We start from the raw sequence: 57,671 nt of genomic DNA on the forward strand, positions 1-57,671 counted from the left end.
GTACGCCGCCGAGCAGCCGATCCACGAGCTGTCCGGGCGGGCGGACACGTACACCCCGGGCGACACGGACCTGGCCTGGACCCGGATCACCCCGTGGCGTTCGATGCTGGCCGCCGCGCTCGACCAGGTCGTGTGCGAGGTCACCTCGGCCGAGGTGGAGGGCGAGGAGTTCAACCCGAGCGTCGAGCTGCTCGCCATGTGGCTGGCGGACCGGCTGAAGGTGCCGGTGCGCCGTGCCACGTCGAAGGGGCCCGGACTCACCTCCGTACGGATGGAGTCCAGCTGCGGCCCGATCGTGCTCGACCGGCCGGACGGCTCGCTGGCGACGCTCTCCATCCAGGGGCAGCCGGACCGTGCCGTGGCGCTCAAGCGCCGCGAGACGGCCGAGCTGATCGCGGAGGAGCTGCGGCGGCTCGACCCGGACGACACGTACGCCTCGGCGCTGCGGTTCGGGCTCGGCCGGCTCGACGAGGAGGCGAAGGTGACGGCTCCGGCGGACCCGGTCCGGGCGGACCCGGCTCCGGCCGCCGCCGAGGCCGCGCCCGCGAAGCCCGCTCCGAAGAAGGCCCCGGCCAAGAAGGCGGCGGCCAAGTGAGCACGCCGCAGCTCGTCGTCCACCGCGACAAGGAGCTGATGGCGCAGGCCGCGGCGGCCCGGCTGATCACCCGGATCGTGGACGCCCAGGCCGCCCGCGGCTCGGCGTCCGTGGTCCTCACGGGCGGCCGGAACGGCAACGGGCTGCTGGCTGCGCTCAGTTCGGCCCCCGCGCGGGACGCGATCGACTGGTCGCGGCTCGACCTGTGGTGGGGCGACGAGCGGTTCCTCCCCGAGGGGGACCCGGAGCGCAACGTCACCCAGGCCCGCGCGGCGCTGCTCGACAGCGTCCCGCTGGACCCGGCGCGGGTGCACGCGATGCCCGCATCGGACGGGCCGTACGGCAACGACGTCGAGGCCGCCGCCGAGGCGTACGCGGCCGAGCTGGCGGCTGCCGCCGGTCCCGAAGACCATGCCTCGGTGCCGAGCTTCGACGTGCTGATGCTGGGCGTCGGGCCGGACACCCACGTGGCCTCGCTGTTCCCGGAGCTTCCGGCGGTCCGCGAGACCGAGCGCATGGTGGTCGGCGTGCACGGCGCGCCGAAGCCGCCGCCGACCCGGGTCTCGCTGACGCTGCCGGCGATCCGTGCCGCGCGTGAGGTCTGGCTGCTCGCGGCGGGCGAGGACAAGGCGAAGGCGGCGGCGATCGCGCTGTCCGGCGCGGGCGAGATCCAGGCCCCGGCGGCGGGCGCCTACGGCCGCTCGCGCACGCTGTGGCTGCTCGACGCGGCAGCCGCCTCGGAGCTGCCGCGCGCGCTGTACCCGCCGGCCTCGGCCTGACCGCCGAAGGCCTGACGGACGCTCAAGGAGGCCCGGTTCACCGCACGGTGGACCGGGCCTCCGGCATTTTCCCGTACGGGTTCCAGGAAGGGGGCGAGCAGGTCCGGTACGGCCTCGGCGGCGAAGGTCAGACCCTCGCCCTGCCCGGCGTCGTAGACGTCGTACCCGCCCGCGCCCGCGGCGGTCGTCGCGGTGAGGGTCAGCAGCCCTGCGCGGCGCTGGAAGTACGACTGCTTGACGGTCCAGCCGATGACGCCGCCGCGCTCCAGGGCGACCGTGGTCCGGCGGACCGTGCCGGAACGGGCCACCAGGTAGTCGCCGCTGACGCCGTGTCCGAGGTTGCGGTACGCGTCGGTGGCGGCCACCACGGCGAGCGGGCCGAGGACCACGGCGCAGCCCGCGGCGACGTACAGCAGGACGGGGGTGAGCAGGACAACCCCGAGGACGACGAGGACCGCGACCGGCCCGAACACGCTCCACAGCGCCCAGCGCAGCCGCCGGGTGCGGGCGGTGCGGGGGTGGACGGTGAGCGGCGCGCCCGTCGGGGGCTCGGCCTCGCGCAGCACCTGCGCGGCGACCCGGTCGGCGATCGCGCGGGGGGCCGCGGGCAGCAGGGTCTTGTTCTCGGCGTGCTTGTCCTCGTCGTCCTCGGCGAGGCCGGTGGCGACGGCGTCGACGCGGGCGGCCCGCACCATCCGTACGCCCAGCGGCTCGACCAGTTCGACGCCGCGCAGCCGGCGCTCCTCGATGGAGATCGAGCGGGCGGTGAAGAGGCCGCGGCGGACCCGGAGGGTGCCGCCGGGCTCGCGCTCCAGGCGGTAGTTCCACCACATCTCGACCCAGAGGGCGAGGGCGCCGACGGTGCCGACGAGGACCGCGAGGGCGATCAGGACGAGGATCATCGAGACGATCGAGGTGTCCTGGAAGCGGTCCCCTATCCAGTCGATGACCTCCTTCTGGGCGCCGAACCACTCGCTGACCTGCATCACGGCACCGGCCGCCGCGCCGCCGAAGAGGACGGCGACGAAGGAGACCGGGGCGTAGCGGATCCAGCGCGGGTCGAGTTCGGCGAGGGCGCCGTCGTGGCGGGTGTCCTCGGTGGCGCTGAGGGTCCGTTCGAGCAGGACGCGGCGGAGCCGCTCGCCCTCGGCCCTGGCGACCGGGTCGAGTTCGAGGGTGGATTCGCCGGCGCCGTTGTGCTCGCCGGTGCCGATCCGGACCTTGACGAGGCCGAGGACGCGCTGGAGGGGGTTGGCGGTCAGGTCGACGCTGCGGATGCGTTCGCGGGCCAGCGAGCGGCGTTTGACCAGCAGGAGTCCGGTGTGGAGTTCAGCTCGTTCGGCGCCGATGCGGTAGCGGGTGCGCCGCCAGCGCACGTGGTCCGCCGCCGAACCGCCGCCGACGAGGAGGGCCGCCCCGGCGAGGATCCAGCCGATGGCCCGCGGGGCGGACATGGAGTTGGTGAGGCCGAAGAACGTGGGCAGGGCGGCGCCGCCGGCGACACCCACCAGGACGCCCGCCGTGACCAGGACCGTACGGCGGTCCAGGCGCCGCCAGTCCTCCTCACTCATGTGGCGTCCCCGGGGGTGGCCTGGGTGATGCGGGTGAGCTTCTCGGCCAGGTCCGCCGCGAGTTCGTGGTCGAGGCCCTCGATGCGGATCGCGCCCTTGGAGGAGGCGGTCGTCACGGTGACCGTGGCGAGCTTGAAGAGCTGCTCCAGCGGGCCGCGTACGGTGTCGACGGTCTGGATCCGGGACATGGGCGCGATGCGCCACTCCTGCCAGAAGAGGCCGGTGCGGACGTAGACGGCGTCGTCCGTGACCTCCCAGCGGTGGACCCGGAACCACCAGGAGGGGAAGAACGCGGTGCAGGCGAGGCCGGCGACCGCCAGGACGGCGGCGGGCAGCCACAGCCAGAACCGGGCCGGCTCGATGAACGCCCCGAGGACGGCGAGGACCACCACCGGCACGGCGGTGGTCAGCAGCCACTGGGCGCGCCACCAGCCGACGGCCCGTTCGTTCAGCGTGTTGTTCGGCGGCCGCAGCCGCACCTCGCTCCGCACCGCGTTCTCCCCCCGCATCCGTGCTACCTCCCGCGCAGCGACAGGTAGGTGGCGACGAGTCGGCCGGTCGAGCCGTCGAGCTCCTCGCCGCCCTTGCCCTCGGTGAGGACGGGCTCGATCTTCTTGGCGAGGACCTTGCCCAGTTCGACGCCCCACTGGTCGAAGGAGTCGATGTTCCAGATCGCGCCCTGGACGAAGACCTTGTGCTCGTAGAGCGCGATGAGCTGGCCGAGGACGAACGGGGTGAGTTCCTTGGCGAGGATCGTCGTCGTCGGGTGGTTGCCCTTGAAGGTCTTGTGCGGGACGAGTTCCTCGGCGACGCCCTCGGCCCGTACCTCGTCGGCGGTCTTGCCGAAGGCCAGTGCCTGGGTCTGGGCGAAGAAGTTGGCCATCAGCAGGTCGTGCTGGGCGACGAGGCCGGGGAGCAGGTCGGCGACGGGCTCGGCGAAGCCGATGAAGTCGGCCGGGATGACCTTGGTGCCCTGGTGGATCAACTGGTAGTAGGCGTGCTGCCCGTTGGTGCCGGGCGTACCCCAGACGACAGGTCCGGTCTGCCAGTCGACGGGGTTGCCTTCCCGGTCGACGGACTTGCCGTTGGACTCCATGTCGAGCTGCTGGAGATAGGCGGTGAACTTCGACAGATAGTGCGAGTACGGCAGGACCGCGTGCGACTGGGCGTCGAAGAACGCGCCGTACCAGACGCCGAGGAGGCCGAGGAGCAGCGGTGCGTTCTCCTCCGGCGGGGCGGTGCGGAAGTGCTCGTCGACGAGGTGGAAGCCGTCGAGCATCTCGCGGAAGCGCTCCGGGCCGATGGCGATCATCAGGGAGAGGCCGATGGCGGAGTCGTACGAGTAGCGACCGCCGACCCAGTCCCAGAACTCGAACATGTTGGCCGTGTCGATGCCGAAGTCCGCGACCTTCTCGGCGTTGGTCGACAGGGCCACGAAGTGCTTGGCCACCGCGCTCTGATCGGCCCTGAGGCCGGTGAGCAGCCAATTACGGGCGGAGGTGGCGTTGGTGACCGTCTCGATCGTGGTGAAGGTCTTGGACGCGACGATGAACAGCGTCTCGGCCGGGTCGAGGTCGCGGACGGCCTCGTGGAGGTCGGCGCCGTCGACGTTGGAGACGAATCGGAACGTCAGATCCCGCTGGGTGAAGGAGCGCAGGACCTCGTAGGCCATGGCGGGCCCGAGGTCGGAGCCGCCGATGCCGATGTTCACGACGTTCTTGATCGGCTTGCCGGTGTGGCCGGTCCACTCGCCCGAGCGGACCTTGTCCGCGAAGACCGCCATCTTGTCGAGGACGGCGTGCACGGCCGGGACGACGTTCTCGTCGTCGACCTCGACGACGGCGTCGCGCGGCGCGCGCAGCGCGGTGTGCAGGACCGCGCGGTCCTCGGTGATGTTGATCTTCTCGCCGCGGAACATGGCGTCGCGCAGCTCGGCCACGCCGGTCGCGGCGGCCAGCTCGCGCAGCAGCGCGAGCGTCTCGTCGGTGACGAGGTTCTTGGAGAAGTCGAGGTACAGGTCGCCGACGCGCAACCCGTACCGGTCGCCACGGTCCGGGTCGGCGGCGAACAGCTCGCGCAGATGGGTGTCTCCCAACTGCTCGCGGTGCTTGCCGAGGGCGGCCCACTCCGGCGTCCGGTTGAGCCTGGTTCGTCCTTCTGCGTTCATCTCGGACATCGCCTACTTCTTCTCTTCCTGCCTGCTTGCCCCGCTGCCACTCCAACCTAGTTGATCAGGGGGCCGGACGGCGCAACGGCGAGCACGAGCGAGGCCGGGTACGCGAACGGGCCCCGGCCGCGAATCGAGTTCGCGGGCGGGGCCCGTTCGTCACACTGTCACACCACGCTCAGATCTCGCCGCGCAGTTTGGCGAGCGCCTCCGCGAGGATCGCCTCGCCGTCCTCGTCGCTGCGCCGCTCCCGTACGTACGCGAGGTGCGTCTTGTACGGCTCGGTGCGCGGCGGGTCCGGCGGGTTGTCCCGGTCCTGGCCGGCCGGGAAGCCGCAGCGCGGGCAGTCCCACGTCTCCGGAACCTGTGCGTCACTGGCGAAGCTCGGCTGCGTCTCGTGCCCGTTCGAGCACCAGAAGGAGATGCGGAGGCGCGGCGCCGACTCGCCCCGCTCGGCCTCCCCCATCGGCCCCGCTCCGACCCGGCTTCCCCGGATCGCGTTGCCACTTGCCACGGTCGTAACTCCCTGCGTGATGGTGCTCGAAGATGCCCCAGTCTACGTAAGGCCCAACGCGCGTCCAGTGATTGGAGTTACACGTCCAACTTCATCAGAAGCGCGAGCACGACAATGCAGGCGAACCAGAGCAGACCGACCACGACGGTGATGCGGTCCAGGTTGCGCTCGGCGACCGAGGAGCCACCCACGGACGACTGCATGCCACCGCCGAACATGTCGGAGAGGCCGCCGCCCTTCCCCTTGTGCATCAGCACGAGCAGCATCAGCAGCGCGCTGAAGACGATCAGGGTGATCGAGAACCCCATAACCACGGCTGGACCAACTTCCTCGGACATATACGGACGGGGGTCGGGCAGGTCCTGCCCGACCCCCGCAAGGGTACGACGGATCGTCGCTACCGCCTACTCACCGATCGCTTCACTGATCACGGAAGCGGACGATCTTGACGAACTCCTCGGAGTCCAGCGCCGCGCCGCCCACCAGGGCACCGTCGACGTCGGGCTGCGTCATGATCGCGGCCACGTTGCCGGCCTTGACCGAGCCGCCGTACTGGATGCGGACCTTGTCGGCCAGCTCCTGCGAGTACAGCTCCGCGAGACGCCCGCGGATCGCCCCGCAGACCTCCTGCGCGTCCTCGGGGGTGGCGACCTCGCCGGTGCCGATGGCCCACACCGGCTCGTAGGCGATCACGATGGACTCGGCCTGCTCGGCCGGCAGGTCCTTCAGACCGCCGTCGAGCTGGTCGAGGGTGTACTGGACCTGCCGGCCGGCCTTGCGGACGTCCAGGCCCTCGCCTACGCAGAGGATCGGGGTCAGGTCGTGCCTATACGCGGCCTTCACCTTGGCGTTGCAGAGCTCGTCGGTCTCGCCGTGGTACTGCCGGCGCTCGGAGTGGCCCACGGTGACGTAGGCGCACTTCAGCTTGGCCAGCATCGCGCCGGAAATCTCGCCGGTGTAGGCACCGGAGTCGTGCGCCGAGATGTCCTGGGCGCCGTACTTGATCTTGAGCTTGTCGCCGTCGACCAGGGTCTGGACGGACCGCAGGTCGGTGAAGGGCGGCAGGACCGCGACCTCGACGGCGTCGTAGTCCTTGGTGGTCAGCGCGAAGGCGAGCTTCTGGACGTGGGCGATGGCCTCGAGGTGGTTGAGGTTCATCTTCCAGTTGCCCGCCATCAGCGGGGTACGCGTGGTCAAGGTGTTCAGTCCTCCAGTGCGGCGAGGCCGGGGAGCGTCTTGCCCTCGAGGTATTCGAGGGAGGCGCCGCCGCCGGTCGAGATGTGGCCGAAGGCATTCTCGTCGAAGCCCAGCGTGCGCACGGCCGCGGCCGAGTCGCCACCGCCGACGACGGTGAAGGCGCTGCTGTCGAGGAGGGCCTGCGCGATGGCAGTGGTGCCGCCGGCGTAGTCGGGGTGCTCGAAGACGCCCACCGGACCGTTCCAGAAGACGGTCTCGGCGTCGGTGATCTTCGTGGCGTACAGCTCACGGGTCTTCGGGCCGATGTCGAGGCCCTCCTTGTCGGAGGGGATCTTGTCGGCGTCGACGGTCTCGAAGTCGGCCGGGGCCTTCGTCTTCAGGTCCGGGAAGTCCGAGGAGACGAGGACGTCGACCGGCAGGACCAGCTCGACGCCGTTCTTCTCGGCGCGCTCCATGTACTCGGTGACGGCCGGGATCTGGTCCTCCTGGAGGAGGGAGATGCCGACCTCGTGGCCCTGGGCCTTGAGGAAGGTGTAGGCCATGCCGCCGCCGATGAGGATGCGGTCGGCCTTGCCGAGCAGCTTGTCGATGACGGCGAGCTTGTCGGAGACCTTGGCGCCGCCGAGGACGACGACGTAGGGACGCTTGACCTCGTCGGTGAGCTTCTTCAGGACGCGGACCTCGGTGGCGATGAGGTGGCCGGCGGCGTGCGGCAGCAGCGCCGGGAGGTCGAAGACCGAGGCGTGCTTGCGGTGGACGGCGCCGAAGCCGTCGCCGATGTACAGGTCGGCGAGCTGGGCGAGCTGCTCGGCGAACGCCTTGCGCTCGGCGTCGTCCTTGGACGTCTCGCCCGCGTTGAAGCGCAGGTTCTCGATCACGGCCACCTGGCCGTCGACCAGGCCCGCGACGGTCGTCCTGGCGGACTCGCCGACGGTGTCGGTCGCGAACGCGACGTCGGTGCCGAGGAGTTCACCGAGGCGCGCGGCGGCCGGGGCGAGGGAGTACTTCGCGTCCGGGGCGCCGTCGGGGCGGCCCAGGTGCGAGGCGACCACGACACGGGCGCCGGCCACGGCGAGCGCCTTGACCGTCGGAAGGACGGCTCGGATGCGGCCGTCGTCGGTGATGGTCGTGCCGTCGAGCGGCACGTTGAGGTCGGCGCGGACGAATACCCGCTTGCCGGCGACGCCTTCGGCGAGAAGCTCGTCGATGGTCTTCATCTTCTACTGACTCCTTGGTACGCGGTGAAGCACACGAGACAGGGCTCGCACAGCGCATCATCGCGCTGTCCGAGCCCTGTGCTCACATCGAGGTGCCCGTTCCGGAGGCTTTAGAGCTGGCCGCCGACGAAGACGGTGAGGTCGACGAGGCGGTTGGAGTAGCCCCACTCGTTGTCGTACCAGCCGAGGATCTTCACCGTGTTGCCCTCCTGGACCATGGTCAGGGAGGAGTCGAAGGTGCAGGAGGCCGGGTCGCCGACGATGTCCGAGGAGACGATCGGGTCCTCGGTGTAGGTCAGGTAGCCCTTGAGGTCGCCGTCGTCGGAGGCCTTCTTGAACGCGGCGTTGACCTCGTCCTTGGTGACCTCGCGCTGCAGCGTCACGACGAGGTCGGTGGCGGAACCGGTCGGGACCGGGACACGCATCGCGATGCCGTCGAGCTTGCCCTTGAGCTGCGGGAGGACCAGGGCGGTGGCCTTGGCGGCGCCCGTCGTGGTCGGGATGATGTTCTCGGCGGCGGCGCGGGCGCGGCGCAGGTCCGAGTGCGGGAAGTCCAGGATGCGCTGGTCGTTCGTGTACGCGTGGACCGTCGTCATCAGGCCCTTGACGATGCCGAAGTTCTCGTCGAGGACCTTGGCCATCGGCGCCACACAGTTGGTGGTGCAGGAGGCGTTGGAGATGACGTGGTGGTTGGCCGCGTCGTACTTGTCCTGGTTGACGCCCATCACGATGGTGATGTCCTCGTCCTTGGCCGGAGCCGAGATGAGGACCTTCTTGGCGCCGCCCGCGATGTGCTTCTCGGCGTCGGCCTTCTTGGTGAAGATGCCGGTCGACTCGATGACGATGTCGACGCCCAGCTCACCCCAGGGGATGTCGGCCGGGTTGCGCTCGGACAGCACCTTGATGGTGTGACCGTCGACGGTGATGGTGTCCGCCGTGTGGGTGACCTCGGCCTTGAGGCGTCCCAGGATCGTGTCGTACTTCAGCAGATGCGCGGTGGTCGCGGTGTCACCCAGGTCGTTGACAGCCACGATCTCGATGTCGGCACCCTGCTCAAGCAGCGCGCGGAAGTAGTTGCGACCGATGCGGCCAAAGCCGTTGATGCCTACGCGGATCGTCACGAACCGATCTCCTCGTTAGGTACGCCGGTTTCGACGCCGGCGAGATTCTTTTAGGGATGTCCCCGACCGCTTACGACCCTACCTCTCTCATCGGCTGAGAGTGACATCGCGTGCGGCCTGAAGTCCCCGGGAATGCACCGTGGCCCGTTATTACCGGCTGGTTCGAGCCACGGTGCCTCTTTCGTCCCGATCACTGACTGTGATCAATAGTGCGGGCAGCCGCTCAGCCGTGCAGCCGGCCGAGCGCCTGTCGGATCAGTCTGCTGCGTTCCGCCGCACTCGGCATGTGCTCCAGGCCGAAACCGAGCAGCACGGTGTCGCGTGTGGTGACGGCCGCCTGCGAGTGGAAGAGCCCCGGGGAGCGGGTCCAGTCGCTGCCGTTTCCGGGGCTGCCGGCCGGCGGTCCCGGTACGGACCACGCGCCGAGCGCGGTCTCGAAGCCCTCGGCCTGGCCCGGGGTGCCGCCGACGACGAGCGCGGTGTCGTCGACGAAGGCGCCCATCTCGCCGGTGCCGGGGTCGGCGATGTACGAGATCGAGAGCTCGACCTGCTTGCCCGCGTAGGCGCTCAGGTCGATCGAGGCCTGCCGCCAGCCGTTGGAGGGGCCGGTGAAGGCGTTCCAGGAGCCGGTGGTGCCGGTGGTGGCGCAGCCGTCCTCGCCGACGGTCAGGTAGCGGGCGAGGAAGGGGTGGCCCTGGACGTAGTAGCCCTCGCCGCAGTCGGCCGGGGCGGCGGTGGAGGTACCGCCGTTGGCGTCGGGCAGCGTGGTCCAGTCGTCCTGACCGACGGTGTGGGCCTCGACGACGAGGTTGTCGTAGCCGGGCTCGGTGTCGTAACTGACCTGGAAGCGGAGGCTGGGCTTCGAGGCCGCGTCGACGCCGGTGAGGTCGACGGTGCGGCTGAGCCGGGCCCAGGTGTCGTCGGTGTGCCGGACGGCGGCGAAGGACGCGCCCTCGTACGGCTCGAAGGGGGTGCGGACACCCGGGTAGTCGCCGGCCGAGCGGCTGCTGCCGAACTGCGGGAACTGGCGCGGCGCCAGGGTGTCCGAGGTGACGGTGTACGCACCGGCGTTGTCCAGCGGGTTGCCGGCCGCGCCGCCGAGGCCTCCGGTGGTGCCCGCGAAGCCGCCGGTTCCGTCGAAGGAGGCCGGGCCGTTCAGCCCCGCCCGGTGGTAGGCGCCGAGGTAGTACTGGGCGAAGTCGTTGGAGGTGGCCCGGCCGATGTCGACGAGACCGCCGGACTTCTCACCGGCGTTGATCAGCTTGCCGCCCTCGTTGAGGTACTCCCGTACGGCCAGCGTGACGGGCCCGGAGGGCGCCTCGGCGCCGGTGTACCAGACGACGCTGCGGAAGTGGCTGAGCACGCCGAGCGGGTCGGGGGCGCCCTGGGTGGCGACGTCCCAGACGGCGGCCCCGCGGCCGTTGTCGGCGAGCGCCTTCACGTAGGTGGCGGTGTGCCGCGCGGCGGCGGTGCCGCCCTCCTCGGCGAGGACGAGGACGTCGGCGCGGGGCCGTTCGGCCACGGTGTACGTGAACGGGGTGGAGGCGGTCGCCCGGCCCTCGCGGGTGCGGGCGGTGAACCAGACCTCGACGGTGTCGCCCGGCTCGGCGTCCTCGACCTCGGCCCGGTACTGGTCGAAGTAGATGTTGTCCTCGCCGCCGTAGGTCTCGCCGCCCCGCCAGGCCGCAAGCCGTTCGGTGTGCGTACGGCCGCCGTTGATCCGGTACTTCAGCTCCTTGCCGCGCAGCGACTTGCGGGCGGTCACGGAGACCTCCTGGTCGCCGCCACGGGCGTAGGAGGTGGTGAAGGCGGCCGGGGTGAAGTCGGGGGCGTCGATGCCGGTGACGGAGACGGGCCGGTCCGGGCGGAGGGCGGTCTCGGCCACGGCGAGCGCGAACGGCACGTTCTTGGCGAACTCCGCCTGGATCAGCTTCTCGTCGTCCGGGAAGGTGAAGACGGAGGCGCAGTCGGCGGGCAGCCAGGCGTCGTTCGGGTCGACGCGTGAGGCGGTGGCGCAGGTCGACATCTCCGGGGTGAACATCTGCATCCCGTTGACGTTCGCCGCGTGTCCGTCGGCCTCGCCGTTGGTGGTGTACAGCTCGGAGGAGACCTGCGGCCGGTAGCCGGGCACGGCGGACTTCTCCGGGGTGCCGGCCAGCGCCTTGAGCGCCACGTCGTCGGGGGTGTCGGTGGCGACCTGCCAGCCGACCCCGTACAGCAGCAGCTGGGCGGCAGAATGGTAGTTGATGCCGTACCGGAAGCCGATGCGCTTCTGGAAGGCGTCCAGCGCCTTGGTCTCGGGCTCCGACATCGGACCGGTGCCGCGGAAGGTCTCGTCGGCCGGGTCGGGGGACGAACCCTCGTTGTCGTAGCCCCACTTGTAGGCGAAGTTACGGTTCAGGTCGACCCCGTCGCCGGGGGCGATGCGGCCGTCTCCGTCGTTGTCGCGGAGGTTCTTGCGCCACTGGCGGTTCTCGGGGTCGGCGTGGGTGAAGTCGTAGCCGTCCGGGTTGGCGGAGAGCACGAACCACAGCTCGGTGGAGTCGACGATCCTGGTGATCCGCGCGTCCGTGCCGTAGCCGTCGAGGTACTGGTGCATCAGCCGCCGGGTCATCTCGGGGGTGATCCACTCACGGGCGTGCTGGTTGGACATGTACAGCGTCGCGGGCTTCGAGCCGTCCTTGGCCTTCTTGGCGCCCTTGCTGACCTTCAGGGCGAGGATGTCCTGGCCGTTGCCGGACTTGCCGATGGAGACGACCTTGGTGACGTCCGGGTGGGCCTGGGCGGCGGCGAGGATCTCCTCCTTGAGGCCGCCCTGCCCGCCGTACGGGCGGAAGACGCCGTCCCCGGCGCCGGCGACCCGCTTCTCGGCCTGGGCGGAGAGGGTGTGCTTGGCGAGCTCGACGCCCTTGCCGCGCAGCTGTCCGGCCTGCTTGTCGGTGAGGTGGAGCTCGACGGTGGCGGAGCCCTTCTCCGGCACCTGCTCGGTCAGCTCGTGGCCGTCGGTGCCGGCTTCGAGGATCAGCGGCACCTGCTCCTTGGTGACCTTCGCGCGCCATACGGAGAGGGCGTCACCGCCGCCGCTCGTGTCCTGAGGTTCCGCCCCGGCGCCGGGCGCCGCCACGAGTCCCGCGATCAGCAGTGACCCCGCCGCGAGGATCGCTCTCGCTCTGCGTCTCATAAGCCCCCCTTGCTGTCGTCTGCCACGAAAGTGAACAGACGCCAGGCTGATCATCATTCATGATCATGTCAAGGGTGCCGTGCGAGCCGAACGGGTGCTGCCGGTGCCTCAGAAAGGCACCGGCAGCGGTGAGTTGAACAGCTGATGCGGAGTCAGCCGAGTGGAGTCAGTCGAGGAGTCAGCCGACCAGGCTGTCGTCCAGCTCCTCCGTCAGGTTGGACTCGGTCCCGGGGATGCCGAGGTCCTGCGCCCGCTTGTCGGCCATCGCCAGCAGACGGCGGATCCGGCCCGCGACCGCGTCCTTGGTCAGCGGCGGGTCGGCGAGCGCGCCCAGTTCCTCCAGGGAGGCCTGCTTGTGCTCCATGCGCAGCCGGCCCGCGGCCGCGAGGTGCTCGGGCACCTCGTCGGCGAGGATCTCCAGCGCGCGCTGCACCCGGGCGCCCGCGGCGACCGCGGCGCGCGCCGAGCGGCGCAGGTTGGCGTCGTCGAAGTTGGCCAGCCGGTTCGCCGTGGCCCGGACCTCGCGGCGCATCCGCCGCTCCTCCCAGGCGAGCACCGACTCGTGCGCGCCGAGCCGGGTCAGCAGGGCGCCGATCGCGTCGCCGTCGCGGACGACGACCCGGTCCACGCCCCGTACCTCACGGGCCTTCGCGGCGATGCTCAGCCGGCGCGCCGCGCCCACCAGGGCGAGGGCGGCCTCCGGGCCGGGGCAGGTCACCTCCAGGGAGGAGGAGCGGCCGGGCTCGGTCAGCGAGCCGTGCGCCAGGAAGGCGCCGCGCCAGGCCGCCTCGGCGTCGCAGGTGGCACCCGAGACGACCTGCGGGGGCAGCCCGCGGATCGGCCGGCCCCTGCCGTCGACCAGGCCGGTCTGCCGGGCCAGCTGGTCGCCGCCCGCCACCACCCGGACGACGAAGCGGGAGCCGCGCCGCAGGCCGCCGGGGGCCATCACGATCAGCTCCGAGCTGTGCCCGAAGATCTCGAGGATGTCCCGCTTGAGGCGCCTGGCCGCCATCGCGGTGTCCAGCTCCGCCTCGATCACGATCCGCCCGCTCACCAGGTGCAGACCGCCCGCGAACCGCAGGATCGACGAGACCTCTGCCTTCCTGCAGCAGGTCCGGGTGACGGGAAGCCGGGAAATCTCGTCCTTCACCGCTGCCGTCATCGCCATGGGCCGATCCTTCCATGCATCCGAAAAATACGGTCGTACGCGGCGGCCAACAGCTCCGGATCATGCTTCGGGAGACCGTCGGCACGGGCCACCGGCGCCAGCTCGACCGCGGCGCCGAGCCGCTTGGCGGCATCGGCGAGGGACTCGCGATCGGGCACGGCGGCCTCGTCGGCCAGCACCACGTCCAGGGCGAGTTTAGGGGCGTGTCGTCCCAAAACCTCCAAATGACGCTGCGGAGAGAACCCCTCGGTTTCTCCCGGCTGCGGTGCGAGGTTCAGCGAGAGGACCTTGCGGGCCTTCGTCTCGGTGAGCGCGTCGAGCAGTTCGGGGACCAGCAGGTGCGGGATCACCGAGGAGAACCAGGAGCCCGGTCCGAGCACCACCCAGTCCGCGTCCCGTACCGCGGCGACGGCCTCGGGCACGGCCGGCGGGTCGTGCGGGACGAGGTGCACCGACTGCACGTCACCGGGCGTGAGCGCCACCGTGGCCTGGCCACGGACCGTGTCCACGTCGTCCGGGCGCTCCGGGTCGTGCCCCCTGACCAGGGCCTGGAGCTCCAGCGGCACGGCGGACATCGGCAGCACCCGGCCCTGCGCGCCGAGCAGCTTGCCGACCAGGTCCAGGGCCAGCACGTGATCGCCGAGCTGCTCCCAGAGCGCGACGATCAGCAGATTGCCGACCGCGTGCTCGTGCAGGTCGCCCTTGGACTGGAAGCGGTGCTGGATGACCCGGGACCAGGTCTGGCCCCAGTCGTCGTCCCCGCAGAGCGCGGCGAGCGCCTTGCGCAGGTCGCCCGGCGGCAGCACGCCCAGCTCCTCCCGGAGCCGGCCGCTGGAGCCGCCGTCGTCGGCGACGGTGACGACGGCGGTCAGGTCGCCCGTGATCCGGCGCAGGGCGGCCAGGGAGGCCGACAGGCCCATGCCCCCGCCCAGCGCGACGACCTTGGGCTGGGCGCCGCGCCTGCGGAGCGTACGTACCGAAAGCGTGGACGTACGCCGACGGTACGGCTTCACTCGCGCCCCATGTCCCGGTGGACGACGACGGTCTCGACCCCTTCCGCGGCGAGGCGGGCGGCGAGCTTCTCGGACGTGGCGACGGAGCGGTGCTTGCCGCCCGTGCAGCCGACGGCGATGGTCACGTACCGCTTGCCCTCGCGGCGGTAGCCCGCGGCGATCATCTGGAGCAGCTCGGTGTAGCGGTCGAGGAACTCCTTGGCCCCGGGCTGGTTGAAGACGTACGCCGAGACCTCCTCGTTGAGCCCGGTGAACGGGCGCAGCTCGGGGACCCAGTGCGGGTTGGGCAGGAAGCGCATGTCGACGACGAGGTCGGCGTCGACGGGCAGCCCGTACTTGAATCCGAAGGACATGACCGTGGCCCGCAGCTCCGGCTCCTCGTCGCCTGCGAACTGGGCGTCCATCTTGGCGCGCAGCTCGTGGACGTTGAGGCTGGAGGTGTCGATCACCAGGTCGGCGTCGCCGCGCAGCTCGCGCAGCAGGTCGCGCTCGGCGGCGATGCCGTCGGTGATGCGGCCGTCGCCCTGCAGCGGGTGCGGCCTGCGGACCGACTCGAACCGCCGGACCAGGGCCTCGTCGGAGGACTCCAGGAAGACGATCCGCCGGGTGACCTGCTGGGCGTCGAGGGCGGCGAGGGACTCCCGCAGGGCGTCGAAGAACTGCCGGCCGCGGACGTCGACGACGACGGCGATCCGGGCCACGTTGCCCTGGGAACGGGCGCCGAGCTCCACCATGGTGGGGATCAGCGCGGGCGGCAGGTTGTCGACGACGAACCAGCCGAGGTCCTCCAGGCACTTCGCCGCGGTGGACCGGCCGGCGCCGGACATGCCGGAGATGATCACCAGCTCGGGGATGGCCGCCGCGTCGGCGGCCTCGCCGGCCTCCTTCGTGCCCGTACTCACGTGTCCTGCTCCGCTTCCTGTGTCGTGCTCGTCGTGCTGTTCGTGTTCGTGCTCGTTCTCGGTCATGCCGTGGTGCCCCCGTCGTCTTCCATGATCTCTCCTGTGGCGGTGTTCACGGCGGGTGCGGCCGGAGCCGCCTGGGCGAGAGCCACGGCCACGGCTTCGGCCGTCTTCCTGCCCATGCCGGGCACCTCGATGATCTGCTCGATTGTCGCCTGCCGAAGCCGCTTCACCGAGCCGAAATGCTTGATCAACGCCTGTTTGCGGGTATCCCCGAGGCCCGGGACCGCGTCCAGCGGGCTGCTCCTGACCCGCTTGTTCCGCTTCGAGCGCTGGTAGCGGATGGCGAAGTCGTGAGCCGTGTCACGTACCCGCTGAAGGAGGTAGAGACCCTCGCTGGAGCGGGGCAGTACGACCGGGTCGTCGTCGCCCGGCAGCCAGACCTCCTCAAGGCGCTTGGCGAGGCCGCAGACGGCGATGTCGTCGATGCCCAGCTCGTCCAGGGCCCTACGGGCGGCGGCGACCTGGGGCTGCCCGCCGTCCACGACGACGAGCTGCGGCGGGTACGCGAAACGCTTCGGGCGGCCGTCGTCCACGGGCACCTCGCCGGAGCCGTTCACGCCGTCGGCCGCCGGGCCGTCACCGTGGGTGTCGACCGCGTCGCCGTCGGCGTCCACGGCCACGCCGTCCGGGCCCCACTCCCCCGTCTTCTCCTTCTCGGCGAGGTAGCGCTTGAAGCGGCGGCCGATCACCTCGTGCATCGAGCGGACGTCGTCCTGGCCCTCGAAGCCCTTGATCTGGAACCGGCGGTACTCGCTCTTGCGCGGCAGCCCGTCCTCGAAGACGACCATGGACGCCACGACGTCCTGCCCCTGGAGGTGCGAGATGTCGAAGCACTCGATCCGCAGCGGCGCCGAGTCCAGGTCCAGGGCCTCGGCGATCTCCTCCAGGGCCCGGGAGCGGGTGGTCAGATCGCTGGCGCGCTTGGTCTTGTGCAGTACCAGCGCCTGCTGGGCGTTGCGCGCGACCGTCTCCATCAGGTCCTTCTTGTCACCGCGCTGCGGGACGCGGAGGGAGACCTGGGAGCCCCGGCGGCCGCTCAGCCACTGCGTGACGGCCTCGGCGTCCTCGGGGACGGCCGGGACGAGGACCTCCTTGGGGACCGCCTCGCCGCTCTCCTCGCCGTACAGCTGCTGGATCGCGTGCTCGACCAGGCCGGCCGTCGAGACGGCCTCGACCTTGTCCGTGACCCAGCCGCGCTGGCCGCGCACCCGGCCGCCCCGGACGTGGAAGATCTGGACGGCCGCCTCCAGCTCGTCCTCGGCGAGCGCGATGAGGTCGGCGTCGGTGGCGTCGGCGAGGACGACCGCGTTCTTCTCCATGGCGCGCCGCAGCGCCCCTATGTCGTCGCGGAGCCTGGCCGCCTTCTCGTACTCCATCTCCTCGGCCGCCGCCGTCATCTGCTGCTCCAGGCGGCGGATGTACGTGCCGGTGCGGCCGGCCATGAAGTCGCAGAACTCCTCGGCCAGGTCGCGGTGTTCGTCGGGGGTGACCCGGCCGACGCAGGGGGCGGAGCACTTGCCGATGTACCCGAGAAGGCAGGGGCGGCCGGCGGAGGCGGCGTTACGGAAGACACCGGCGGAGCAGGTCCGTACGGGAAAGACGCGGAGCATCAGGTCGACGGTCTCGCGGATGGCCCACGCGTGGGCGTACGGCCCGAAGTAGCGCACGCCCTTCTTCTTGTGGCCGCGCATGACCTGGACGCGCGGGAACTCCTCGTTCAGGGTCACCGCGAGGTAGGGATAGCTCTTGTCGTCCCGGTACTTGACGTTGAACCGGGGGTCGAACTCCTTGATCCAGGAGTACTCCAGCTGGAGCGCCTCGACCTCGGTCGAGACGACGGTCCACTCCACGGAGGCGGCCGTCGTGACCATCGTGGCCGTGCGCGGGTGCAGGCTCGCGAGCGGCTGGAAGTAGTTCGCCAGCCGCTGGCGCAGGGACTTCGCCTTCCCTACGTAGATCACCCGGCGGTGCTCGTCGCGGAATTTGTAGACCCCCGGCGAGTCGGGGATCTGCCCCGGCCTGGGGCGGTAGCTGGAGGGGTCGGCCATGTTCCCCACCCTACTGGCGGGGGCCGACACTCAGACCGCGTCCGCTCGTTGGCCGGGCATGACGACGGAGGCGGCGGGACAAGCGACAGGGCCGGCGGCCGGGCGGCTCGCGGGCCGGGTGTGCCTGGTCACGGGCGCGGCGAGCGGGATCGGGCGGGCGACGGCCCAGCTCTTCGCCCGGGAGGGCGCGCGGGTGGTGGCCGCCGACCTGGACGAGGAGCGGCTCGGGACGCTCGACGCGTCCGTGGCACTGGTGGTCGGCGACGTCTCCCGGGAGGAGGACGTACGGCGGATGGTCGCGACGGCGGTGGAACGGTTCGGGCGGCTGGACGTCGCGGTGGCGAACGCCGGGCTGATCCCGCTCTCCGACGTCCTGGAGGCGACCGTGGAGGAGTGGGACCGGGTCATGGCCGTGGACGGCCGGGGCACCTTCCTGACCTGCAAGTACGCGATCGAGGCGATGGCCGGGCAGGAGGGCGGCGGGGCGGTCGTCTGCACGTCCTCGATCTCCGGCGTCGCGGGGCAGGCCCGCCAGGCGGTCTACGGCCCGGCCAAGTTCGTGGCCTCGGGGCTGACGAAGCACCTGGCGGTCGAGTGGGCGGAGCGCGGGATCCGGGTGAACGCGGTGGCCCCGGGCACGATCGAGACGGAACGCGTCGCGGCGGCCTGGTCGGAGCCGGGCGGCCCGGAGTACCTGACGGAGATCGTCGCCCTGCACCCGATGCGCCGCTTCGGCACCCCGGAGGAGGTGGCGCGGGCGATCCTCTTCCTCGCCTCGGACGAGGCGTCGTTCATCACGGGCGTGGTGCTGCCGGTGGACGGGGGGTACCTGGCGCGGTGAGGGGCGGGTGGGACGTGCCGCAGGCCGGTACCTGGGTGGGGGCCGGGTACCGGCCTGCGAGTGGGATCAGGCCGTCGGCCTGCGGCGCCGCCACGCGCGCGTGCCGATGAGGCCCAGGGCGAGTGCCGCGCCCGCGCCCGCCGTCGCGGAGGCGGCCGTGACCAGGGGCTCGTCGTCGGCGGCGGCGGGGGTGTCGTAGCCGCCGGCCGTGCCCTTGCGGGCGTAGGCGGAGCCGGGCAGCTTGTCCCCGTAGGCCCGGGCGACCCGGTCCCGGTACGCGGTCAGGCTGGTGCCGTTCTGCCCGGCCGCGCGTACCGCGTCCTCGTCCAGCGGGAGCACCTTCGCGCCCTTCTGGACGTACCAGGCGTCGATCTGCGGCTCGCGGAACACGATCCCGCCCGGCAGGGCCTTCGCGCCCTCCCCCGCGTACCTGACCTCGTCGTCACCGGTGGCGATGTTCACGACCTGCCAGCCGCCGTCCGCCTGCCGCGCGGTCCACAGCGAGGCCGTCTGCCCGTCCGAGGCGACCGCCCTGCTGGCGTGGAACTCGACGCGGGCGACGGGTGCGCCCGCCTTCCCCGCCACGAATTCCGGGGACAGCACCCGCACCGGGACGGAGACGCCCTCGACGCGGGGCCGCGCCGCCGAGCGGGCGAGGACTCCGTCGCGGGCGAAGAACCGGGAGAGCGTGTCCAGGGTCGCGGGGGCCGACGCCGCCGCCTCGGGCGTCGCGGCCGTCGGCGGGGCGTCGGCGGCGTCCGCCGGCACCGCACCGAGCGCGACGAGGGCCGCCGCGGACAGGAACCCGGCGCCGATGGCACGTATCGGATTCATCGTCGTCACGCTCCTATCCGGTAGAGCGAGTGGGTCCAGGAGAAGGAGCCGTTGTCGACGTACCAGGCGTGCGAGGCCCAGTTGTAGCGGTCGCTGGAGGGCCAGGGATCGCCCCAGTAGACCCAGCTGTCGGTGTCGTCGTAGCCGTAGATCACATGCATGTGACCGCCGCCGCTCGCCCACTGGATCCGGGTCTCGATCGGGCGGTCGGCGTTGATCTCGGTCTGCACGGTCGGGTAGCGCAGCCAGCCCGTCACGTACGAGCCGGGGTTGACGCCCGCCCAGCGCAGGCCGGTCTGCACATTGCCGAGCGTGGCCTGGTTGTTGGGGCAGTCGTAGCCCTGCTGGCGGTTGAAGGCGGCGTTGCAGAACTGGTTCTGGCTGTAGTTCCGGCCGAACCAGGTGGCGATGGTGTTGCCGCCGGCGGCCCAGCACCAGTTGGTCTTCTGCTGCGCCTGCATGGTGATGTTCAGCCGCTTGTACCCGAGGGCGGCGGCGTCCTCGGTCGTCGGCGCGGCGGTCGCCGAGGACATGGGGAGCAGGAAGAGTGCGGCAGCGGCGAGTGCCGCCAGGGACAGCTTTCTACTGCGCATCGCGTTCCTCCCGAGGCGGGGGGTGGGGAGTGGGGGTGGGGATGTGGGGAGTTGGAGGAGCGCGTCCGGACGCTGCTCAGGAGCATCGAACGTTGTCCGGATCCGGTCAACACGCTTCAATGCGGGGTGACGGCGGGCTGTGAACGGTGTGACCCGGGTGTGAACGCGCGCCCGCGCGCCAGCTGCGGGCCCGCCCCCGGCGGCACGAGGGTCCGCCGGCGTCGTCGTGAATGTTCACTGAGGAGTCCCGTGGGGCACACCGAGGCCGATCTGGTGCAGTTGCTGCACACCGGACCGTTCCATCTGGCGCTGCGCACGGCCCTCGCGGTGCGCGGCCTTCCGCTCCAGCGGGTGCAGCACCATCTCGCCCACCGGGGCATCAAGGTCGGGGTGACCAGCCTCAGTTACTGGCAGCAGGGTGCCCGCCGCCCGCAGCGGCCGGAGTCGATGAAGGCCGTCCGCGCCCTGGAGGAGGTCCTCCAGCTGCCGGGGAACTCGCTGATCCGGCTGCTGGCCGAGGACTCGGAGGCGCGCGCCGACGTGGAGCGGCCGGCGGCTCGTTCGTACCGCTCGCTGGTGGAGGCGTCGGGGGCGGTGGAGGCGCTGCTCGGCGAGCTGGAGTCGCCGCTGGACGGCGGGCTGCACACGGTCGGCCACCACGAGCGGGTACGGATCGGGGCGGGCCGGGAGCTGGTGGGGCGGGCGTCGCAGCACGTGGTGCGGGCGCACCGGGACGGGATCGACCGCTATCTCGCCATCCACCACGGCGATCCGGGCTGCGACCCCTCTCGGGTGGAGGTGCGGGCCACGGACAACTGCCGTACGGGGCGGCTGCGGTGGCACGCGGAGACGGGCGTGCTCGTCGCGGAGCTGCTCTTCGACGCGCGGCTGCGGGCCGGGGAGACGTACCTCTTCGGCTACGGCTTCGAGGACGGGACCGGCGGCCCGAGCGGGGAGTACGTCCGGGGATTCAGCTTCGCGGGCGGGCAGTACGTGCTGCAGGTGCGGTTCGACGAGGCGGCGCTGCCGGTACGGTGCCGGCGTTTCGCCCAGGCCTCGGCGGGCGCGCCGCGCGGTGGCCGCTCGGACCTGACGCTGAGCGGCCGGCACCGGACGGTGCATCTGGTGGAGCAGGGGGTACGGCCGGGGATCCTGGGGATCGACTGGGACTGGGCGTAGGGAGCCTCGACCGCGCGCGGCTACGCCTCCGGGCCCGCGACGAGCTTTCCGCCCTCGATCCGGACCGGGACCTCGGGGAGCGGGACGGTCGCCGGGCCCTGGATGGCCTTGCCGGTGGTGACGTCGAAGCGGCTGCCGTGGCAGGGGCAGTTGCCCTCGTTGTCCTCGATCTTGTCGAGGACGCAGCCGGCGTGGGTGCACTGGGCGCTGAACGCCTTGTACTGGCCCTTGGCCGGGCAGCTCACCAGGACCCGCTGCTCGCGGTAGAGCCGGGCTCCGCCGACGGGCACGTCCTCGGGGGCACCGAGGGTCACCGGGGCGGTCGGGGTCGGGACCTCGGCGTGCCCGAGCTTGGACTCCGTGGAACAGGCGGCGACACCCAGCCCGGCGGCTCCGGCGAGGGCGGCGCCTTTCAGTACGGTGCGGCGGGTGGACTGGCCGGACATGAGCGCTCCACGGTGGGATCGGGGCAAGCGGTGACCGAACCGACGATACCGGCGCGTCCTCGCGGGCCTGCGCGGGGGTCGCGCGGGCCTACGCAGGGGCCGCACGGGCGTAGGCGGGGGCTGTCGTGGCCGTTGGGGCATGGGTTACGTTCACAGGCGTGATCGTCGTCGCCGGTGAGTCCTTGATCGATCTGGTCCCGGACGGGGCCGCGCCCGGGCCCGGGCCGCTGCCCGCGCTGGTGCCCCGCAGGGGCGGGGGGCCGTACAACACCGCCGTGGCGCTGGGGCGCCTCGGCGCGTCGGTCACCTTCTGCTCGCGGGTCTCGACGGACGCGTTCGGCGAGGCGCTCATGGACGGGCTGCGGGCGGCGGGGGTGGCGACGGAGCTGGTGCAGCGCGGCCCGGAGCCGACGACGCTCGCGGTCGCCTCGGTCGGCGCGGACGGCTCGGCGGAGTACGGCTTCTACGTCGAGGGCACGGCCGACCGGCTCTTCGCCCTGCCGGAACGGCTGCCGGAGGACGTACGGGCGGTCGCGTTCGGCACGTGTTCGCTGGCGCTCGAACCGGGCGCGAGCGCGTACGAGGCGCTGCTGCGGCGGGAGGCCGGGCGGGGCGCCCTGACGCTGCTCGACCCGAACATCCGGCCGGGCCTGATCCCGGACGCGGCCGCCTACCGCGAGCGGTTCACGTCCTGGCTGCCGTACGTCTCGGTCCTGAAGCTCTCGGAGGAGGACGCGGCCTGGCTGGACGGCACTCCCGCGGGGTGGCTGGAGCGGGGGCCGTCGGCGGTCGTCGTGACGCGTGGCGCGGCGGGCCTGACGGTCCACACCCCGTCGTACGAGGTGTCGGTAACGGCGATACGGGTCGAGGTCGCGGACACGATCGGCGCGGGCGACACCGTGAACGCGGCCCTGCTCCACGGTTTGGGCGACCGCCCGGTCCACGCGCTGGACCCCGAGGCCTGGTCCGCCCTCCTGACGTACGCGGCGAGGGCGGCAGCCCTCACCTGCACCCGCCCGGGCGCGGAGCCTCCGTACGCGAACGAGCTGGGAATCAGCCCGTCTGGGGGTCCCCCCACGCCTCCGGGCGTAGGGGGAGTTTGAGGACACGCGCGGAGCGCGTACGGGGGGTCTGGGGGCCTGCCCCCAGTTTCGGGAAGGGGCGGGGTGGGGAGAGGCCCGCCGCAGGCGCCCCGCCCCACCCAGCCCGTCACGCCTTGCGCGCCCTCGCGGCCGTCTTCTTGGCGGGCGCCGCCTTCTTCACAGGGGCCTTCTTGGCCGCGGGCACGGCCTTCTTCGTGGCCGTCTTCTTCGCCGCCCCGTTCCCGCTCCGCGCCGCCGGCACGCTCGCGTCGCTGATGCGGTCCGCGCCCAGGATCTCGCGGAGGAACTTGCCCGTGTGGCTCGCCGGGACCGAGGCGACCTCCTCGGGCGTGCCCTCGGCGATCACCAGACCTCCGCCGTTGCCGCCCTCGGGGCCCATGTCGATGACCCAGTCCGCGGTCTTGATGACGTCGAGGTTGTGCTCGATGACGATCACCGAGTTGCCCTTGTCCACCAGGCCCGACAGGACCGTGATCAGCTTCGAGATGTCCTCGAAGTGCAGACCCGTCGTGGGCTCGTCCAGGACGTAGACCGTGCGGCCGGTCGACCGCTTCTGGAGCTCGGAGGCGAGCTTCACGCGCTGCGCCTCACCGCCCGAGAGCGTCGGCGCGGACTGGCCGAGCCGGACGTACCCGAGGCCGACCTCGTTGAGCGTGCGCAGATGGCGCGCGATCGTCGGGACCGCCTCGAAGAAGTCCAGGGCCTCCTCGATCGGCATGTCCAGGACCTCGGCGATGGACTTGCCCTTGTAGTGGACCTCCAACGTCTCCCGGTTGTACCGGGCGCCGTGGCAGACCTCGCACGGGACGTAGACGTCCGGCAGGAAGTTCATCTCGATCTTGATCGTGCCGTCGCCGGAGCAGTTCTCGCAGCGGCCGCCCTTGACGTTGAAGGAGAACCGGCCCGGCAGATAGCCGCGGACCTTCGCCTCCATCGTCTCGGCGAAGAGCTTGCGGACGTGGTCGAAGACTCCGGTGTACGTCGCCGGGTTCGACCGCGGGGTGCGGCCGATCGGCGACTGGTCGACGTGCACGACCTTGTCCACGAGGTCGTCGCCGTCCACGCGCGTGTGCCGCCCGGGCACCGACTTGGCGCCGTTCAGCTCGCGCGCCAGGTGGGTGTAGAGGATGTCGTTGACCAGCGTCGACTTGCCTGAGCCCGAGACGCCGGTGACGGCCGTGAGGACGCCGAGCGGGAACGAGACGTCGATGTCCTGGAGGTTGTTCTCCCGGGCGCCGTGCACGGTGAGCCGGCGCGTGGGGTCCACGGGGCGGCGGATGTCCGGCATCCCGATGGCCCTGCGCCCGGAGAGGTACTGCCCGGTCATCGACTCCTTGTTGGCGAGCAGCTCCTTCAAGGGGCCGGAGTGGACGACCTTGCCGCCGTGCTCGCCGGCGCCGGGGCCGATGTCCACGACCCAGTCGGCGACCTTGATGGTGTCCTCGTCGTGCTCGACCACGATCAGCGTGTTGCCCATGTCCCGCAGCCGGACCAGGGTCTCGATGAGCCGGTGGTTGTCGCGCTGGTGGAGGCCGATCGACGGCTCGTCCAGGACGTAGAGCACGCCGACCAGACCGGAGCCGATCTGGGTGGCGAGCCGGATGCGCTGGGCCTCGCCACCGGAGAGCGTGCCGGCCGCGCGGTTGAGGGAGAGGTAGTCGAGGCCGACGTCGACCAGGAACCGCAGCCGCTCGTTGACCTCCTTCAGGACCCGCTCGGCGATCTTCTTGTCCCGGGCGTTCAGCTTCAGGCGGCCGAGGAACTCGGCACACTCGCTGATCGACATCGCGGCGACCTCGGCGATCGACCGCTCCATGACCGTGACGGCGAGGACGATCGGCTTGAGGCGCGTGCCCTCACAGGTGGGGCAGGGCACCTCGCGCATATAGCCCTCGAAGCGCTCGCGGCTGGAGTCGCTCTCGGCCTCGCTGTGCCGCCGCTTGACGAAGGAGACGGCGCCCTCGAACGCCGGGGTGGTGTAGGCCCGCTCGCGTCCGTACCGGTTGCGGTAGCGGACCTCGACCTGGGTCTTGTGGCCGTGCATGAGGGCCTTCTTGGCCCGCGCGGGGAGTGCGGCGTACGGCAGGTCCGTACGGAAGCCGAGCGCCTGGGAGAGGCCGCCGATGAGCCGGCCGAAGTACTCCTTGGTGTGGCCGTGCGACCAGGGGTGGATGGCGCCCTCGTCCAGCGAGCGGTCCTCGTCCGGGACGATCAGCTCCGGGTCGACCTCCATGCGGGTGCCGATGCCGGTGCAGTCCGGGCAGGCGCCGAAGGGCGAGTTGAAGGAGAAGGAGCGCGGCTCCAGCTCCTCGAAGGAGAGGTCGTCGTACGGGCAGTAGAGGTGCTCCGAGTACATCCGCTCGCGCTCGGGGTCGTCCTCGGCGAGATCGACGAAGTCGAGGACGACCATGCCGCCGGAGAGCCCGAGGGCGGTCTCGACGGAGTCGGTCAGCCGGCGCTTGGCGCTGTCCTTCACGGTGAGGCGGTCGACGACCACCTCGATCGTGTGCTTCTCCTGCTTCTTCAGCGTCGGCGGTTCGCTGAGCTGGATGGTCTGCCCGTCCACCCGCGCCCGGCTGTAGCCCTTGGTCTGGAGGTCGGCGAAGAGGTCGACGAACTCGCCCTTGCGCTCGCGCACCAGCGGCGAGAGGACCTGGAAGCGGCTGCCCTCGGGCAGCTCCAGGACCTTGTCGACGATGGCCTGCGGCGATTGCCGGGAGATCGGGCGGCGGCACTCGGGACAGTGCGGCTTGCCGATGCGCGCGAAGAGCAGCCGGAGGTAGTCGTAGACCTCCGTGATGGTGCCGACCGTCGAGCGCGGGTTGCGCGAGGTCGACTTCTGGTCGATGGAGACGGCGGGCGAGAGACCCTCGATGAAGTCGACGTCCGGCTTGTCCATCTGGCCGAGGAACTGCCGGGCGTACGAAGAGAGCGACTCGACATACCGGCGCTGCCCCTCGGCGAAGATCGTGTCGAACGCGAGGGAGGACTTGCCCGACCCCGACAGCCCGGTGAAGACGATGAGGGAGTCACGGGGGAGGTCGAGCGAGACGTTCTTGAGGTTGTGCTCGCGAGCGCCACGAACGATGAGACGGTCGGCCACGCCGGTCCGCACCTTTCTTGAGAGAGCGGAGGCACAGGAGTGCGGGTCGCAGATATGCCTGGATGTGTACTGGATGTGCCTGAGTACCCAACAACCAAGGATGCCGGATGCTTCCACCGAGCCTATAGCACGCACATTCGATTTCCGGCCTCGATCCGACCGCTTCACCCGAACGAGTGGCGGCGCTAGGGTCGGCCTCATGATCGACCATGTGCGTGACCTGGCCTCTGTACGCGAAGCGACCGAGCGACTCCTCGACGCGTCCGCTTCCCTGGACAACGCGGCGGTCGCCGAGCCGTCACGGCTTCCCGGCTGGACCCGTGGCCACGTCCTTGCCCATATCGCCCGCAACGCCGACGCCCTGGTGAACGTCCTCCAGGGCCGGCCCATGTACCCCGACGCCACCACCCGCGACGCCGACATCGAGCGCGATGCCCCGCGCCCCCTCGCCGAGCAGCTCGCCGACGTCCGCGCGACCGGCGAGCGCTTCCAGGCCGTGGGCGCGGAGCCCGCCGACTGGGACCGGATCGTGGAGCTCCGTAACGGCGTCACGGACCGGGCCGCCCGGATCCCCTTCCGCCGCTGGGTCGAGGTGGCCCTGCACCACGTCGACCTCGGGATCGGCTACGAGCTGGAGGACCTGCCGGAGGAGTTCGTGACCCGGGAGATCGAGTTCCTGGCGGAGCGGTTCACCGGCCTCGACAGCGTCCCGAAGACGGCCCTCTGGTCCGACGACGGCCACCTGTGGTGGACCGGCCGGGAGCCCGAGGAGGACGGCGTCGTCGTCCAGGGCTCCGCCGCCGACCTGCTCGGCTGGCTCGCCGGCCGCCGCGACGGCTCCACCCTCCGCACCAAGAACGGTCCGCTGCCGACGCTCCCGCCGCTGTAGTCCCGGCCGTTGGGACCCCGCCTGTCGGTGCCCGGCGATAGGCTGAGCCCATGACGTACAGCGGAGCTGTGAAGGTCGGCGGGCCCGCCGATGTGCACGAGTTGACGGACCTGATGATCTCCAAGGTCGCCGTCGGCCCGATGGACAACAACGCGTATCTGCTGCGCTGCCGGGCGACCGGCGAGCAGCTGCTGATCGACGCGGCCAACGACGCCGACACGCTCCTGACGCTGATCGGTGACGACGGCATCGCGTCCGTCGTCACCACCCACCAGCACGGCGACCACTGGCAGGCGCTGGCCGAGGTGGTCGCGGCGACCGGGGCGCGGACGTACGCCGGGGCGTACGACGCCGAGGGCATCCCCGTCGCGACGGACGTCCTGGTCGAGGACGGCGACACGATCATGGTCGGCCGGGTCTCGCTGACCGCCCGCCGGCTCGTCGGGCACACGCCCGGCTCGATCGCGCTGGTCTACGACGACCCGCACGGCCACCCGCACGTCTTCACCGGCGACTGCCTGTTCCCCGGCGGCGTCGGCAACACCTGGAAGGACCCGGAGGCCTTCGCGAGCCTGATCCAGGACGTGGAGACCAAGCTCTTCGCGGTCCTGCCGGACGAAAGCTGGGTCTACCCGGGCCACGGCAAGGACACCACGCTCGGTGACGAGCGGCCGAGCCTGCCGGAGTGGCACGCGCGCGGCTGGTGACTCCTCCCCCGGGTCCCGGGCGGCGGCTCTGACCGGCGGCGGCGCACGGTTGATGACCGTGTGCTTCCGCACGCCCCCCGTAACTCCGGTGGAGCCCGGGTAGTTGGCGCGACATGCGCCACAGTCACTCTCCGCGTCCGTCGCCGGACCCGGACTCCCCTCCTCCGACGGACGTCTCCCCCACGGCCCGGGACACGCCCACCGATCCGGACGCTCCGGACGCTCCGGACGCCGCCAAGGCCTCCCCCGCCGCCCCGTCCATGGCGCGGCTCGCCGCCGCGTCACTCGTCGGCACGGCCATCGAGTTCTTCGACTTCTTCGTCTACGGGACCGCCGCCGCGCTCGTCCTCGGGCCGCTGTTCTTCCCGACCTTCTCCCCCCTCGCCGGGACCCTGGCCGCGTTCGGCACCTTCGCCGTCGGTTTCGTGGCCCGACCGCTCGGCTCGGCGCTCTTCGGCCACGTCGGCGACCGGTACGGGCGACGCCCGGTCATGTTCGCCTCACTCGTGCTCACCGGCTGCGCCACGGTCGCGGTCGGCCTCGTCCCGACGTACGCGACGATCGGCATCGCCGCCCCCGTCCTGCTGCTCGTGCTGCGCTTCCTGCAGGGGCTCGGCCTGGGCGGCGAGTGGGGCGGGGCCGTCCTGCTCACCGCCGAGCACGCGCCGGAGCGGCAGCGCGGGCTCTGGGCGAGCTTCCCGCAGATCGGCCCGCCGGTCGGCTTCCTGCTCGCGAACGGCGTGATGCTGGTGCTGTCGGCCACGCTCACCGACGCCCAGTTCCGGGAGTGGGGCTGGCGCGTACCCTTCTGGGCGGCCGGGCTGCTCGCGGCGGGCGGGCTGCTGCTGCGCTCCTCGCTGGCCGAGACCCCGCAGTTCGAGGAGCTGAGCGCGACCGGGCGGCGGGCGAACGCCCCGCTCGCCGAGGTGGCGCGCGACCACTGGCGGCTCGTCCTGCTCACCGCCGGGGCGCTCGCCGTCGGGTACGCGGTGTTCTACACGGTCTCCACCTGGGCCCTGGCCTACGGCACCGAGCGGCTGGGGGTCGGCCGTACGACCATGCTGGTCTGCATCATGGCGGCGGTGGCGATCTCGGGGGTGGTGACGCCGCCGGCGGCGATGCTGGGCGACCGCTACGGCCGCCGTCCGCTCTGCCTGATCGGCTGTGCGGCCTCGGCGGCGTGGATGTTCCCGATGATCGCGCTGTTGCACACGGGACAGCCGGTGCTGATGTTCCTCGGGTTCGTGGGCGCGCTGCTGGCGTTCATCACGATGTTCGCGGTGGTCGCCGCGTACCTCCCCGAGCTCTACGAGCCGAGGGTGCGGTGCACGGGCGCGGCGGTCGGCTACAACCTGGCGGGCGTCCTGGGCGGGGCCCTGACCCCGATCGTGGCGACGGCGCTGTCCGGCGGTGCGGGCCCGCCCTGGGGGGTGGCGGCGTATCTGACGGTGATGGCGCTGGTCAGCCTGGGCTGCTTCGCGCTGCTGCCGGAGACCCTGCCGGCCGCGGCGGAGGAGCCGGAGCGGGTTCCCGCGTAGCAGGCCTGGAACGCGATGCGGCCGGTACGGGCGGTGGTGAGCCGCCCGCACCGGCCGCGGTGCGTTTCTACGGTGCCGTTCCGTACCCGGTCAGGCGCCGACGCTGTCCTTCTCGGTCTCGCCGGCCTCGGCGGCCTCGCGCTCCGCCTGCTTCTTGGAGGCGATCAGGCTGGTGATCGTCGTGACGATCAGGACGCCACAGATGACGGCGAGCGAGAACGGGATGGAGATCACCGGCACGTTCACCCCGGACTCGTGCAGGGCGTGCAGCACCAGCTTCACGCCGATGAAGCCGAGGATCACCGACAGACCGTAGCTGAGGTGGACCAGCTTCTTGAGCAGGCCGCCGATCAGGAAGTACAGCTGCCGCAGACCCATCAGGGCGAAGGCGTTGGCGGTGAAGACGATGTACGGGTCCTGGGTGAGGCCGAAGATCGCCGGGATCGAGTCCAGGGCGAACAGCACGTCGGTCATGCCGATGGCGAGCATGACGACCATCAGCGGCGTCAGGATGCGCTTGCCGTTCTTTCGGATGAAGAGCTTCGTGCCGTGGTACTGGTCGGCGACGCCGAACTTCTTCTCGATCTTCTTGAGCAGAAGGTTCTCCTCGGGCGCCTCCGCCTCCTCACCGGCGCGGGCTTCCTGGATGAGCTTCCAGGCGGTGTAGATGAGGAACGCGCCGAAGATGTAGAAGACCCACGAGAAGTTGGCGATGACCGCGGCGCCGGCGGCGATGAAGATCGCACGCAGCACCAGGGCGATCAGTACGCCGATCAGCAGTACCCGTTGCTGGAGGTGCGACGGCACCGAGAACTTCGCCATGATCAGCACGAAGACGAAGAGGTTGTCGACGCTCAAGGACTTCTCGGTGATGAAGCCCGCGAAGAACTCGCCGGAGGCCTGGGTCTCGCCGAACACCATCAGCCCGAGTCCGAAGATCACGGCCAGTGCGATCCAGACGACTGTCCAGATGCCCGCTTCCTTGGTCGAGACGTCGTGGGGCTTGCGCCCGATGAAGAAGTCCACACCGATCAGGGCCGCAAGGGCCAGGATGGTGAGGAGCCACATGTTCAATGAAACGTCCACTGCGCCTCCGGCAGATAGCTACGGCTACTTGATCAGCGTCGTCGCTGCCGGAGGTCTCTTCCACCCGTGCCCTGTGTGACGGGGCCGGGCCGACGCCCCGGGATCGCCCCCGCTCGGGGTACGTCCGTATTGACGGGAACGCCGCGCATGGGGAGTACTCCCCTCCGCGCCAAGAAGACTACCCGAAGAACCAAGAGAAGGTAAAGGCCAGGATAAAGAGGCACCAAAGGCGCAGGTCAGCGGCGCGTCAGCGACCCCATTCGCGACGGGCCTCGGACACCCGCGCGAGGACCTGGGGCAGCACCCGGCTGCCGGACGGGAAGCGCGGCGGCTCGTACGTCCAGGCGTGACCGACCCACGGATCGGCGAGATGGTCGTCCGGTACGGGAGTGATCCGCAGCAGCGAACGCCACAGCGGGTCGAGCACCGGGCCGTACGCGGAGGCGTCCTCGCGGTCCGCGACCATCAGGAGATGCACCCCGACCGCCGGGCCCTCGTCCGCGAGGTAGCGAAGCCGGGTGACCGCGCGGTCGTCGAAACCGTGCGGGAAGTCATGGACGATCAGCAGCTGCTCGGCGGTGTCCATGCCGGGCGGCAGCGCGTCGGGCGCGCCCGCGCGCAGCGCCATCTGCACCAGGTCCACCCGCTCGGTGAGCCGGTCGAGGACGGCCGAGACCCCGGCCGCTCCGGCGGCCGGCGGGCCGGCGAGCACGCCCGCCTCGACCAGCGGGGCGAGCGCCGCCGCCGCCGAGCCGGCCGGGTCGATGACATGGACGGTGAACTCGCCGGGCGGGTACACCGCGAGCAGCCGCGCGGCGTGCGCGACGGCGGTGTCCATCGCGAGCCGGCGGAGCTCCGCCTCGTCGAGCAGCCCCGCCGCCTCGGAGCGTCCGCGCCCCGAGTCGACCCAGAGCCCGCGCTCCAGCGGGAGCCGGACCAGCATCGGGATGCGCAGGTCGGTCCGCTCGGGGAGGTGGAGGTCGCCCAGGCGGACGGCCATCGGGGCTTCCATGGGGACGCGGTAGGCGTGCCAGACGGGGTTGTCCCAGCGGGCGTAGGCGGCGGGCAGCGCCGGTTCGACGACCTCGGACTCGGCGGTGAGCTGGGCGAGGTCCCGGTCCAGGACCTCCTGGGCCCGCGTGGTGAGCTCGTCGTGCTTGGCCCGGGCGGCCTCGCGGGCGGCGTCCCCGGCGCCGCCGATCCGGCTGCGCGGATCGGAGAGCACGCCGTCGAGCTCCTTGTCGAGGCGGGACTCGGCGAAGTCGCAGGCGCTGCGGTACGCGGCGGTGGTGCGGGCCAGGTCCTCGAACATGCCCCACACCTGGTTGTAGAGCCGCTCGTCCATGGACCAGCCACTGGCGTCCCCGGCGACGGGAACGGGCGGGGCCTGCCGGGGCGGCTCGGATGCGGCTGCGCGGCGGCTGGGGTGGGCGTAGTTGATGGGGCCGCCGCCCGTGGTCGGTCCGGCCGCCGGGGGCGGCGGTGTCACCGGGAGCGTGGGAGCCACGTCCGCGACGGTCATCGGCTCGGCGGCCGTCGGGTCGTGCGCCGTCGGATCGTGCGCCGTCGGCGCGGAGTGGCGTACGCGCCCGGCCTCGGGGACCCGTGCGGGCGGGGCGGACACCGAGCGGGCCAGGCCCCTGGACACGGCCTCCAGGATCGTGGCGGCCAGGTCGGCGGGGCGGTCGAGACCCTGGTCGCCGAGCATGGCGGCCAGGCCTCCCTCGTACCCCTGTCCCATCGCGCGGACCTTCCACGCGCCCTGACGGCGGTACAGCTCCAGGGCGACGACGGCGGATTCGCGGTCCAGGCCGGTGATCGTGTACGTGGCGATCTCGGTGCCGTCGAGGCCCGTGACGGCGACGAAGGGGGCCGCGGCGGCGCCGAAACGGGTCGGTCCGCCGACGCCGACGGGCAGCGCCAGGAGGACCGAGAGGCGGTGCACGGCGGCCGGGACCGCTTCCAGGTCGACGGCGAGGCGGTGGTCGGCGGCGGCCTGCTGGGAGACCTCGACACCGGGCAGCGACGGCGAGCCGGGGTGGGCGATCCACTCGACCCCGGCGACCCGGCCCCCCTCGTCTCCGAGGGTGGCTCCGGCGACGACCGGATGACCGGCCGAGACGCGGATCTCCAGTCGGGTGTCGGGCAGGGGGTGGTTCTGCCCCCGGACCAGCTCGGCCGTCATCGACTCTGTCCCCTCGGATCCGATGGTCATGCGGGACAGCTCCCGGCGGCCTGCTGCCTCCGGGAGCTGTGGGTGTGCCTGCGGTGCCGGCCTAGAGGTGCGGCAGGATCGCGGGCATGAGGTCCTGGAACGTCCGGCCGTTGGCCGGGTTGCCCAGAGCGGTCATCTGCCAGCCGGAACCGGCCCGGTGCACCTTCGCCATGATCTGCGCGGTGTACTGGCCGCCGCCGTCCAGGGTGTAGCGCGCGAGCTCCTGGCCGTTGGCCTCGTCGACGATCCGGCAGAAGGCGTTCTGCACCTCCTGGAAGGTCTGCCCGGTGAAGGAGTTCACCGTGAAGACGATCTGGTCGATGTGGACGGGGACGCGCTGGAGGTCGACCAGGATCGACTCGTCGTCACCGCCCTGCCCCGCGCCGCCCACCAGGTTGTCGCCGGTGTGCCGGACCGAGCCGTCGTCACTGACCAGGTGCCGGAAGAAGACCACGTCCACCGGCTGCTTGTCGGCGAAGAGCACCGCGGAGGCGTCCAGGTCGACCTCGCGCGTACGCGAGCCGAACAGGCCCCGCCGGGGCGCCGCCTGCCAGCCGAGCCCCATCCGGACGGACGACAGGCTGCCGCCGCCCTGCTTCTCCAGGCTGATGGCCTGACCCTTGGTCATGTTGACCGTCACGCGCAGTCCCCTCTCTAGCGATCCCCGCCGCCGCCCTCGCTGTGCGTGCGGTTTCCCAGCACCCTACGCAGGGGCACCGACAGCGCAGGAGAGAGGGACCGGATTTGTGTCGGTCTTGCAACACACCGGGCGCCGCGGGGGCGCCCCGGGCGTCACGCGAGTCCCGCCTCCTTCATCTGGCGCAACTCCTTCTTCAGCTCGCCCACTTCGTCCCGCAGCCGGGCCGCCACCTCGAATTGCAGCTCCGCCGCGGCGGCGCGCATCCGGTCGGTCATCTCCTCGATGATCGCGGCGAGTTCGGTCGCCGGGCGGTCGCCGAGCTCGACCGTGGCGCCCGCCTTGCCGCCCTTGGCCTTGCTCTTCGGCGCGTGGGCGGTGAGGGAGGGGACGGGTGCCTTGGCGCCCTTCTCGTGTCGGTAGCCGGTCCCGAGGAGCTGCTCGGTGTCGACCTCCTCGCGGGCGATGGTGGCGACGATGTCGTTGATCTTCTTGCGCAGCGGCTGCGGGTCGATGCCGTTGGCGGTGTTGTACGCGACCTGCTTCTCGCGGCGGCGGTTGGTCTCGTCGATGGCCTTCTCCATCGCGGGCGTGACGGTGTCCGCGTACATGTGGACCTGTCCGGAGACGTTGCGCGCCGCGCGGCCGATGGTCTGGATCAGCGAGGTGCCCGAGCGCAGGAAGCCCTGCTTGTCGGCGTCGAGGATGGCGACGAGGGAGACCTCGGGCAGGTCGAGGCCTTCACGGAGCAGGTTGATGCCGACCAGGACGTCGTACTCGCCGGCCCGCAGCTCGCGCAGCAGCTCGATACGGCGCAGGGTGTCGACGTCGCTGTGCAGATAGCGGACCTGGATGCCGAGCTCCAGGAAGTAGTCGGTGAGGTCCTCGGCCATCTTCTTGGTGAGCGTGGTGACGAGGACCCGCTCGTCCTTCTCGGTGCGCAGCCGGATCTCGTGGACCAGGTCGTCGATCTGGCCCTCGGTCGGCTTGACGACGACCTCGGGGTCGACCAGGCCGGTGGGACGGATGATCTGCTCCACGAAGCCGTCGCCGCGCGACAGCTCGTACGTGCCGGGGGTGGCCGAGAGGTAGACGGTCTGGCCGATCCGCTTCTGGAACTCCTCCCACTTCAGCGGGCGGTTGTCGAGCGCGGAGGGCAGCCGGAAGCCGTGGTCGACCAGGGTCCGCTTGCGGGAGGCGTCGCCCTCGTACATCGCGCCGATCTGCGGCACGGTGACGTGCGACTCGTCGATGACGAGCAGGAAGTCCTCGGGGAAGTAGTCGAGGAGCGTGTTGGGCGCGGAGCCGGGCTCGCGGTCGTCGAAGTGCATCGAGTAGTTCTCGATGCCGGAGCAGGAGCCGATCTGGCGCATCATCTCGATGTCGTACGTGGTGCGCATGCGCAGACGCTGGGCCTCCAGCATCTTGCCCTGCTTGTCCAGCTCGGCGAGCCGAGTCTCCAGCTCGCGCTCGATGCCGTCGACCGCCTTCTCCATGCGCTCCGGGCCCGCCACGTAGTGGCTGGCGGGGAAGACGTACAGCTCGTTGTCCTCGCTGATGATCTCGCCGGTGAGCGGGTGGAGCGTGGAGAGGGCCTCGATCTCGTCGCCGAACATCTCGATGCGGACGGCGAGCTCCTCGTAGACCGGGAAGATCTCGATGGTGTCGCCGCGGACCCGGAAGGTGCCCCGGGTGAACGCCAGGTCGTTGCGCGTGTACTGGATGTCGACGAAACGGCGCAGCAGCTGGTCGCGGTCGATCTCCTCGCCGACCTTGAGCGGGACCATCCGGTCCACGTACTCCTGCGGGGTGCCGAGGCCGTAGATGCAGGAGACCGAGGCCACCACGATCACGTCCCGGCGGGTCAGCAGCGAGTTCGTCGCGGAGTGGCGGAGCCGCTCGACCTCCTCGTTGATCGAGGAGTCCTTCTCGATGTAGGTGTCCGACTGCGGGACGTACGCCTCGGGCTGGTAGTAGTCGTAGTACGAGACGAAGTACTCGACCGCGTTGTTCGGCAGGAGCTCGCGGAACTCGTTGGCCAGCTGGGCGGCCAGTGTCTTGTTCGGCGCCATCACGAGCGTGGGGCGCTGCAGCTTCTCGATCATCCACGCGGTGGTGGCGGACTTGCCGGTGCCGGTCGCGCCGAGGAGGACGACGTCCTTCTCGCCCGCGCGGATGCGCCGGTCGAGCTCGGCGATCGCCGCGGGCTGGTCGCCGCTGGGCTGGTAGGGGCTGACGACCTCGAAAGGCGCCACCGTACGTTCGATCTGGGAAACAGGCCGCATGGAACCACCGTACGACCCCCCACTGACAGTCGGGCCGCGGACGGCTCACGGGGTGCTGGGTGACCGGCTCGGGGGGCTGCTCGGGTGCCGCTGAGGGAGCCGCTCGGAGGGCTGCTCCGAGAGCCGGCGCGTGGAGTCGCTCGGGGAGTCGCTTCTCACCACTCCTGGGAGCGATGGGCGCCCCGGCCGGCGTTCTTGCGACCGCCGCCGGCGCCGCGTCCGGCGCGTGCGGGCGGCCGCCGGGCGGACCAGTTCGCGGGCTCGCCGTAGGCGGGGGCGCGGCGCGGGGCGGGCACGCCGGGGCGGTGGGGGCCGTGGGCCGTGGGGCGCTGCCAGTCGGGGTCGCCCATGACGAGCAGCGGGTCGAACATGACGACCACGGCGGCGAGGAGCAGGAAGACGGCGGGGCCGATCAGCATCGGGAGGAGGAGCGAGGTTGCGGTGTCACCGCTGCCGGCGGCGTCGCCCATGCCGTGCACTTGGACGTTGACGGCCGCCATGGCGGTGTAGTGCATTCCGCTGACGGCGAGGCCCATCACCAGGCTGGCGCCGAGGCTGGCCAGGAATCCGTGGACCGAGACGGCCGCCCAGAGGGCGGTGGTGGCCGCGACGACGGCGATCACGACGGAGAGGGCGACCGTGAGAGTGTCGTAGCCGATCGTCCCTTGGAGTCGCATTCCGGCCATGCCGAGGTAGTGCATGGTGGCGATGCCGAGACCGGTGATGGTGCCACCGGTGACCAGGGTGAGCGGGGTGGCACCGCGGTAGCCGACGATGAAGATGCCGATGCCCACCATCAGGATGGCGACGCCCAGGCTGGCGAAGGTGATGGGGCGGTCGTAGCTGATCGGCGCCTGGTCGACGGAGAAGCCCATCATGGCGATGAAGTGCATCGTCCAGATGCCGCTGCCTATCGAGGTAGCGCCGAGGGCGAGCCAGCCGGCCTTGAAGGTGTCGCGGTGGCGCAGGGACCTGGTGGTGCAGCGCAGGCCCAGGGCGCCGCCGAGGCAGGCCATGACGAATGCGGCGACCGGTGTGACGAGGCCGTAGCTGAAACCGTCGACCGTGCCCTGCATGAGCGTCTGTCCTTCCACTCCGTGGTGCCCCGTCGTCCGAAATCGGCGGTACTGCCGAGTAGTCCTACCGGGGCGAGATTATGGCCCGCGGACGGCCGCCTGACCACGAGGTCCGGGATTTGGCACCGGTGAGACCGAGCCGAGACCGGGCCGTGATGACGGTGATGTCAGTGCCCGGTCGTACCGTGAGCTTCATGGACACCACGGTGGAATGGGCGGTCGTGCCGAGCGACATCGGTCCCCTGCTGCTCGCCGCGACCGATCGCGGTCTTGTGAGCGTGGTCTTCCACGCCGACGAGGCGGTGCGGGAGGCGGCGATCGACCCGCTGGGCCGGCAGCTCGGCGCGGAGCCGGTGGAGAGCTCGGAGGGCCGGCTCGCCGAGCCGATACGGCAGCTCGCGGAGTACTTCGCCGGCGGGCGGCGCGCCTTCGACCTGCCGCTGGACTGGACCCTGACGGCGGGCTTCAACCGGCAGGTGCTGCGCGAGCTGGCGGAGGGCGTGCCGTTCGGGGCGGTCGTCGGGTACGGAGACCTGGCGAAGCGGGTCGGTCAGCCGGGCGCCGCGCAGGCCGTCGGGGCGGCGATGGGCGCCAACCCGCTGCCGGTGGTCGTGCCGTGCCACCGGGTGGTGGAGAGCGACGGCGGGATCGGCGGCTTCGGCGGCGGCCTGGAGACCAAGCGGACGCTGCTGGCGCTGGAGGGCGTGCTGCCGCAGCCGTTGTTCTGAGGGGTGTGGGGCGCGGGGGCGGCTGGCACACTCACGTAAGTGACCAAGAGCCCCGATGCCCCTGACGCCCCCGGCGTCACGCCTCCTCCGGAGATATCCGCCCCTGTCACGGCCGACGCGGCGACCGCCCAGCGGCTGGCGACGCTCCGGCGGCGCACACAGGCCGTGCTGATCGCCGGCCAGATCCTCGGCGGGCTCGGTATCGCCACCGGTATCGCCCTCGCCGCCGTCCTTGCCAAGGACGTCAGCGGCTCGGAGGCCCTGTCGGGCCTGGCCTCGACGGCCTCGGTGGCAGGTCCCGCTCTGCTCGCCATGCCGCTGGCCGCCCTCATGAGCGCGCGGGGACGGCGGCCCGGACTCGTGCTGGCCTATCTGATCGGGGCCCTGGGCGCCGGAGTCGTCGTCCTCGGGGCGGTCGTCGGCAGCTTCCCCCTGCTCCTCGCCGGCCTGGTCGGCTTCGGCGCCGCGTCCTCGGCGAACCTCGCGGCCCGGTTCGCCGCCGCCGACCTGGCCGAACCCGACCACCGGGGCCGGGCCATCTCCACCGTCGTCTGGGCCACGACCATCGGCGCGGTGCTCGGGCCCAACATCGCCGCACCCGCCGGGGAGAGCGTGGCGGGCCTCGGCATCCCGGCGACGGCAGGACCCTTCGTCTGGGCGGCCGGCGTGTTCCTCGTCGCCGCGCTCGTCGTGGCGGTGCTGCTGCGCCCCGACCCGCTGCTGACGGCCCGCGCCCTGGCCGCTCCCGAGGAGGGCCAGGAGGCCGCCGCGGCCCGCTCGCTCCGGGCGGGCATGCGGGCCGTACGGGAGGCCGCCGGCGCCCGCCTCGCGCTGGTGACCGTGGCCGCCTCGCACACCGCGATGGTCTCGATCATGTCGATGACCCCGGTGGCCCTGAGCCATCACGGCGCCGGGATCCAGCTGATCGGCCTGGTGATCAGCGGGCACATCGCCGGCATGTACGCCTTCTCGCCCGTGATGGGCTGGCTGTCGGACCGACTGGGCCGGCTCTCCGTCATCGGGCTCGCGGTCGGACTCCTCTGCGTGGCGGCGTTGCTCGCCGGCACGGCGGGTCCGAGCCACGGCCAGACCGCGGCGGGCCTCTTCGTCCTCGGCCTGGGCTGGTCGGCCGGCCTGGTATCGGGCTCCGCGCTGCTCACGGACTCCGTACCGCAGGCCGCCCGGGCGGCCGTCCAGGGCCTGTCGGACTTCATCATGAACACCGCCGCCGGAATCGGCGGCCTGATGGCCGGTCTGATCGTGGCCCGGGCGGGCTACGGCTGGCTGAACCTGGTGGGCGCATGCCTGCTGCTGCCGATGGCGGCACTGGCGGTACGCGGAGTGCTGCGACGCGCCTGACCCCGGCGACGCCAAGGGGACTTCGGATATCGGATATCGACTCTTGGATCCAGGATCTTGGATATCGGATATCGGATCCAGGATCTTGGATCCGATATCCCCCGTGCCGTCAGAGGCTGATGTGGTACGCCTTGCGCAGCGTCTCGTGGACCGTCCAGGTGGTCCGGTCCCCCTCGCGCAGCACACACGCGTCACCGGCTCCGACCTCCAGCGTGGCACCGCCCTCGACGGCGACGGTGGCGCGCCCGCTGACGACGACGAAGAGTTCGTTGGCCTCCGTGTCGGTCACCACTCCGGGGGTGATCTGCCAGATGCCGCGCACCTGCCTGCCGTCGGCGGACTCCCAGAGGACCTTGCCGGTCACCTCGGGCGTACCGGAGACGATCTGGTCGGGGTCGAGCGGCTCGGGCTCCAGCTCCGCGTCGGGGATGTGGACGGCGAAAGAGGCCTGGTCATGTGTCGTCATGGGCGGTGACTGTAGCGGGGGCCCGGGGCCGCCCCAAGGCCGGGACGGGCTGGAGGATTCGACTCCACTTCGCCTCCCACCAGGCGACTTCGCCGAATCGCACGACGGCGACGGAATCCGCACCACCCTCCCGGAGAGCACCCGGCGACGCCGAGCAGCGCTCCTTACGGAGCCGGGGCCGGGCACCTGACTTTCCCGGCCGGGCGCCACGGGCGCCCGGCCACTGATTCCGCAGGCGGGCACGCACACCCCCAGTCGGAGTACGTCAGGTCGTGGCCGGGCGGGTCGGCGGCGTATAGGTGACAGATGGACATATCAGTCACCTCAAGGGCGGAATCACTCATACGCGCAAGCCGTCGAGGGCGGCGGCGCGGCGCCGCAAAGCCGAAGGCCGGGGGTGGCGGGACAGGTTACGAACCCATGTCCCCGCTGGTCACATGTGGCGCCTTTGGTGCGCCCAATGCTGGTCGGGGGGAATCCGCCGAGCCCCCTGTCAAGCTTGGCGTGCGCGCGTCAAACTCCCCTCGTGACCTCCTCCCCCACCTCCGACAGGAGAGTGCGATGCCCGCGAAGCCCCTCACCTCCCGCACGGCCCCCCGCACCACCGTCCTGACCGCCGCCGCCCTCCTCGCGGCGCTCGCGGCCGCTCCCGCGGCCCAGGCCTCCGCCGGCCCGGACGCCCCCGAACCCCAGGCCCCCGGCGCCTCCTACAAGGCCACGCACGACGCGCTCGGCCCGCAGCACCTCACCCCGGCCCAGCTGCGACTGAACACCGCCAAGGAAGCCGCGGCGGCCGGAGCCCACGAGGGTGTCCGCACCCGGGCGGCGCTGGCGGGCTACAAGGTCTCCGGCGGCCTCCACCAGTCGCAGAAGAACTCGTACTGGTGCGGCCCCGCCGCCCTCGTGATCACGCAGTCCGCGCGCGACGAGGTCGCGGGCCGCTCGCAGCAGGACGCGGCGACCCTCCTCAAGACCAACACCAGCGGCACGGCCTGGTACGGCGTCAACATCAACGTGCCGAACCCGACCGGCTATCCGATGGCCGACGCGCTGAACTACCGCCTGCCCGGCGCCGGTTACGTACCCCGAGCACTGCCGTACACCCCGACCGTCACCGACAAGGCGAACTTCAAGCAGCACATCACCTACAACACCGACAACGACTACGCGATAGCCGGCAACGCCTGGGAGGTCCCGGGCGGCCCCCACCTCGTAGGCCACCCCAACATCGAGATATTCCACTGGGTCTCGATCGACGGCTACAACACGGACACCGCCGCCGGACAGGTCAACTACCTCGACCCGGTGGGCGGGGTGAGCACGAGCGTGATCTCGTGGGCCGGCTCGGTCCCCAAGTCGGCGCGCATCTCGTCCGACACCATCACCACCATCATGGGCGGCCGTGGCTACGTCTGGTAGGACTCCCCGGCCCTCCTCCCCCGTAGGGGGACGGGCTCTCGCGCTGCTGCTGACGGGCCTCCTGTTCGCGGGATGCTCGTCGGCGCGGTCCGGCCCCGATCCGACGCCGGACCGGCCCACCGCCCCGGCGCCCCGAACGGCCACGCCGACCGCGCCGACCGCGCTCACCGCCGCCTGCGAGGTGGACCTCCCCGCCGCCTGGCGCTCCGCGCTCGACGCCGGCGAGCTGCGGGCCCCTGCCGGGGAGCGGGCGGTGCTGACCGACACCGGTCCCGGCTGGACGGTCGTCCAGCTCAGCACCGGCGACCGCCGGCGGGCCGCTCTGGTACGCGGAGACGGCGCGCGCCGCATCCTGCTGGATCTCGCCGACCCGGTCGAACACCAACTGCTCGCGGCCGACTTCGACGGCCGGCGGTGGGCCGCCTTCGCCGTCCTGGAAGGACGGACCCTGGACAGCCCGTGGAGCCTGTACGTGTGGGATGCCGAGACGGGTACCTCCCGGCGGCTCGCCCGGGCCGACCTCCCGGGTCCGCTCCCCCAGCCGGTCGTCCGCGACGGCACGGTCCACTGGGCGCAGGGCGTCGGCGACGGCAGGGCCACGGTGTACGCGGCCGCGGTGACGGGCGGCGCCCCACGGGCCCTGCGTACGGGTGTGATGGACGCGCCGTTCGTCGCGGGCGGCCTGCTCGTGTGGCGCGAGTCGGCGGGTTCCGGCACCCGGCTCGCCGCCGTCTCCCTCGCGGACGGCCGCCCGGCCACGCCGCCCGGGCCGTTGGCCGCGCTCCGGGACATCCGCGCCATCGTCTCCGACGGCGGTACGGGCAGTGGTGGCGGCGGGACCTGGGCGTGGGTGGAGGGCGAGACCGCGCCCCGGCTGATGGTGTGGCGGTCGGGGGACGCCCGGCCGACGGCCGTCGTGACGACCTCCCCAGCCGTCGACGGCATGGACCAGATACGGATCAGCGGCCGGCTGGTCACCTGGCGCACCCCCGAGACCTCCTACGCCCTGGACCTCGAAGCCGGCTCCTACGCGCGGATCACTCCCGCGTACGGCTACGCACAGGCCAGGGGCGGTGCCCTGGCGGTCGCGTACAGCCTGGGCAACGCCAAGGCCTCCGGTTCCCGTCCGGTGATCCAGGTGGTCGACGCGGGGCGGCTGCCCGGGCTGCCGCGCTGTGGCTGAACCACGCCACCGAGGTTTGAGTGGTTCGTGGTCGCGCCAGAAATGGGACATGTCCACACAGGTGTCCGAAGAAGTCCGGGAGGCGCTCCACGAGGGCCGGCCCGTCGTCGCGCTGGAGTCCACGATCATCGCCCACGGCCTGCCGCGCCCGCGCAATCTGGCCGTGGCCCGGGAGCTGGAATCCCTGGTACGCGCCGGGGGCGCCGTGCCCGCCACGATCGCGGTGATCGACGGCGTGGCCCATGTCGGCCTCGACGAGGGCGGATTGATACGGATCGCGGAGGACCCGGCGGTACGGAAGCTGGGCCACCGGGACATCGCGCCCGCGCTCGCGACCGGGGCGACGGGGGCGACGACGGTCTCCGCGACGGCCTGGCTGGCGGACGCGGCCGGCATCCGGGTCTTCGCGACCGGCGGGCTCGGCGGGGTGCACCGGGGGTGGACGGAGACACAGGACGAGTCGGCCGATCTGCGGCTGCTCTCGCGGGTCGGGATCACCGTGGTGTGCGCGGGGGTCAAGTCGATCCTCGACGTCCCGGCGACGCTGCAACGCCTGGAGACCCTGGGGGTGACGGTCGTGGGATACGGGACGGGGCACTTCCCCGGGTTCTATCTGGCCTCGTCCGGCGAGCCGGTCGACTGGACGCTGCGGACACCCGAGGAGGTCGCGGGCGTCATACGGGCGAAGGAAGGGCTGGGCGAGCCCCGCGCGGCGCTGATCGTCGCCAATCCGGTGCCGGTGGCGGAGCAGTTGGATCCGGCCCTGCACGACCGGGTCCTCGGGCAGGGTCTCGCGGCGGCGAAGGAGAAGGGAATCGGCGGGCAGGCCGTGACGCCGTTCCTGCTGGAGTATCTGATGGTGCACACGGGCGGCGCATCCCTGGAGGCGAACCTGGCGGCGGTGCGGGGCAATGTGCGGCTCGCGGCACGGATCGCGGCGGCCCACGCCGACGACGGCGCATGAGCGGTCTCCTGGTCGTCGGCGATGTGGTCACCGACATAGTCGCCCGGCACCGAACCCCGCTGGCGCCCGCGACCGACACGGCCGCCGAGATCCGGCGGCTGCCGGGCGGGGCGGGGGCCAACGCCGCGTGCTGGGCCGCGCGTTCGGGCTGTCGCCAGGTACGGATCCTCGGCCGCGTCGGCACGGAGGAGGCCCGCTGGCACGACCTGGCGCTCCGCCGGGCGGGCGTGCGGCCGCTGCTCGTCCCGGACCCGGAGGTCGGTACGGCGACGGTGATAGCCCTGGTCGACGCGGGCGCCGAGCGCACGTTCCTGACCGACAGCGGCGCGGCGCTGCGCCTCTCCCCCGCCGACTGGAACGACACGTTCCTGCACGGGATGGCCCGGCTCCATCTCTCCGGTTACCTCTTCTTCGCCGAGACGAGCCGCGCAACCGCGCTCCGGGCGATGCGCGGCGCGGAGGAGGCAGGGGTTCCGGTGAGCGTGGACCCGGCGTCCGTGGGCTTCCTTCGGCACCTGGGCGTGGACCGGTTCCTGGCGGCCACGCCGGGCGTGGAGACGTTGTTCCCGAACGCCGACGAGGCCCGGCTGCTCACGAGCCGTACGGATCCGGCCGAGGCGGCGGAGATCCTGAGCCGTACGTTCCCGCTCGTCGCGGTCACCCTGGGCGCCGGGGGCGCGCTGGTCGCCGAGGCGGGTGCGGTCACGGGTCGTGTCCCGGCCCCGCCCGACGTACGGCCGGTGGACTCCACGGGCGCGGGTGACGCCTTCACGGGCGCGTTCCTCGCGGCCCGGCTCGCGGGGGCGGACGCCCTGGAGGCGGCCGAGGCGGGCTGCCGGGCGGGCGCAGAGGCGGTGACCGTGGTGGGCGGCAGACCGCCGTCGACCCACAAGGGCTAGCCCGGGAGGCCCGTCCAGGCCGGGTGGCGCGGATCGTCGGCTCGCACGACCACGTCGGCGGCCTCGGACGGCCCGACCTCGTTCTCGTACCGCGCGAAGGCGGGCAGGGTCCAGGCCTCCTCCGTACGGCGCGCGAGTGCTCCGGGCGAGAGCCGCAGGTGCACGGTCGTGTCGAACGGGAACCAGTGCCCGAGAAGGAACGGCCCGTGCACCACGAGGACGCCGCCGGGCGGGAGTTCCACGTACGGGCTGCGGGTGGCACGGTCGGTGACGGGGTCCCAGAGGTCGGGCAGGACCCGCCCGCTGCCGCCCGCCTCCAGCGGCCCGAACACCTCGCGCCACAGCGCCCCGGTGTCGAACCAGCCGCTGTAGTACGAGTCGGGGTCCTGCTTCCCGTACTCGTAACGGAGCGAGGCGGGCCGGAGGAACCCCCCGGTGCCGACGACGAGCACGGACCTGCCGCGCAGCCGCAGCGCGTCGGCGATCCGTTCGGCGGTCTCCCCGGTCGGCGCCGCGGGCGCCCCGTCGATGCCGACCTTGAGCCAGGCGCCCCCGTCACCGGGCGTCGCGCCGTCGACCCGCGCGGCCACGGCCTCGGAGATCCGGTCCCAGGTGATGGCTTCGAATCGCACGGGCTCGACCTTGTCATGGACGTCGGGGTTCGAAGATCGAGTCTACGAAGTCGCGCACTCCGGCTCGAGCTCGTCCACGGAGAGCGGCGCGCCTTCGGGCAGCAGTTAGGTGACGTGGAGGACGACCGGTTGGGTGCCGGTCACGCCGCTGTGCCGGTCACGCCGCTGCCCGGCGTGGCCGACGCGGCGGACGGGACGAATATGCCCGTCCCCATGGGCCCCTCCAACTCCTCGGAGCAGCCGCTTGGTTCACCACCACCGAATCGGCCATACGGTGACCCGCAGGGCACGTTTCGGACGGCCGAACGATCTCAGCCAGCAACTCTCACCGTTTCGTCGAGGCGCGCCCGCCCCGCCGCCACCGCCTCCGCGAGCGTCAGCTCCCCGTTCGCCAGAGCCCGGCAGGTCGCGGTGTCCGTGTGCAGATGCGCGTCGGGGGCCTCGGCCGGTCCGTCCGCGTACCAGGCGGCCCCCTCACCCCCGACCCGTAGATGGAACGCACCCTCGTCCAGGGTCACTTGGACGACTCCCGTCACCACGCCCTCCAGGGCACCGAGGAGCGGGATCGCGAACCAGTGGGCGCGTACCGCGTCGGTCGGCCGGGGCTCCTCCAGGGCCGGCGCGCCCCACTCCGCCAGGGCCCGCAGGACGGACAGCAGGTCGCGTCCGCGCGGCGTGAGCTCGTACACGTACGCCGAGACGGGCGGGGGCAGGCGACGGCGCGTGACGAGGGCTGCGCCCTCCATCTCCTTGAGGCGTCCGGCCAGCATGTCCGTGCTGACGCCCGGGAGATCGGCGTGCAGATCCGTGTAGCGGCGCGGCCCGGCGAGGAGTTCGCGGACGATCAGCAGCGTCCAGCGGTCGCCGACCGCGTCGAGGGCACGGGCGGCGGAGCAGTACTGGTCATAGCTTCGGCGACGTGGCATGCGACGCAGTCTAGACAAGTTGTTGGACTTTCCAAGCTCGAACTTGGTAAAACCAAGCATCAATACTTCTGGGGAGGTCGTCGCATGGAGTTCCGGCAGTCGAGCAAGTTGAGCGAGGTCTGCTACGAGATCCGGGGCCCGGTCATCGAGCACGCCAACGCCCTGGAGGAGGCGGGCCACAGCGTCCTGCGCCTCAACACCGGAAACCCCGCGCTCTTCGGGTTCGAGGCGCCCGAGGAGATCGTCCAGGACATGATCCGGATGCTCCCGAAGGCCCACGGCTACACGGACTCCCGCGGCATCCTCTCCGCCCGCCGCGCGGTCGCCCAGCGCTACCAGGCGATGGGGCTGCCCGAGGTCGACGTCGACGACGTCTTCCTCGGCAACGGCGTGTCCGAGCTCGTCTCGATGGCCGTCCAGGCACTCCTGGAGGACGGCGACGAGGTCCTGATCCCCGCCCCCGACTTCCCCCTGTGGACGGCGGTGACCACCCTCGCGGGCGGCAAGGCCGTGCACTACCTCTGCGACGAGTCGGCCGACTGGTATCCGGACCTGGACGACATGGCCGCGAAGATCACCGACCGCACCCGGGCCGTCGTCATCATCAACCCCAACAACCCCACGGGCGCCGTGTATCCGCGCGAGATCGTGGAGGGCATCCTCGACCTCGCCCGCCGCCACGGCCTGATGGTCTTCGCCGACGAGATCTACGACCAGATCGTCTACGACGAGGCCGTGCACTACCCGGCCGCCTCCCTCGCCCCGGATCTCGTCGTGCTCACCTTCGGCGGACTCTCCAAGACGTACCGGGTGGCCGGATTCCGGTCCGGCTGGCTGGTCGTCAGCGGCCCGCAGCAGCACGCGAAGAGCTACCTGGAGGGCCTGACCATGCTGGCCTCCATGCGCCTGTGCCCGAACGCCCCCGCCCAGTACGCCATCCAGGCCGCGCTCGGCGGCCGGCAGTCGATCCACGAGCTCACCGCCCCCGGTGGCAGGCTCCACGAGCAGCGCGACAAGGCGTGGGAGAAGCTCAACGAGATCCCCGGCGTCTCCTGCGTGAAGCCGAAGGGCGCGCTCTACGCCTTCCCGCGCCTCGACCCGAAGGTGCACAAGATCCACGACGACGAGAAGTTCGTCCTCGACCTGCTGCTGCGCGAGAAGATCCAGGTCGTGCAGGGCACCGGCTTCAACTGGCCCCGCCCGGACCACTTCCGCATCCTGACCCTGCCGTACGCCGACGACCTCGACGCGGCGATCAGCCGCATCGGCCGCTTCCTGAGCGGCTACCGGCAGTAGGCCGTCCGGGCTCCGGCCCCGCGAAACAGCCTCGAAAAGGAGCGGGTCCGAGGGCGTAGCCTGCCCCCGGACCCTGTTCGATGCCACTCACATCACACGCCGGCGCACTTGAGAGCCCGGGTCAGTCGTCATTGCGTCGCGTCCTGCCGTTGGACCACCGCCGATCGAGCTCGGCGGACCAGATTCGAACTGGCATTTCGACGCACCAGGGCCCGGGCCCGGTCGATCCGGCGATGAGCGGCGGATACTGAATCTGGAGCAATAGTCTGAGTTTGAACGCGACCCTTCTCAGAAGGGCCGCGCATTCACGACAAGGCTCAGCTTCAGCTTTGCGCTCCTCGCGCACCCCGACCGCATGCTGTGGCCGGGGAGTTCATGGGTTCCTCCGCTACCCGAAGAGGTAGCCGAAGACGGCGTCGCCGACCCGCTGGTCGGTGACCTCGGCGCTGTTCGCCTCCTCGCGGGCGTACTTGACCGCCTGCTGGAGCTTCTCCACCCGCTCCAGAAGCTCGTTCACCCGCCGGGCCGGCAGCGCGCCGGAGAACTTCACGGTGGTCCAGTAACCGACCGGCACGTCCTCGTAGTACACCTCGACCTGCGCCGGGTGCTTGTCCGTCGCCTCCGCCTTGACGTGGTTGCGCGGCACCTTCTTCGTCCGGACCGTGCGGACGACCTCGGTCTTCCACGCGTCGGTCGACGGGTCCTGGGTCCAGGACTCGGCCGCGTCGAGGACGGGCAGCTTACGGACGAAGGTGTGGATGTCCGTCAGCTGCTTCTCCAGGAACAGGAGGTACGCGACGGGCACCTGGCCCACCAGCACGCGCCCGTCGACGGTGACGTCGGCGCGCGCCTCGCAGTTGGCCCAGTCCTTGGTGGCGGTCACGTCGAAGAGCCGCGTCAACGCCCGCGCGGTGTCCCGCAGCACGTCCTCGGCCTTCACCTGTACCAGCGTGGACTCGGGCGGAAGCTGCTCGCCCTCCTCGTCCTTCGGCTGGTACGTCCGGGAGATCCCGGCCAGCAACGCGGGCTTCTGCAGCCCGTGGTGGGCCGCCGTCAGGTCCTGCTGCGCCCTGGACTTGACGCCCTTCTCCACTGCGATGATCTGATTGAGTTTCGTTGCCACGCGACAGACCCTAGAGGTCCGATGACGATGAATCGAACGATTATCACCCCGACTTGTCGACCTTCCTGAGCGCGCCGAGGAGTAACCGGTCATGGATACGGCCCTGATCGCCATGGTGGGAACGCTGCTGGGTGCGGCCGCGGCCGGCGTGCACTGAGGAGGCGGCCGTGGACCTGGTCGCGCCCGTCGTCGTCGAACCGCTCAAGCGCCGCCGCTGTTCGGAGTGTTCCCAGGGGCCTCTGGAGCGGATGATCGTCGAGTTCAACGCACCGGTCTGTCTGGACTGCGCGGACCTGGGCCATCTGGTGTTCCTGCGGCGCGGGAACACCGCCCTGACGCGGCGGGCGCGGGAGGGCAGCGCGCTGTGGGCCGTGGTCGTACGGCACAACCGGCGCCGCACCCGGTACGAACGTCAGGGCCTGCTCGTCGAGGAGGCCGCGCTCGCCCGGGCCGAGGCGGCCTGTCTGGCGGACGCGGAGGCACGGGCGCGGCGGCGGGAACGGGACGCGGCGCGGCGCGCGGAGCGTGACGCGGAGGTCACGGCGGCCCTTGAGGCCGAGATCATGCGGCTCTTCCCGCGCATTCCCGCGGACCGCGCCGCGGAGATCGCGTCCCACGCCGCCCGCAAGGGCAGCGGCCGGGTGGGGCGTACGGCGGCGGGTCGGGCGCTCGACCGGGGTGCGGTCACGGCCGCGGTTCGGGCCGCCGTACGGCATGTCGACACCGAGTACGACACGCTCCTCATGCGCGGGGTTCCCCGGCACCAGGCCCGGACGAACGTCGCACCCGCCATCGAGGCGGTGCTCCGGGCCTGGCGCCCTGTGTGAGAAACGGGGCGGGCTTGCGCCTGGGGCCTCCCCGCGGGTACCTCAGACCTGCGCGCCCATCCGGCGCGCCCGGCGGTAGACGAGTGCGCCGCCGAGGAGCAGGGCCGCGCCGGCCGGGGCCGCGTAGCCGACCAGGTCCGAGCCGGTGCTGGCGAGCTCGACCGAGTCGCCCTGCGGGCCGGGCGCCGGGGCGGGGGCGGCCGGGGTCTCCGCGTCCTCGACCGGGCGGGGCAGCGTCTTGGGCGGCACCGTCGGCTTGGGCTCCTCGCCCGGCGCCTCGGGCTTGCCGGGGCCGTTGACGGCGGAGTTGCCGAAGACCGGGTTGCCGATGCCGACGACGTTGACCGAGTTGCCGCTCACGTTGACGGGGAGGTCGATCGGCAGCTGGATGCCGTTACCGGAGAGCACGCCGGGCGAGCCCTTCGCGAGCCCCTCTGCGGTCGCGCCGCCGCCGTTGGAGGAGCCACCCTGGGAGCCGCTGTGGGAGCCGGTGTGCGAGCCGCCGTCGGGGTGACCGCCGCTGCGCGGCGTGGCCGGCTCGTCCTTGTGCGTCCGGCCGCCACCGGAAGCGTCCGATCCGTACCCCTTGGACGGGCTCGTGTTGGCGCAGCGGTTGCCGACGGCGGGGTTGAGCAGTCCGACGACGTTGACGGTGTTACCGCAGACGTTGACGGGGACGTGCACCGGCAGCTGAACCGTGTTGCCGGAGCCCACGCCCGGCGAACCGACAGCGGCGCCCTGCGCACCGGAGTCGGCGTGCGCGGCGCCCGCCGACAGCGCCAGCGCGCCACCCGTGACCATCAGTGTGGCCAGACCACTTCGGCGAATGTGCCTCATGGCTTCCTGCCTTCCGGAGGTGTTCACGGGCATCCGCCCGTACCGCAATTAACGCGACCCTGGCGAGGCTGGATCAGGCCGTTGGCGTGTTTCACTCCATCGAGTGGGATTGAGCTCGAACGGACGGGGCAGCGGCTGTCGTACGATCGCCCGCATGCCGCCGGGTGCCGAAGAACCGTCCTCGACCGCGAGGGCAGTTGAGGCGAATGACATGTCCGGCATATCCAAATCAAGTAGGATGAAAGCTTTCCCAGCGGGCAGCGGGCAGCGGGCAGCGGGCAGCGGGCAGCGGGCAGCGGGCAGCGGGCAGCGGGCAGCGGGGTTGCGCCGCCCGGTGCTGAGGAACGGCAGGACCGGCGGGACCGGACCGTGCTCTTCGCGGCCCGCTCGGCCGCCGCGCTGCACCGGCTCCTCGACGTCGCCCCGGTCTTCCGCGGTGACGCGCGGATCAGACGCCGCTTCGTCCTCGTCCCCGGTTCCGTCTTCGACGTCGACGCCCTGGCCGCCCTCGCCGCCGTAGAGCGGGCCGGCGCCCGGACCGTGCCCTGGAGCGAGGCCCGCGCGGGCCGGCACGACCTCGTGCTCGCCGCCAGCCCCAAGGGCGAACTGTCCGCGCTCGGCGGCCCGCTCGTGCTCCTGCCGCACGGCGCCGGATACAACAAGGCCCTGCCCCAGGAAGGCACCGCCGACTCCGCCTCCGGCCTCGACGGGCTCTTCCTCCTGCCCGAGGGACGGCCGCTCGCGGATGTCCACGCGCTCGCCCACCCCGGCCAGATCGAGCGGCTGGCCGCCGACGCGCCGGCCGCGGCCGGGCGGGGCGTGGTCGTCGGGGACCCGACGCTCGACCGGATCCTCGAATCCGCCGGGCGCCGCGACCGGTACCGGGCGGCGCTGGGGACCGGTACGCGGCGGCTGGTCGTGGTCGTCTCCACCTGGGGCCCGGAGTCCCTCGCCGAACGACGGCCCGGGCTCGTCCGCGAACTCGCCGCACACCTCCCGTACGACGAGTGGCAGGTCGCCCTCGTCCTGCACCCCAACACGCACAGCGAGCACGGCACGTACGACCTGCGGGAGAGCCTCGCCCCCGAACTGGACGCGGGCCTGGTGCTGTCCCGGCCGTACGAGGAGTGGGGCGCGCTGCTCGTCGCGGCCGACGCCGTCGTCACCGACCACGGTTCGACGGCGCTGTACGCCGCCGCCCTGGACCAGCCGGTCGTCGCCGCCTGCGACGGCGGTGCCGAGCTGATCCCGGGCAGCCCGATGGCCGAACTCCTCGGCCGGGCCGGGGTCCTCGGCGGCGCGGCCGACCTCGACGCTCTCGTGGCCGGCCATCGGCCCGGGGAGCTGCGGGCGACCGCGGCGACCGCGTTCGCCCGCCAGGGCGAAGCCCTGGAGCTGCTGCGGACCGAGGTGTACCGGCTGCTCGGACTCGCCCCGCCGCCCTACCCCGCCGATCCGGCGCCGCTTCCCGTCCCGGAGGGCGCCGCCCGGACCCCGTACGCCTTCGCCGTAGACGTCCGTCACGAGGGCACGGCGGTACGGATCACCCGGCATCCCGCCTGGGCCGATGTCGAGATCCACCACCTGGCCGCCGACGCGGAGCTCGCCGCCCGCCGTCACCAGGAGAGCGCGGCCCTCCTCTTCCGCAGGTCGGCGCCCGACGGCGGCGAGACGGCGGAGGAGTGGACGGCGGAGGAGTGGACGGCGCGCGTCCTGGAGCGGTGTCCGGGATCCCGTACCGTCGCCGCTCCCCTGGCCGAGACCGGACGGTGGCTGATCCGGCGTGCCGACGGGGCTCTGTACGACCTGCGGCTGGAATCGGACTCCGCGGTGGATCCGACGGCGCTGCTCAGTGGCGTGCACGACCGGCTGTCGGCGACGAGCAGCACCGGCCGCCGTACCGGCACCGCCCTCGTCGACGTCCTCGTCGGCGGGACACGGCACGCCGTACGCCTCACGCCCCGAACCGGGGATCGCTGATCCGGGGTCTGCTTGCCGTCCCCTACGTGTCGTCCGACTCGGCGGCGAGCGCGGCGATCAGCTCCAGGATCTCCGTCTCCTCGCGGGCCGCGTGCCGTTCCCGGGCGCTGCTCAGTGCCGCCTCGTAGAGCGGGGCGGCCTCCTCGCGGCGGCCGAGGGCGTGCAGGGCGCGGCCCCGTTCCAGGCCCGTCCGGGCCGTCATCCGGGCCCGCTTCAGCCCGTCGGCGGCGGCGTGCGCCTGCTCGGCGTGGGCGAGGGCGGTGTCCCACTCGCCCGACTCGCGGTACGAACGGGCCAGCAGATACGTCTGGAGCATCGCCCCGTAGGGGTTGGGGATCTCCTCGTGGAGGCGGCGCGCCGCCAGGAAATCGGGGATCGAGCCCGCCCAGTCCCCGCGCATCGTCGCGACCTTGCCGCGGAACTCCCGTGCGGACGCGCGGAGTGTGCGGTCGAGGTCGGACCCGCCGCCGAGCGTATCGGCGGCCGTCACGGCCGCGTCCACCTCGGCCGCGGCCTGGTCCAGCTCGCCCAGTTCCCAGAGCGGGCGGGCGAGTTGGCAGCGCATCCGGACGAGCGCGGCCGTGTGCTCCGCCCGCCGTGCGGCGTCCCGGCCCGTCGTGAACGCGTCGATCACGTCGGCGTAGTGCTGATGGTCGAGGAAGTGCGTCCACAGCGGCTCGCAGAGCGCCCAGGCCTCGGCGTCCAGGCCGTGCCGGTAGGCGTCCCGTACGGCGCCGAAGAGCGCGTGCCGCCGGGCTTCCAGCCACCGCAGGGCGTCGGACCCGCCTCTGTCGCCGGTCCATTCCACGTCCGGTACGCCGGGCAGGGCCGGTGCCGGCTCCGCCACGGTCAGCCGCGGGCCGGCCCCGAGCAGGTCGGCGCGCTGGGCCTGGCGCAGATACCAGCGCACCACCCGGGCGCGGCCGGCCGCCGCCTCCGTGCCGTCCGGGTCGTCGCGCCGGGCCCGCCGGGCGGCGTGGTCCCGCAGCAGGTCGTGCATGCGGTGGAGTTCGCCGTGTCCGGCGGCGGGCAGCAGTCCGGACGCGGTCAGTTCGTCGAGCGCGTCGTACGCCGCCTCCGCCGCCTCTCCCGTCTCCGCTGTCTCCGGGGCCTCCTCGGTGCCGTCGCCGGCCGGGCCGTGGAGCGCGACGACCGCGTCGGGTGCCACGTACGGGCCGGGGTGGACGGCGAGCAGCCGGTAGAGGCGGGCCGCCCGGGGGCTCAGGTCCTCGTACGCTGCGTTCCAGACCGCTTCCACCTCGGGCACTCCGTTCTCCTTCCACTCCCTGGCCAGCCGGTCGGCGAGCCGGCCGAGCGGGCGGCTGCCGTGGCGCCGCACCCATCGCGCGGCGACTTCGAGCGCTGCGGGCAATCCCTGGCAGAGCCGGGCGAGTTCGGCCGCGGCATCGGGCTCTTCGATGAGGCGGGGGTCGTCGCGCACGATGGTCCGCAGCAGTGTGTGGGAGTGCGGTGCGGCGAGCGGCGCGAGCGGGAGTTCGAGGTCGGCGCCGCCCGGGATCTCGTACAGCGCGCGGCGGCCGATGGCGAGGACGACACTGCCGCCGGAGGCGGGGAGCAGCGCTTCGACCTCGGCACCGGTACGGGCGTTGTCGAGCACCAGGATCATGCGCCGGTGCTGGGTGAGGGCGCGGTACTGGTTCCGGCGGGCGGCGAGGGTGCGCTCCAGCTCGTCGGGGCGGAGGCCGAATCCGCGCAGGAGCTCGGCGTAGGCCTCGGAGAGGTCCGCTCCGCCGTCGGTGCGGTGGTCGTCCAGGTCGACGTAGCGGACGTTGCCCTCGTACTCGGGGTGATCCGCGCGCAGTCCGCGCGCGAGCCGCGTCCCGAGCGTCGTCTTGCCGACGCCGCCGACCCCGCTGATCACGGCGACGAAGGGGCGGCGCAGGGCGGGGGTCGCGCCCTCCTGGGCGAGCGCCTCGGCCAGTCGGCTCCGCTCCTCGTCGCGGTTGACGAAGGAGCGGCACTCGGGCGGTAACTGATCCGCCATCAGGGTGTAGGCCGTGGACAACGCGGGTGGGTTGAGGTGCAGATGCTCGATGCGTCCGGCCTGGACGAGCGTCTCCACCCGTGCCTGTCCCCCCACGCTGTTACGCGTCTCTTCGGTCATGGGCGGTTTCCGGCAGGGGGCAGCCCGGTCAGGCGGCCGGTGGTGGCGCCGGGGTCACCTGTGGTGCCGCCGATGCTCAGGGTGCCGATCGTGCCGGCCTGGACGACCGTGGCGTGGTGGACCTCTGCGCTGACGTTGTTGGACACCTTGACGGTCGGCGCCCCGGAACCACCTTCTCCGGTCAACTCGGCAAGGATCTGCCGCAGTTCGTCGGCGGCTTCGGGATCGTCGCGGAGGCTGCGGCGCATCCGGGCCCGCCATTCGGCAAGGGCCTCGGCGCGCGCGTCGGACGCCGCCTGCTCGTCGTCGCTCCGCTCCGCGTCGAGCAGTTCCTCGCGCGCGATCTCCAACTCCGCGCCGACCGATTCCTCGTCGGCGCCGAAGCGCCGGGCGAAGAACGCGGCGACACGGGTCCGGGCGCTTCCCCAGCCGTCGCCGACCATCTGCTGGACGAGCGCGGTCGCGCCCGCCGTCGCCAGAGCCACCAACTCGGCTTCCACCAGGCCCCCTTCGTACGGGCGTTGTCGACGTTGTCGTCGATGTCGCCCCTGGATCGCCAGCCTAGCCGTCAGCGGCCCAGCAGGTCGGTGAGTGCCCCGACGGGGTCGGCGTCGGGTGTGCCGCGGGGCCACCAGTCCTCACGGTCGGCGTCCGACTCATATCCGTACCAGAGTCCGTCGCGGCCGAAACGGAGCTGCAGGGACCGGGTCGACAGCCGGTTGCGCCAGGGGCGGAAGGCCGGGAAGTCGGAGGCGAGCAGGGCGGGTCGGGCCCGGTCGAAGGGGCCTGCGGGCGGGTCCCAGGGCTCTTCGAGGACGGCGAGTCCGGCGATTCCGCCCTGTCGCCAGGCGGCGACGGCGCGGGCCAGGTCGGTGGGGGTGCGGTCGAGGGCGTGGGCCAGGTCGCGGTAGAGCGCGCGGGTGGAGGCGGTGAGCCCGGAGCCGGGGTGGGCGGCGGCCAGCCGGACGGCGTCCTGCCAGGGGGTGAGCGCGGCGACGGGGTCGTGGCCGGTGGCCAGGAACGCGTGGGCGCGGGCGGCGGCCTCCGTCGCGAGCAGGTCCAGGGCGAGGGGGTCGGGGGCGTGCGGGTCCGGCGGGTAGACGGGCGGGCGGCCGGGCTGGGCGGGCAGGGCGAGGGGCGGGGGCAGCGGCGGCAGGGCGTGGCCCGTCGCCGGGGCGAGGGCGGTGCGGGCGGGAACCATGGCCATCGGGGGCGCGGCGGCGGTCTTCTCGGCGGCGGAGCGGGCCGCGTTGCGGTGGGTGAGGGCGGCCAGGATCTCCTGCTCGCCACGCCCCCTCATCAGGAAGAGGACGAACGGGTCCTCGTCGAGGAGCCGGGCCGACTGGTAGCAGAGGGCGGCGGCGTGCTTGCAGGGGAAGCCGTCGTCCGGGCAGGAGCAGTCGGGGACGAGGTCGCCGGGAGCGGGCAGCAGGCCGGTGACGGCTTCGAGGGCGTGCGGGACGTCCTTGTCGAGGAGGGCGGCGATGTGGTCGGGGCGGGCGGCGACCTCGTCGAGGAACCGCTCCCAGCCGTCGTCGCCGAGCGTCCGCAGGCGGATCTCGGTGCGGTACGGGCGGGGCCTGGTGCCGTGGACGTAGGCGATGACGCGGCCGGGGGTGACGGTGATCGCGTCGACGTGCCCGCGCCCGGCGTACGCCTTGCCCCGGGCCAGTCGCGCCGGGTCGAGGGCGGTGTCCTCCAGGGCCTCCACCCAGGCGTTGCCCCACCAGGTGGCGGCGAAGCGGCCGTCGGGCGCCTCGCGCGGGGCGAGGGCGGGGAACGTGCGGCGCAGGTCGTCGTGACGGGGGCCCGCGAACCTCCCGGGCCCCGGCCGGCGGGCGGCGGCGCGTGGCGAGGGGTTCGGGCGCGGCGACGGGCTCGATCGGGGCGAGGAGTCGGAGCGGCGGTTCATCACGGCCTCCTCAGGGACACCAGGTCGGCCAGCTCGCGGTCGGTGAGTTCGGTCAGGGCCGCCTCCCCGGAGCCGAGGACGGCGTCGGCCAGGGCGCGCTTGGCGCGCAGCATCTCGGCGATGGTGTCCTCCACCGTGCCTTCGGCGATCAGCCGGTGGACCTGGACGGGCTGGGTCTGGCCGATGCGGTAGGCCCGGTCGGTGGCCTGTTCCTCGACGGCCGGGTTCCACCAGCGGTCGAAGTGGACGACATGGCCGGCCCGGGTGAGGTTGAGACCGGTGCCCGCGGCTTTGAGCGACAGCAGGAAGACCGGTACGTCTCCGGACTGGAAGCGGTCGACCATCCGCTCGCGCTCGGCCACGGGGGTCCCGCCGTGGAGCAGTTGGGCCGGGATCGCGCGGGCGGCCAGGTGGTCGGCGAGCAGCCGGGCCATGGCGACGTACTGGGTGAAGACGAGCACGGAGCCGCCCTCGGCCAGGATGGTGTCGAGGAGTTCGTCGAGGAGGGCGAGTTTGCCGGAGCGGCCGGCGAGCCTGGCCGTGCCGCCGCCCTTGGCCGTCTGCTCCTTGAGGTACTGCGCGGGATGGTTGCAGACCTGCTTGAGCGAGGTCAGCAGCTTCATGACGAGTCCGCGGCGCGCGATGCCCTCCGCGCCCTCGATCTGCGCCATGGTCTCCCGTACCACCGCCTCGTAGAGCGAGGCCTGTTCGCGGGTGAGGGCCACCGGGTGGTCGGACTCGGTCTTCGGCGGCAGTTCGGGGACGATCCCGGGGTCGGACTTGCGGCGGCGCAGCAGGAACGGCCTGACCAGGCGGGCGAGGCGCTCGACGGCCTCCTCGTTGTCGATCTCCTCGCTGTTCTCGACGGCGCGCGCGTGGCGGGAGCGGAAGGCCTTGAGGGGGCCGAGGAGACCGGGGGTGGTCCAGTCGAGCAGGGCCCACAGCTCGGAGAGGTTGTTCTCCACGGGGGTACCGGTGAGGGCGACGCGCGCCGCCGTGGGGATCGTGCGCAGCGCCTTGGCCGTCGCGGAGAAGGGGTTCTTGACGTGCTGCGCCTCGTCGGCGACGACCATCCCCCATTCCTGTTCGGCGAGATGCGGGGCACTGGTGCGGAGCGTGCCGTAGGTGGTGAGGACGAAGCCGGCCAGGCCGGATTCCGGGGCGAGTCCTTCGAGGGAGCGGTCGGCGCCGTGGAAGCGGCGCACGGGGACCCCGGGGGCGAAGCGCTGGATCTCCCGCTGCCAGTTGCCCAGCAGGGAGGCGGGGCAGACGACCAGGGTGGGCGCGCGGCGGGCTCGGCGCAGATGCAGGGCGATGAGCGTGACGGTCTTGCCGAGGCCCATGTCGTCGGCGAGGCAGCCGCCGAGTCCGAGGGAGGTCATCAGATCGAGCCAGGCCAGTCCGCGCAGCTGGTAGTCGCGCAGGGTGGCGTCGAGTCCGGCGGGCGCCTCGACCTGCTCGGGCCCAGCGACGAGCCGGTCCCGGAGCGCCGCAAGGGCGCCGACGGGGACGGCGCGGACGGTCTCGCCGTCCACCTCGGCGGTGCCGCTGAGGGCGACGGCGAGCGCGTCGACCGGTTCCAGCAGGCCGAGTTCGCGCTTGCGGGCCTTACGGACCAGGTCGGGGTCGACGACCACCCACTGGTCCCGGAGCCGCACGATGGGCCGGTGGGACTCGGCGAGCGCGTCCATCTCCCGCTCGGTGAGCGGGTCGCCGTCGAGAGCCAGCTGCCAGTTGAAACGGAGCAGTTCCTCGCTGTCGAAGAACGCCGTGCCGTCGGTGGCGGAGCCCGGTGCGGAGACGGGCGGCCGTACGACGGCGGAGGCGCTGAGCGAGCGGGCCAGTTCGCGGGGCCAGTGGACGGCCACCCCAGCGTCGGCGAGCCGGGCGGCGGCGGGGCCGAGCAGCTCGTACAGCTCGTCCTCGGTGAGGGCCAGGACACCGGGGACGTCCCGCTCCAGGAGCCTGCCGAGCGGCGGCCAGACGCGGGCGGCGCGGCGCAGCGCGAGGACGGCGTCGATCCTGGCCCGTGGTCCGAAGAGCTCGTCGCCGTCGCCCGCCCAGAGTCCGGCGGCGTCGATGACGAGGGTGGGGTCTGCGAGGCTGTGGACCTGGAGGAGGGCCGCGGCGGCCTGCCGCTCGTCCCCGCCCTCCTCGGCGATGTCGAAGAGCTCGTACCCGGCGAGGTCGAGGCGGAGCGAGACCCGGACCCCGGCGTCCATACCGGCCGCCGCCTCGGCCGCCCAGGCACGCGCGCGGGGCAGGTGCTGCGCGGCCCGTGCGGCGAAGGGCGCCCCGGCCGCGTGGGCGGCGGCGGGCGTACGGGGCAGGGTGTCGGCGACCGCGTCGAGGAAGGCCCGTACCAGCGCCTCCGGCTCGGGCAGCTGGAGCGGGGTGCGGCCGGGGACGGCCACCGCGTGGGCTTCGGGGGGCATAGCGGCGGCGACGGCCCGCAGATGCGCGATGTCGTCGGCGTCGAGCGGCCCCGCCCGCCAGGCGTCGAGGTCGTCGGCGGTGAGCCCCGGCAGGAGCCTGCCCCTCGCGGCGAGGTGCAGGGCATGCAGGGCGGCGGCGCCCCAGCAGGCGGTCGCGGGGTGCGCGCCCGGCTGGTGGCGGGCGGCGACGAGGTGCGGGAGCGCCTCCGCGACGCCGAGGACCACGGCGGGGACCGTGCGGCTGCGGACCCCCGCTCCGTGCGGCCGTACGACGGTGAGCTCGGTCAGCCCCACATCCGCGGGCCCGGCACCCGGCGGGCCCGCGTCCCGGGTCCCGTCACCGTGCGTGCCGTCGCCGTGCGTGCCGTCGCTCCCGGTGCCGTGCGGGGGCACCGGCGGCGTGCCGCCGTCGGGGGACCAGAAGGCGACCCGCCCGTCCCGGGGCAGCGAGGCGGGGAGGAAGACGGCGGCGCAGGTCTGCAGACTGTGCGG

At 72.2% G+C, this 57,671-nt stretch carries 48 protein-coding genes (2 of these 48 cut by a window edge); 17 read left to right on the forward strand and 31 right to left on the reverse strand.

Annotated features, from left to right (window positions below):
- Positions 1 to 595: the 3' portion of a glucose-6-phosphate dehydrogenase assembly protein OpcA gene (opcA, locus tag Q5762_RS05155; protein ID WP_315890753.1), read on the forward strand. The gene continues 452 nt to the left of window position 1, outside the view; 595 of the gene's 1,047 nt are visible here — the last part of the coding sequence; its start codon lies off the left edge, out of view; the stop codon is at positions 593 to 595.
- Entirely contained in the window at positions 592 to 1,374 is a 783-nt protein-coding gene (pgl, locus tag Q5762_RS05160; RefSeq protein WP_315890754.1) for a 6-phosphogluconolactonase, read from the forward strand. Before opcA ends, pgl begins: the two co-directional genes overlap by 4 nt.
- Here pgl and Q5762_RS05165 read toward each other — a convergent pair.
- The 13 genes from Q5762_RS05165 to uvrC form a co-directional block, all read right to left on the reverse strand.
- On the reverse strand, positions 1,287 to 2,945 hold the full coding sequence (locus tag Q5762_RS05165; RefSeq protein WP_315890755.1) for a PH domain-containing protein: 1,659 nt from the start codon (positions 2,943 to 2,945) through the stop codon (positions 1,287 to 1,289). The genes pgl and Q5762_RS05165 overlap by 88 nt on opposite strands.
- Positions 2,942 to 3,454: a PH domain-containing protein gene (locus Q5762_RS05170; RefSeq protein ID WP_315890756.1), complete on the reverse strand. Its 513-nt coding sequence runs from the start codon at positions 3,452 to 3,454 to the stop codon at positions 2,942 to 2,944. Before Q5762_RS05170 ends, Q5762_RS05165 begins: the two co-directional genes overlap by 4 nt.
- 5 nt (positions 3,455 to 3,459) lie before the next feature.
- Positions 3,460 to 5,112 carry a glucose-6-phosphate isomerase gene (pgi, locus tag Q5762_RS05175; RefSeq protein ID WP_315891089.1) on the reverse strand — a complete coding sequence of 551 codons (1,653 nt, stop codon included), beginning with the start codon at positions 5,110 to 5,112 and terminating at the stop codon, positions 3,460 to 3,462.
- Positions 5,113 to 5,290: 178 nt separating this feature from the next.
- Complete coding sequence (locus Q5762_RS05180; protein WP_078491545.1) at positions 5,291 to 5,626, reverse strand: RNA polymerase-binding protein RbpA; 336 nt, start codon at positions 5,624 to 5,626, stop codon at positions 5,291 to 5,293.
- A gap of 77 nt (positions 5,627 to 5,703) precedes the next feature.
- Positions 5,704 to 5,934: a preprotein translocase subunit SecG gene (gene secG, locus Q5762_RS05185; RefSeq protein WP_315890757.1), complete on the reverse strand. Its 231-nt coding sequence runs from the start codon at positions 5,932 to 5,934 to the stop codon at positions 5,704 to 5,706.
- Positions 5,935 to 6,046: 112 nt separating this feature from the next.
- Complete coding sequence (gene tpiA / locus Q5762_RS05190) at positions 6,047 to 6,823, reverse strand: triose-phosphate isomerase (RefSeq protein WP_315890758.1); 777 nt, start codon at positions 6,821 to 6,823, stop codon at positions 6,047 to 6,049.
- A 5-nt stretch (positions 6,824 to 6,828) separates the two neighbouring features.
- A complete protein-coding gene (locus Q5762_RS05195; protein WP_315890759.1) occupies positions 6,829 to 8,040 on the reverse strand; it encodes a phosphoglycerate kinase in 1,212 nt (403 codons plus the stop codon).
- Positions 8,041 to 8,150: 110 nt separating this feature from the next.
- Positions 8,151 to 9,161 carry a type I glyceraldehyde-3-phosphate dehydrogenase gene (gene gap, locus Q5762_RS05200; protein WP_315890760.1) on the reverse strand — a complete coding sequence of 337 codons (1,011 nt, stop codon included), beginning with the start codon at positions 9,159 to 9,161 and terminating at the stop codon, positions 8,151 to 8,153.
- A 223-nt stretch (positions 9,162 to 9,384) separates the two neighbouring features.
- A complete protein-coding gene (locus Q5762_RS05205; protein WP_315890761.1) occupies positions 9,385 to 12,342 on the reverse strand; it encodes a M14 family zinc carboxypeptidase in 2,958 nt (985 codons plus the stop codon).
- Positions 12,343 to 12,520: 178 nt separating this feature from the next.
- Entirely contained in the window at positions 12,521 to 13,510 is a 990-nt protein-coding gene (gene whiA, locus Q5762_RS05210; RefSeq protein ID WP_046911893.1) for a DNA-binding protein WhiA, read from the reverse strand.
- A complete protein-coding gene (yvcK, locus tag Q5762_RS05215) occupies positions 13,501 to 14,523 on the reverse strand; it encodes a uridine diphosphate-N-acetylglucosamine-binding protein YvcK (RefSeq protein ID WP_315890762.1) in 1,023 nt (340 codons plus the stop codon). Before yvcK ends, whiA begins: the two co-directional genes overlap by 10 nt.
- A complete protein-coding gene (rapZ, locus tag Q5762_RS05220) occupies positions 14,520 to 15,491 on the reverse strand; it encodes an RNase adapter RapZ (protein ID WP_315890763.1) in 972 nt (323 codons plus the stop codon). The genes yvcK and rapZ overlap by 4 nt, the downstream gene beginning before the upstream one ends.
- Positions 15,488 to 17,536, reverse strand: a complete 2,049-nt coding sequence (gene uvrC, locus Q5762_RS05225) for an excinuclease ABC subunit UvrC (RefSeq protein ID WP_315890764.1) — start codon at positions 17,534 to 17,536, stop codon at positions 15,488 to 15,490. The genes rapZ and uvrC overlap by 4 nt, the downstream gene beginning before the upstream one ends.
- Between uvrC and Q5762_RS05230 the strand changes: the two genes are divergently transcribed.
- Positions 17,535 to 18,377, forward strand: coding sequence for an SDR family NAD(P)-dependent oxidoreductase (locus Q5762_RS05230; protein ID WP_315890765.1), 843 nt, complete (start codon positions 17,535 to 17,537; stop codon positions 18,375 to 18,377). The two genes, uvrC and Q5762_RS05230, sit on opposite strands and share 2 nt — an antisense overlap.
- A gap of 66 nt (positions 18,378 to 18,443) precedes the next feature.
- Here Q5762_RS05230 and Q5762_RS05235 read toward each other — a convergent pair whose 3' ends face one another.
- The gene (locus tag Q5762_RS05235) at positions 18,444 to 19,211 is read right to left on the reverse strand and encodes a hypothetical protein (RefSeq protein ID WP_315890766.1); all 768 of its coding nucleotides are present in this window, start codon (positions 19,209 to 19,211) and stop codon (positions 18,444 to 18,446) included.
- Positions 19,212 to 19,216: 5 nt separating this feature from the next.
- A complete protein-coding gene (locus Q5762_RS05240) occupies positions 19,217 to 19,804 on the reverse strand; it encodes a papain-like cysteine protease family protein (RefSeq protein ID WP_315890767.1) in 588 nt (195 codons plus the stop codon).
- Positions 19,805 to 20,053: 249 nt separating this feature from the next.
- Between Q5762_RS05240 and Q5762_RS05245 the strand changes: the two genes are divergently transcribed.
- Entirely contained in the window at positions 20,054 to 20,983 is a 930-nt protein-coding gene (locus Q5762_RS05245; protein ID WP_315890768.1) for a hypothetical protein, read from the forward strand.
- 20 nt (positions 20,984 to 21,003) lie between these two features.
- Here Q5762_RS05245 and Q5762_RS05250 read toward each other — a convergent pair whose 3' ends face one another.
- Complete coding sequence (locus Q5762_RS05250) at positions 21,004 to 21,429, reverse strand: Rieske (2Fe-2S) protein (protein WP_315890769.1); 426 nt, start codon at positions 21,427 to 21,429, stop codon at positions 21,004 to 21,006.
- A 158-nt stretch (positions 21,430 to 21,587) separates the two neighbouring features.
- Here Q5762_RS05250 and Q5762_RS05255 point away from each other — a divergent pair, with 158 nt between their 5' ends.
- Complete coding sequence (locus Q5762_RS05255; protein ID WP_315890770.1) at positions 21,588 to 22,532, forward strand: carbohydrate kinase; 945 nt, start codon at positions 21,588 to 21,590, stop codon at positions 22,530 to 22,532.
- 106 nt (positions 22,533 to 22,638) lie between these two features.
- Here Q5762_RS05255 and uvrA read toward each other — a convergent pair whose 3' ends face one another.
- The gene (uvrA, locus tag Q5762_RS05260) at positions 22,639 to 25,635 is read right to left on the reverse strand and encodes an excinuclease ABC subunit UvrA (RefSeq protein ID WP_315890771.1); all 2,997 of its coding nucleotides are present in this window, start codon (positions 25,633 to 25,635) and stop codon (positions 22,639 to 22,641) included.
- A 199-nt stretch (positions 25,636 to 25,834) separates the two neighbouring features.
- Here uvrA and Q5762_RS05265 point away from each other — a divergent pair, with 199 nt between their 5' ends.
- The 3 genes from Q5762_RS05265 (at position 25,835) to Q5762_RS05275 (ending at position 28,769) form a co-directional block, all read left to right on the forward strand.
- Positions 25,835 to 26,524: a maleylpyruvate isomerase family mycothiol-dependent enzyme gene (locus tag Q5762_RS05265; RefSeq protein ID WP_315890772.1), complete on the forward strand. Its 690-nt coding sequence runs from the start codon at positions 25,835 to 25,837 to the stop codon at positions 26,522 to 26,524.
- A 50-nt stretch (positions 26,525 to 26,574) separates the two neighbouring features.
- Positions 26,575 to 27,231, forward strand: coding sequence for an MBL fold metallo-hydrolase (locus Q5762_RS05270; RefSeq protein ID WP_315890773.1), 657 nt, complete (start codon positions 26,575 to 26,577; stop codon positions 27,229 to 27,231).
- 260 nt (positions 27,232 to 27,491) lie between these two features.
- Entirely contained in the window at positions 27,492 to 28,769 is a 1,278-nt protein-coding gene (locus Q5762_RS05275; RefSeq protein WP_315891090.1) for an MFS transporter, read from the forward strand.
- A gap of 90 nt (positions 28,770 to 28,859) precedes the next feature.
- Here Q5762_RS05275 and Q5762_RS05280 read toward each other — a convergent pair whose 3' ends face one another.
- The 5 genes from Q5762_RS05280 to Q5762_RS05300 all read right to left on the reverse strand — a co-directional run bounded on the left by Q5762_RS05280 (position 28,860) and on the right by Q5762_RS05300 (position 36,068).
- Positions 28,860 to 29,855: a TerC family protein gene (locus Q5762_RS05280; protein ID WP_315890774.1), complete on the reverse strand. Its 996-nt coding sequence runs from the start codon at positions 29,853 to 29,855 to the stop codon at positions 28,860 to 28,862.
- A 247-nt stretch (positions 29,856 to 30,102) separates the two neighbouring features.
- The gene (locus Q5762_RS05285) at positions 30,103 to 32,040 is read right to left on the reverse strand and encodes a TerD family protein (protein ID WP_315891091.1); all 1,938 of its coding nucleotides are present in this window, start codon (positions 32,038 to 32,040) and stop codon (positions 30,103 to 30,105) included.
- Between the two features lie 91 nt (positions 32,041 to 32,131).
- Complete coding sequence (locus tag Q5762_RS05290) at positions 32,132 to 32,710, reverse strand: TerD family protein (RefSeq protein WP_315890775.1); 579 nt, start codon at positions 32,708 to 32,710, stop codon at positions 32,132 to 32,134.
- 152 nt (positions 32,711 to 32,862) lie between these two features.
- Complete coding sequence (uvrB, locus tag Q5762_RS05295; protein ID WP_315890776.1) at positions 32,863 to 34,992, reverse strand: excinuclease ABC subunit UvrB; 2,130 nt, start codon at positions 34,990 to 34,992, stop codon at positions 32,863 to 32,865.
- A 155-nt stretch (positions 34,993 to 35,147) separates the two neighbouring features.
- Positions 35,148 to 36,068 (reverse strand): MHYT domain-containing protein, encoded by a 921-nt coding sequence (locus tag Q5762_RS05300; RefSeq protein ID WP_315890777.1) that lies wholly within the window; start codon positions 36,066 to 36,068, stop codon positions 35,148 to 35,150.
- A gap of 194 nt (positions 36,069 to 36,262) precedes the next feature.
- Here Q5762_RS05300 and Q5762_RS05305 point away from each other — a divergent pair, with 194 nt between their 5' ends.
- A complete protein-coding gene (locus Q5762_RS05305) occupies positions 36,263 to 36,796 on the forward strand; it encodes a methylated-DNA--[protein]-cysteine S-methyltransferase (RefSeq protein ID WP_315890778.1) in 534 nt (177 codons plus the stop codon).
- Positions 36,797 to 36,835: 39 nt separating this feature from the next.
- The gene (locus tag Q5762_RS05310) at positions 36,836 to 38,155 is read left to right on the forward strand and encodes an MFS transporter (RefSeq protein WP_399494486.1); all 1,320 of its coding nucleotides are present in this window, start codon (positions 36,836 to 36,838) and stop codon (positions 38,153 to 38,155) included.
- 109 nt (positions 38,156 to 38,264) lie between these two features.
- Here Q5762_RS05310 and Q5762_RS05315 read toward each other — a convergent pair whose 3' ends face one another.
- On the reverse strand, positions 38,265 to 38,621 hold the full coding sequence (locus Q5762_RS05315) for a cupin domain-containing protein (protein ID WP_315890779.1): 357 nt from the start codon (positions 38,619 to 38,621) through the stop codon (positions 38,265 to 38,267).
- 561 nt (positions 38,622 to 39,182) lie between these two features.
- On the opposite strand from Q5762_RS05315, the gene Q5762_RS05320 reads away from it, so the two are divergent.
- From Q5762_RS05320 to Q5762_RS05335, 4 genes are read left to right on the forward strand one after another with little or no spacing between them, the layout of a single operon-like run.
- The gene (locus Q5762_RS05320; protein ID WP_315890780.1) at positions 39,183 to 40,040 is read left to right on the forward strand and encodes a hypothetical protein; all 858 of its coding nucleotides are present in this window, start codon (positions 39,183 to 39,185) and stop codon (positions 40,038 to 40,040) included.
- Positions 40,024 to 41,223, forward strand: a complete 1,200-nt coding sequence (locus Q5762_RS05325; RefSeq protein WP_315890781.1) for a hypothetical protein — start codon at positions 40,024 to 40,026, stop codon at positions 41,221 to 41,223. Before Q5762_RS05320 ends, Q5762_RS05325 begins: the two co-directional genes overlap by 17 nt.
- A 49-nt stretch (positions 41,224 to 41,272) precedes the next feature.
- On the forward strand, positions 41,273 to 42,187 hold the full coding sequence (locus tag Q5762_RS05330) for a pseudouridine-5'-phosphate glycosidase (protein ID WP_315890782.1): 915 nt from the start codon (positions 41,273 to 41,275) through the stop codon (positions 42,185 to 42,187).
- Positions 42,184 to 43,086, forward strand: coding sequence for a PfkB family carbohydrate kinase (locus tag Q5762_RS05335; RefSeq protein WP_315890783.1), 903 nt, complete (start codon positions 42,184 to 42,186; stop codon positions 43,084 to 43,086). The genes Q5762_RS05330 and Q5762_RS05335 overlap by 4 nt, the downstream gene beginning before the upstream one ends.
- Here the strand turns inward: Q5762_RS05335 and Q5762_RS05340 are convergent.
- The gene (locus Q5762_RS05340; RefSeq protein WP_315890784.1) at positions 43,083 to 43,718 is read right to left on the reverse strand and encodes a uridine kinase; all 636 of its coding nucleotides are present in this window, start codon (positions 43,716 to 43,718) and stop codon (positions 43,083 to 43,085) included. The two genes, Q5762_RS05335 and Q5762_RS05340, sit on opposite strands and share 4 nt — an antisense overlap.
- 311 nt (positions 43,719 to 44,029) lie before the next feature.
- Positions 44,030 to 44,644 carry a helix-turn-helix domain-containing protein gene (locus tag Q5762_RS05345; protein WP_315890785.1) on the reverse strand — a complete coding sequence of 205 codons (615 nt, stop codon included), beginning with the start codon at positions 44,642 to 44,644 and terminating at the stop codon, positions 44,030 to 44,032.
- Between the two features lie 84 nt (positions 44,645 to 44,728).
- Here Q5762_RS05345 and Q5762_RS05350 point away from each other — a divergent pair, with 84 nt between their 5' ends.
- Positions 44,729 to 45,940 carry a pyridoxal phosphate-dependent aminotransferase gene (locus Q5762_RS05350; protein WP_315890786.1) on the forward strand — a complete coding sequence of 404 codons (1,212 nt, stop codon included), beginning with the start codon at positions 44,729 to 44,731 and terminating at the stop codon, positions 45,938 to 45,940.
- Positions 45,941 to 46,328: 388 nt separating this feature from the next.
- Here Q5762_RS05350 and Q5762_RS05355 read toward each other — a convergent pair whose 3' ends face one another.
- Positions 46,329 to 47,063: a hypothetical protein gene (locus Q5762_RS05355; RefSeq protein ID WP_315890787.1), complete on the reverse strand. Its 735-nt coding sequence runs from the start codon at positions 47,061 to 47,063 to the stop codon at positions 46,329 to 46,331.
- A 167-nt stretch (positions 47,064 to 47,230) separates the two neighbouring features.
- Between Q5762_RS05355 and Q5762_RS05360 the strand changes: the two genes are divergently transcribed.
- Positions 47,231 to 47,890, forward strand: coding sequence for a DUF2293 domain-containing protein (locus tag Q5762_RS05360; RefSeq protein ID WP_315890788.1), 660 nt, complete (start codon positions 47,231 to 47,233; stop codon positions 47,888 to 47,890).
- Positions 47,891 to 47,932: 42 nt separating this feature from the next.
- Here Q5762_RS05360 and Q5762_RS05365 read toward each other — a convergent pair whose 3' ends face one another.
- Positions 47,933 to 48,727 (reverse strand): chaplin, encoded by a 795-nt coding sequence (locus Q5762_RS05365; protein WP_315890789.1) that lies wholly within the window; start codon positions 48,725 to 48,727, stop codon positions 47,933 to 47,935.
- Positions 48,728 to 49,096: 369 nt separating this feature from the next.
- On the opposite strand from Q5762_RS05365, the gene Q5762_RS05370 reads away from it, so the two are divergent.
- Positions 49,097 to 50,707, forward strand: a complete 1,611-nt coding sequence (locus Q5762_RS05370; RefSeq protein WP_315890790.1) for a translation initiation factor 2 — start codon at positions 49,097 to 49,099, stop codon at positions 50,705 to 50,707.
- 22 nt (positions 50,708 to 50,729) lie between these two features.
- On the opposite strand, the gene Q5762_RS05375 is transcribed toward Q5762_RS05370, so the two are convergent.
- From Q5762_RS05375 to Q5762_RS05390, 4 genes are all read right to left on the reverse strand, one after another.
- A complete protein-coding gene (locus tag Q5762_RS05375) occupies positions 50,730 to 52,832 on the reverse strand; it encodes an NB-ARC domain-containing protein (protein WP_315890791.1) in 2,103 nt (700 codons plus the stop codon).
- On the reverse strand, positions 52,829 to 53,332 hold the full coding sequence (locus Q5762_RS05380) for a hypothetical protein (protein WP_315890792.1): 504 nt from the start codon (positions 53,330 to 53,332) through the stop codon (positions 52,829 to 52,831). Before Q5762_RS05380 ends, Q5762_RS05375 begins: the two co-directional genes overlap by 4 nt.
- Before the next feature lie 68 nt (positions 53,333 to 53,400).
- A complete protein-coding gene (locus tag Q5762_RS05385; protein WP_315890793.1) occupies positions 53,401 to 54,744 on the reverse strand; it encodes an SWIM zinc finger family protein in 1,344 nt (447 codons plus the stop codon).
- Positions 54,744 to 57,671: the 3' portion of a DEAD/DEAH box helicase gene (locus tag Q5762_RS05390; RefSeq protein ID WP_315890794.1), read on the reverse strand. It continues 6 nt past the right edge of the window; only the last 2,928 of its 2,934 coding nucleotides appear in the window; the start codon falls outside the window, past its right edge; its stop codon occupies positions 54,744 to 54,746. The genes Q5762_RS05385 and Q5762_RS05390 overlap by 1 nt, the downstream gene beginning before the upstream one ends.

Source organism: Streptomyces sp. P9(2023), from assembly GCF_032436795.1.
Classification (GTDB): Bacteria; Actinomycetota; Actinomycetes; order Streptomycetales; family Streptomycetaceae; genus Streptomyces.

Coding starts and splice junctions, on each gene's coding strand:
- Q5762_RS05335 (WP_315890783.1), top strand. CDS start 42,184: ATGAGCGGTCTCCTGGTCGTCGGCGATGTGGTCACCGACATAGTCGCC.
- secG (WP_315890757.1), bottom strand. CDS start 5,934: ATGGGGTTCTCGATCACCCTGATCGTCTTCAGCGCGCTGCTGATGCTG.
- Q5762_RS05350 (WP_315890786.1), top strand. CDS start 44,729: ATGGAGTTCCGGCAGTCGAGCAAGTTGAGCGAGGTCTGCTACGAGATC.
- Q5762_RS05345 (WP_315890785.1), bottom strand. CDS start 44,644: ATGCCACGTCGCCGAAGCTATGACCAGTACTGCTCCGCCGCCCGTGCC.
- Q5762_RS05320 (WP_315890780.1), top strand. CDS start 39,183: ATGCCCGCGAAGCCCCTCACCTCCCGCACGGCCCCCCGCACCACCGTC.
- Q5762_RS05230 (WP_315890765.1), top strand. CDS start 17,535: ATGTTCCCCACCCTACTGGCGGGGGCCGACACTCAGACCGCGTCCGCT.
- Q5762_RS05315 (WP_315890779.1), bottom strand. CDS start 38,621: ATGACGACACATGACCAGGCCTCTTTCGCCGTCCACATCCCCGACGCG.
- Q5762_RS05330 (WP_315890782.1), top strand. CDS start 41,273: ATGTCCACACAGGTGTCCGAAGAAGTCCGGGAGGCGCTCCACGAGGGC.
- whiA (WP_046911893.1), bottom strand. CDS start 13,510: ATGGCGATGACGGCAGCGGTGAAGGACGAGATTTCCCGGCTTCCCGTC.
- Q5762_RS05170 (WP_315890756.1), bottom strand. CDS start 3,454: ATGCGGGGGGAGAACGCGGTGCGGAGCGAGGTGCGGCTGCGGCCGCCG.
- Q5762_RS05385 (WP_315890793.1), bottom strand. CDS start 54,744: ATGAACCGCCGCTCCGACTCCTCGCCCCGATCGAGCCCGTCGCCGCGC.
- uvrB (WP_315890776.1), bottom strand. CDS start 34,992: ATGCGGCCTGTTTCCCAGATCGAACGTACGGTGGCGCCTTTCGAGGTC.
- Q5762_RS05265 (WP_315890772.1), top strand. CDS start 25,835: ATGATCGACCATGTGCGTGACCTGGCCTCTGTACGCGAAGCGACCGAG.
- Q5762_RS05270 (WP_315890773.1), top strand. CDS start 26,575: ATGACGTACAGCGGAGCTGTGAAGGTCGGCGGGCCCGCCGATGTGCAC.
- rapZ (WP_315890763.1), bottom strand. CDS start 15,491: ATGACCGAGAACGAGCACGAACACGAACAGCACGACGAGCACGACACA.
- uvrC (WP_315890764.1), bottom strand. CDS start 17,536: ATGGCCGACCCCTCCAGCTACCGCCCCAGGCCGGGGCAGATCCCCGAC.
- Q5762_RS05375 (WP_315890791.1), bottom strand. CDS start 52,832: ATGACCGAAGAGACGCGTAACAGCGTGGGGGGACAGGCACGGGTGGAG.
- Q5762_RS05205 (WP_315890761.1), bottom strand. CDS start 12,342: ATGAGACGCAGAGCGAGAGCGATCCTCGCGGCGGGGTCACTGCTGATC.
- Q5762_RS05235 (WP_315890766.1), bottom strand. CDS start 19,211: ATGAATCCGATACGTGCCATCGGCGCCGGGTTCCTGTCCGCGGCGGCC.
- Q5762_RS05195 (WP_315890759.1), bottom strand. CDS start 8,040: ATGAAGACCATCGACGAGCTTCTCGCCGAAGGCGTCGCCGGCAAGCGG.
- Q5762_RS05365 (WP_315890789.1), bottom strand. CDS start 48,727: ATGAGGCACATTCGCCGAAGTGGTCTGGCCACACTGATGGTCACGGGT.
- Q5762_RS05275 (WP_315891090.1), top strand. CDS start 27,492: ATGGCGCGGCTCGCCGCCGCGTCACTCGTCGGCACGGCCATCGAGTTC.
- Q5762_RS05300 (WP_315890777.1), bottom strand. CDS start 36,068: ATGCAGGGCACGGTCGACGGTTTCAGCTACGGCCTCGTCACACCGGTC.
- Q5762_RS05250 (WP_315890769.1), bottom strand. CDS start 21,429: ATGTCCGGCCAGTCCACCCGCCGCACCGTACTGAAAGGCGCCGCCCTC.
- Q5762_RS05165 (WP_315890755.1), bottom strand. CDS start 2,945: ATGAGTGAGGAGGACTGGCGGCGCCTGGACCGCCGTACGGTCCTGGTC.
- Q5762_RS05240 (WP_315890767.1), bottom strand. CDS start 19,804: ATGCGCAGTAGAAAGCTGTCCCTGGCGGCACTCGCCGCTGCCGCACTC.
- pgi (WP_315891089.1), bottom strand. CDS start 5,112: ATGAACGCAGAAGGACGAACCAGGCTCAACCGGACGCCGGAGTGGGCC.
- Q5762_RS05285 (WP_315891091.1), bottom strand. CDS start 32,040: ATGACGGCCGAGCTGGTCCGGGGGCAGAACCACCCCCTGCCCGACACC.
- Q5762_RS05305 (WP_315890778.1), top strand. CDS start 36,263: ATGGACACCACGGTGGAATGGGCGGTCGTGCCGAGCGACATCGGTCCC.